The 57,671-nt window shown below is 42.3% G+C and carries 53 protein-coding genes (2 of these 53 cut by a window edge); 29 read left to right on the forward strand and 24 right to left on the reverse strand.

Annotation, left to right across the window (positions count from 1 at the left end; all coding sequences use genetic code 11):
• The 5 genes from ACTJKG_RS23095 to ACTJKG_RS23115 form a co-directional block, all read left to right on the forward strand.
• Positions 1 to 723: the 3' portion of a hypothetical protein gene (locus ACTJKG_RS23095; RefSeq protein ID WP_440740517.1), read on the forward strand. Its footprint begins 375 nt before the window's first position; the window shows 723 of its 1,098 coding nt (coding positions 376-1,098); its start codon lies off the left edge, out of view; its stop codon occupies positions 721 to 723.
• Positions 724 to 1,255: 532 nt separating this feature from the next.
• Entirely contained in the window at positions 1,256 to 2,866 is a 1,611-nt protein-coding gene (locus tag ACTJKG_RS23100) for a CTP synthase (protein WP_172336799.1), read from the forward strand.
• Positions 2,867 to 3,077: 211 nt separating this feature from the next.
• On the forward strand, positions 3,078 to 4,892 hold the full coding sequence (gene yidC / locus ACTJKG_RS23105) for a membrane protein insertase YidC (protein ID WP_440740518.1): 1,815 nt from the start codon (positions 3,078 to 3,080) through the stop codon (positions 4,890 to 4,892).
• A gap of 400 nt (positions 4,893 to 5,292) precedes the next feature.
• Positions 5,293 to 6,660 carry an exonuclease domain-containing protein gene (locus ACTJKG_RS23110; protein WP_172336797.1) on the forward strand — a complete coding sequence of 456 codons (1,368 nt, stop codon included), beginning with the start codon at positions 5,293 to 5,295 and terminating at the stop codon, positions 6,658 to 6,660.
• Positions 6,661 to 6,696: 36 nt separating this feature from the next.
• Complete coding sequence (locus ACTJKG_RS23115; RefSeq protein ID WP_440740519.1) at positions 6,697 to 7,122, forward strand: hypothetical protein; 426 nt, start codon at positions 6,697 to 6,699, stop codon at positions 7,120 to 7,122.
• 7 nt (positions 7,123 to 7,129) lie between these two features.
• Here the strand turns inward: ACTJKG_RS23115 and mutS are convergent, their stop codons facing one another.
• Both mutS and ACTJKG_RS23125 read right to left on the reverse strand, forming a co-directional pair.
• Positions 7,130 to 9,739, reverse strand: coding sequence for a DNA mismatch repair protein MutS (gene mutS, locus ACTJKG_RS23120; RefSeq protein WP_440740520.1), 2,610 nt, complete (start codon positions 9,737 to 9,739; stop codon positions 7,130 to 7,132).
• 173 nt (positions 9,740 to 9,912) lie between these two features.
• Positions 9,913 to 10,392 (reverse strand): hypothetical protein, encoded by a 480-nt coding sequence (locus ACTJKG_RS23125; protein WP_440740521.1) that lies wholly within the window; start codon positions 10,390 to 10,392, stop codon positions 9,913 to 9,915.
• Between the two features lie 226 nt (positions 10,393 to 10,618).
• Between ACTJKG_RS23125 and ACTJKG_RS23130 the strand changes: the two genes are divergently transcribed.
• The 4 genes from ACTJKG_RS23130 to ACTJKG_RS23145 all read left to right on the forward strand — a co-directional run bounded on the left by ACTJKG_RS23130 (position 10,619) and on the right by ACTJKG_RS23145 (position 13,452).
• Entirely contained in the window at positions 10,619 to 11,137 is a 519-nt protein-coding gene (locus ACTJKG_RS23130; protein WP_172336794.1) for a hypothetical protein, read from the forward strand.
• Between the two features lie 266 nt (positions 11,138 to 11,403).
• Complete coding sequence (locus ACTJKG_RS23135; protein WP_440740522.1) at positions 11,404 to 11,832, forward strand: DUF2809 domain-containing protein; 429 nt, start codon at positions 11,404 to 11,406, stop codon at positions 11,830 to 11,832.
• The gene (locus tag ACTJKG_RS23140) at positions 11,813 to 12,568 is read left to right on the forward strand and encodes an oxygenase MpaB family protein (protein ID WP_440740523.1); all 756 of its coding nucleotides are present in this window, start codon (positions 11,813 to 11,815) and stop codon (positions 12,566 to 12,568) included. Before ACTJKG_RS23135 ends, ACTJKG_RS23140 begins: the two co-directional genes overlap by 20 nt.
• Before the next feature lie 38 nt (positions 12,569 to 12,606).
• A complete protein-coding gene (locus ACTJKG_RS23145) occupies positions 12,607 to 13,452 on the forward strand; it encodes a DUF817 domain-containing protein (RefSeq protein ID WP_172336791.1) in 846 nt (281 codons plus the stop codon).
• A 209-nt stretch (positions 13,453 to 13,661) separates the two neighbouring features.
• On the opposite strand, the gene ACTJKG_RS23150 is transcribed toward ACTJKG_RS23145, so the two are convergent.
• The 3 genes from ACTJKG_RS23150 to ACTJKG_RS23160 all read right to left on the reverse strand — a co-directional run bounded on the left by ACTJKG_RS23150 (position 13,662) and on the right by ACTJKG_RS23160 (position 16,802).
• The gene (locus ACTJKG_RS23150) at positions 13,662 to 14,150 is read right to left on the reverse strand and encodes a hypothetical protein (RefSeq protein WP_172336790.1); all 489 of its coding nucleotides are present in this window, start codon (positions 14,148 to 14,150) and stop codon (positions 13,662 to 13,664) included.
• A gap of 103 nt (positions 14,151 to 14,253) precedes the next feature.
• Entirely contained in the window at positions 14,254 to 15,042 is a 789-nt protein-coding gene (locus tag ACTJKG_RS23155; RefSeq protein WP_172336789.1) for a hypothetical protein, read from the reverse strand.
• A 20-nt stretch (positions 15,043 to 15,062) separates the two neighbouring features.
• Positions 15,063 to 16,802, reverse strand: a complete 1,740-nt coding sequence (locus ACTJKG_RS23160; RefSeq protein ID WP_440740524.1) for a hypothetical protein — start codon at positions 16,800 to 16,802, stop codon at positions 15,063 to 15,065.
• A 532-nt stretch (positions 16,803 to 17,334) separates the two neighbouring features.
• Here ACTJKG_RS23160 and ACTJKG_RS23165 point away from each other — a divergent pair.
• Positions 17,335 to 17,580: a hypothetical protein gene (locus tag ACTJKG_RS23165; protein ID WP_172336787.1), complete on the forward strand. Its 246-nt coding sequence runs from the start codon at positions 17,335 to 17,337 to the stop codon at positions 17,578 to 17,580.
• Here ACTJKG_RS23165 and ACTJKG_RS23170 read toward each other — a convergent pair.
• The 3 genes from ACTJKG_RS23170 to ACTJKG_RS23180 form a co-directional block, all read right to left on the reverse strand.
• Positions 17,577 to 19,511, reverse strand: a complete 1,935-nt coding sequence (locus ACTJKG_RS23170; protein ID WP_172336786.1) for an LTA synthase family protein — start codon at positions 19,509 to 19,511, stop codon at positions 17,577 to 17,579. The two genes, ACTJKG_RS23165 and ACTJKG_RS23170, sit on opposite strands and share 4 nt — an antisense overlap.
• Positions 19,512 to 20,029: 518 nt before the next feature.
• Positions 20,030 to 21,826 carry an alpha-L-fucosidase gene (locus ACTJKG_RS23175; RefSeq protein WP_440740525.1) on the reverse strand — a complete coding sequence of 599 codons (1,797 nt, stop codon included), beginning with the start codon at positions 21,824 to 21,826 and terminating at the stop codon, positions 20,030 to 20,032.
• Between the two features lie 204 nt (positions 21,827 to 22,030).
• Positions 22,031 to 22,966: a cation diffusion facilitator family transporter gene (locus tag ACTJKG_RS23180; protein WP_172336785.1), complete on the reverse strand. Its 936-nt coding sequence runs from the start codon at positions 22,964 to 22,966 to the stop codon at positions 22,031 to 22,033.
• A 209-nt stretch (positions 22,967 to 23,175) separates the two neighbouring features.
• Between ACTJKG_RS23180 and ACTJKG_RS23185 the strand changes: the two genes are divergently transcribed.
• Entirely contained in the window at positions 23,176 to 23,574 is a 399-nt protein-coding gene (locus ACTJKG_RS23185) for a hypothetical protein (protein ID WP_440740526.1), read from the forward strand.
• Between the two features lie 142 nt (positions 23,575 to 23,716).
• Here ACTJKG_RS23185 and ACTJKG_RS23190 read toward each other — a convergent pair whose 3' ends face one another.
• Positions 23,717 to 24,277, reverse strand: coding sequence for a hypothetical protein (locus ACTJKG_RS23190; RefSeq protein ID WP_172336784.1), 561 nt, complete (start codon positions 24,275 to 24,277; stop codon positions 23,717 to 23,719).
• A 167-nt stretch (positions 24,278 to 24,444) separates the two neighbouring features.
• Between ACTJKG_RS23190 and ACTJKG_RS23195 the strand changes: the two genes are divergently transcribed.
• Positions 24,445 to 24,726, forward strand: coding sequence for a pyrimidine/purine nucleoside phosphorylase (locus ACTJKG_RS23195; protein ID WP_172336783.1), 282 nt, complete (start codon positions 24,445 to 24,447; stop codon positions 24,724 to 24,726).
• A gap of 143 nt (positions 24,727 to 24,869) precedes the next feature.
• On the forward strand, positions 24,870 to 25,199 hold the full coding sequence (locus tag ACTJKG_RS23200) for a YbjQ family protein (RefSeq protein ID WP_172336782.1): 330 nt from the start codon (positions 24,870 to 24,872) through the stop codon (positions 25,197 to 25,199).
• A gap of 136 nt (positions 25,200 to 25,335) precedes the next feature.
• On the opposite strand, the gene ACTJKG_RS23205 is transcribed toward ACTJKG_RS23200, so the two are convergent.
• Together ACTJKG_RS23205 and ACTJKG_RS23210 are read right to left on the reverse strand one after the other, a co-directional pair.
• Positions 25,336 to 25,533, reverse strand: a complete 198-nt coding sequence (locus tag ACTJKG_RS23205; RefSeq protein ID WP_172336781.1) for a hypothetical protein — start codon at positions 25,531 to 25,533, stop codon at positions 25,336 to 25,338.
• A gap of 31 nt (positions 25,534 to 25,564) precedes the next feature.
• Positions 25,565 to 26,059, reverse strand: a complete 495-nt coding sequence (locus ACTJKG_RS23210) for a hypothetical protein (protein ID WP_440740527.1) — start codon at positions 26,057 to 26,059, stop codon at positions 25,565 to 25,567.
• A 283-nt stretch (positions 26,060 to 26,342) separates the two neighbouring features.
• Here ACTJKG_RS23210 and ACTJKG_RS23215 point away from each other — a divergent pair, with 283 nt between their 5' ends.
• Positions 26,343 to 26,936, forward strand: a complete 594-nt coding sequence (locus ACTJKG_RS23215) for a helix-turn-helix domain-containing protein (protein ID WP_172336779.1) — start codon at positions 26,343 to 26,345, stop codon at positions 26,934 to 26,936.
• 104 nt (positions 26,937 to 27,040) lie between these two features.
• On the opposite strand, the gene ACTJKG_RS23220 is transcribed toward ACTJKG_RS23215, so the two are convergent.
• The gene (locus tag ACTJKG_RS23220) at positions 27,041 to 27,205 is read right to left on the reverse strand and encodes a hypothetical protein (RefSeq protein ID WP_440740528.1); all 165 of its coding nucleotides are present in this window, start codon (positions 27,203 to 27,205) and stop codon (positions 27,041 to 27,043) included.
• 421 nt (positions 27,206 to 27,626) lie between these two features.
• Between ACTJKG_RS23220 and ACTJKG_RS23225 the strand changes: the two genes are divergently transcribed.
• The 5 genes from ACTJKG_RS23225 (at position 27,627) to ACTJKG_RS23245 (ending at position 31,555) form a co-directional block, all read left to right on the forward strand.
• Positions 27,627 to 28,553 carry a hydroxypyruvate isomerase family protein gene (locus ACTJKG_RS23225; protein ID WP_440740529.1) on the forward strand — a complete coding sequence of 309 codons (927 nt, stop codon included), beginning with the start codon at positions 27,627 to 27,629 and terminating at the stop codon, positions 28,551 to 28,553.
• A 246-nt stretch (positions 28,554 to 28,799) separates the two neighbouring features.
• On the forward strand, positions 28,800 to 29,972 hold the full coding sequence (locus ACTJKG_RS23230) for a M28 family metallopeptidase (RefSeq protein WP_440740530.1): 1,173 nt from the start codon (positions 28,800 to 28,802) through the stop codon (positions 29,970 to 29,972).
• 105 nt (positions 29,973 to 30,077) lie between these two features.
• Complete coding sequence (locus ACTJKG_RS23235; protein ID WP_172336776.1) at positions 30,078 to 30,629, forward strand: GNAT family N-acetyltransferase; 552 nt, start codon at positions 30,078 to 30,080, stop codon at positions 30,627 to 30,629.
• Between the two features lie 143 nt (positions 30,630 to 30,772).
• On the forward strand, positions 30,773 to 30,988 hold the full coding sequence (locus tag ACTJKG_RS23240; protein ID WP_166088316.1) for a hypothetical protein: 216 nt from the start codon (positions 30,773 to 30,775) through the stop codon (positions 30,986 to 30,988).
• 273 nt (positions 30,989 to 31,261) lie between these two features.
• Complete coding sequence (locus tag ACTJKG_RS23245) at positions 31,262 to 31,555, forward strand: hypothetical protein (protein ID WP_172336775.1); 294 nt, start codon at positions 31,262 to 31,264, stop codon at positions 31,553 to 31,555.
• Positions 31,556 to 31,571: 16 nt separating this feature from the next.
• On the opposite strand, the gene ACTJKG_RS23250 is transcribed toward ACTJKG_RS23245, so the two are convergent.
• The 6 genes from ACTJKG_RS23250 to ACTJKG_RS23275 all read right to left on the reverse strand — a co-directional run bounded on the left by ACTJKG_RS23250 (position 31,572) and on the right by ACTJKG_RS23275 (position 36,659).
• Complete coding sequence (locus ACTJKG_RS23250; protein ID WP_440740531.1) at positions 31,572 to 32,045, reverse strand: CYTH domain-containing protein; 474 nt, start codon at positions 32,043 to 32,045, stop codon at positions 31,572 to 31,574.
• Between the two features lie 55 nt (positions 32,046 to 32,100).
• Complete coding sequence (locus tag ACTJKG_RS23255) at positions 32,101 to 32,685, reverse strand: O-methyltransferase (RefSeq protein ID WP_172336773.1); 585 nt, start codon at positions 32,683 to 32,685, stop codon at positions 32,101 to 32,103.
• 119 nt (positions 32,686 to 32,804) lie between these two features.
• Positions 32,805 to 33,212, reverse strand: a complete 408-nt coding sequence (locus ACTJKG_RS23260) for a hypothetical protein (RefSeq protein ID WP_172336772.1) — start codon at positions 33,210 to 33,212, stop codon at positions 32,805 to 32,807.
• A 115-nt stretch (positions 33,213 to 33,327) separates the two neighbouring features.
• Positions 33,328 to 34,743, reverse strand: coding sequence for a serine hydrolase domain-containing protein (locus tag ACTJKG_RS23265; RefSeq protein WP_440740532.1), 1,416 nt, complete (start codon positions 34,741 to 34,743; stop codon positions 33,328 to 33,330).
• A gap of 94 nt (positions 34,744 to 34,837) precedes the next feature.
• A complete protein-coding gene (locus ACTJKG_RS23270; protein WP_440740533.1) occupies positions 34,838 to 35,782 on the reverse strand; it encodes a nitrilase family protein in 945 nt (314 codons plus the stop codon).
• A gap of 79 nt (positions 35,783 to 35,861) precedes the next feature.
• Positions 35,862 to 36,659, reverse strand: coding sequence for an AraC family transcriptional regulator (locus ACTJKG_RS23275; protein WP_440740534.1), 798 nt, complete (start codon positions 36,657 to 36,659; stop codon positions 35,862 to 35,864).
• 209 nt (positions 36,660 to 36,868) lie between these two features.
• On the opposite strand from ACTJKG_RS23275, the gene ACTJKG_RS23280 reads away from it, so the two are divergent.
• From ACTJKG_RS23280 to ACTJKG_RS23295, 4 genes are all read left to right on the forward strand, one after another.
• Positions 36,869 to 37,453, forward strand: coding sequence for an outer membrane beta-barrel protein (locus ACTJKG_RS23280; RefSeq protein ID WP_172336768.1), 585 nt, complete (start codon positions 36,869 to 36,871; stop codon positions 37,451 to 37,453).
• 274 nt (positions 37,454 to 37,727) lie between these two features.
• Entirely contained in the window at positions 37,728 to 40,448 is a 2,721-nt protein-coding gene (locus tag ACTJKG_RS23285) for a carboxypeptidase regulatory-like domain-containing protein (RefSeq protein WP_172336767.1), read from the forward strand.
• A gap of 173 nt (positions 40,449 to 40,621) precedes the next feature.
• The gene (locus ACTJKG_RS23290) at positions 40,622 to 41,026 is read left to right on the forward strand and encodes a DUF1761 domain-containing protein (RefSeq protein WP_440740535.1); all 405 of its coding nucleotides are present in this window, start codon (positions 40,622 to 40,624) and stop codon (positions 41,024 to 41,026) included.
• Between the two features lie 67 nt (positions 41,027 to 41,093).
• Positions 41,094 to 41,480: a hypothetical protein gene (locus ACTJKG_RS23295; RefSeq protein WP_172336765.1), complete on the forward strand. Its 387-nt coding sequence runs from the start codon at positions 41,094 to 41,096 to the stop codon at positions 41,478 to 41,480.
• A gap of 14 nt (positions 41,481 to 41,494) precedes the next feature.
• Here ACTJKG_RS23295 and ACTJKG_RS23300 read toward each other — a convergent pair whose 3' ends face one another.
• Positions 41,495 to 41,926 carry a DUF6526 family protein gene (locus tag ACTJKG_RS23300; RefSeq protein WP_172336764.1) on the reverse strand — a complete coding sequence of 144 codons (432 nt, stop codon included), beginning with the start codon at positions 41,924 to 41,926 and terminating at the stop codon, positions 41,495 to 41,497.
• A gap of 152 nt (positions 41,927 to 42,078) precedes the next feature.
• Between ACTJKG_RS23300 and ACTJKG_RS23305 the strand changes: the two genes are divergently transcribed.
• Together ACTJKG_RS23305 and ACTJKG_RS23310 are read left to right on the forward strand one after the other, a co-directional pair.
• The gene (locus ACTJKG_RS23305; protein ID WP_440740536.1) at positions 42,079 to 42,936 is read left to right on the forward strand and encodes an aldo/keto reductase; all 858 of its coding nucleotides are present in this window, start codon (positions 42,079 to 42,081) and stop codon (positions 42,934 to 42,936) included.
• A gap of 78 nt (positions 42,937 to 43,014) precedes the next feature.
• Complete coding sequence (locus ACTJKG_RS23310; RefSeq protein ID WP_172336762.1) at positions 43,015 to 43,434, forward strand: hypothetical protein; 420 nt, start codon at positions 43,015 to 43,017, stop codon at positions 43,432 to 43,434.
• 415 nt (positions 43,435 to 43,849) lie between these two features.
• On the opposite strand, the gene ACTJKG_RS23315 is transcribed toward ACTJKG_RS23310, so the two are convergent.
• Complete coding sequence (locus ACTJKG_RS23315; protein WP_172336761.1) at positions 43,850 to 44,140, reverse strand: YciI family protein; 291 nt, start codon at positions 44,138 to 44,140, stop codon at positions 43,850 to 43,852.
• A gap of 248 nt (positions 44,141 to 44,388) precedes the next feature.
• Here ACTJKG_RS23315 and ACTJKG_RS23320 point away from each other — a divergent pair, with 248 nt between their 5' ends.
• Both ACTJKG_RS23320 and ACTJKG_RS23325 read left to right on the forward strand, forming a co-directional pair.
• A complete protein-coding gene (locus tag ACTJKG_RS23320; RefSeq protein ID WP_440740537.1) occupies positions 44,389 to 45,555 on the forward strand; it encodes a galactokinase in 1,167 nt (388 codons plus the stop codon).
• A 110-nt stretch (positions 45,556 to 45,665) separates the two neighbouring features.
• Positions 45,666 to 46,196, forward strand: coding sequence for an RNA methyltransferase (locus ACTJKG_RS23325; RefSeq protein ID WP_172336921.1), 531 nt, complete (start codon positions 45,666 to 45,668; stop codon positions 46,194 to 46,196).
• Positions 46,197 to 46,328: 132 nt separating this feature from the next.
• On the opposite strand, the gene ACTJKG_RS23330 is transcribed toward ACTJKG_RS23325, so the two are convergent.
• Positions 46,329 to 47,300 carry a quinone oxidoreductase family protein gene (locus ACTJKG_RS23330; protein WP_440740538.1) on the reverse strand — a complete coding sequence of 324 codons (972 nt, stop codon included), beginning with the start codon at positions 47,298 to 47,300 and terminating at the stop codon, positions 46,329 to 46,331.
• A gap of 275 nt (positions 47,301 to 47,575) precedes the next feature.
• Between ACTJKG_RS23330 and ACTJKG_RS23335 the strand changes: the two genes are divergently transcribed.
• A complete protein-coding gene (locus tag ACTJKG_RS23335; protein WP_440740539.1) occupies positions 47,576 to 48,235 on the forward strand; it encodes a YdeI/OmpD-associated family protein in 660 nt (219 codons plus the stop codon).
• 371 nt (positions 48,236 to 48,606) lie between these two features.
• Here the strand turns inward: ACTJKG_RS23335 and ACTJKG_RS23340 are convergent, their stop codons facing one another.
• Entirely contained in the window at positions 48,607 to 51,180 is a 2,574-nt protein-coding gene (locus ACTJKG_RS23340; RefSeq protein WP_440740540.1) for a phosphoenolpyruvate carboxylase, read from the reverse strand.
• Positions 51,181 to 51,474: 294 nt separating this feature from the next.
• On the opposite strand from ACTJKG_RS23340, the gene ACTJKG_RS23345 reads away from it, so the two are divergent.
• On the forward strand, positions 51,475 to 53,622 hold the full coding sequence (locus ACTJKG_RS23345; protein ID WP_440740541.1) for an FUSC family membrane protein: 2,148 nt from the start codon (positions 51,475 to 51,477) through the stop codon (positions 53,620 to 53,622).
• Between the two features lie 544 nt (positions 53,623 to 54,166).
• On the opposite strand, the gene ACTJKG_RS23350 is transcribed toward ACTJKG_RS23345, so the two are convergent.
• Positions 54,167 to 55,570, reverse strand: a complete 1,404-nt coding sequence (locus ACTJKG_RS23350) for a RagB/SusD family nutrient uptake outer membrane protein (RefSeq protein WP_440740542.1) — start codon at positions 55,568 to 55,570, stop codon at positions 54,167 to 54,169.
• A 25-nt stretch (positions 55,571 to 55,595) separates the two neighbouring features.
• Positions 55,596 to 57,671 carry the 3' portion of a SusC/RagA family TonB-linked outer membrane protein gene (locus ACTJKG_RS23355; protein WP_440740543.1) on the reverse strand. The gene runs 1,143 nt beyond the window's last position, so only the last 2,076 of its 3,219 coding nucleotides appear in the window; the start codon falls outside the window, past its right edge — the gene reads right to left on this strand; its stop codon occupies positions 55,596 to 55,598.

Below are 57,671 nucleotides of genomic sequence, written 5' to 3' on the forward strand. Positions count from 1 at the left end.
ACCGATGCGTGGAACGTAGATAAGTTTTCAGACATCATCGTTCCTTCTAAAAAAAATGCAGACGACGCGCTATCCAAAATAATCTCTTCGGCAAAAGGGCCCCGAAAACAAATTAACGGTCAGTCTTCAGGCAAAACGGAGTTTACCGATTATACTTTAACCGCAAAATACTTGCTGGGCATTGGGGATGGGTTTGGTTCATTATTAACACCCAAACTCCAGCCGGGAACAGCTGATATTCAAAAGAAAACAGGACTCATTCTGTATTATATTACTTCCTATTATTCATACCGGATTGATGGACCAAATGACCCTTTTTTCAATAAAAACCAATATCCGGATCTGGCCGCCAGATCGGCCGTGGTCGGCGGTATTAATTATGGAAGGATCGGTATGGTTTTCCTGGAGTCCGACTCTTCGTGGACAAGCCTCAGCAGGGCAGTTACAAGATTTACAGACGATAAGGGGCAACCGACCCAAAATGATATAAGCATTCTTAAATCTGCCGCAGCACATGTTTACTACAAGGATTTAAGCGGAGAAAAGCTCATTGATCAAAATAATTTAAACGGTTATGACAGGATCATGGAATTTAAAAAGATCAACGCCTTATATAACGATAAGGATAAAGGCGTTCCCATTTCATTTTACCTGCAGTCGGTAGCCAATTTTGGTATATATTATAATGTTTTTGTCAGGCCGCTGGTATATCGCGTCCATTAACATGGGTTGAAGAGATAGTCTGTCAAAAGGCGAGTTATACTCTCCGATATTTTGAATATATAAACAGCCCGGCTTTTCTGATCAAAAAGAAAAGCCGGGCTGTTTTGTCAAAGGAAAGCTAAATCCCCCAAACTTACCGTTTGGTATGTAGCTATTTAACCGTTAATTTTTAAAAACTTTTTAAAGTTTTTAAATCCATCAAAAATTTGTAAAAAAGTGTTAAAATGGGTGTTTTGAATAAAAAACGATCTGTTTTTGAGTTGCTTCCCCCCCGTTTTTGACTAAAAAAGTGTTAAAATTTAAGGTTTAAAAAGTTTTTTTAGGATAGTATCAAGTAGCGAGTATCAAGTATCAAGATTTTTAACTTCGGTAGTAAGAACACCAATAGTAGATCCAATGGTCTTGATACTTGATACTATCCTCCCCATTTTTCTGAAAAAACAAATCATGGAACCCAAAATTTTTCCTACTTTTGTATCCCGTACACAAACAATTGGTGCCGCGTAAAAAAGGTACCATTTTACACAAAATCATGACTAAATATATTTTTGTTACGGGCGGCGTTACCTCGTCGTTAGGAAAAGGTATTATCTCAGCCTCATTAGCCAAATTGCTTCAATCACGCGGTTATCGCGTCACTATCCAAAAGTTTGATCCCTATATCAATATCGATCCGGGAACATTAAACCCTTATGAACATGGAGAGTGCTATGTGACCGAAGATGGCGCCGAAACAGATCTGGACCTTGGCCATTATGAGCGTTTTTTGAATACCCCTACTTCACAAGCCAACAACATTACCACCGGCCGTATTTATCAAAATGTGATCAATAAAGAGCGTGAGGGCGCTTTTTTAGGTAAAACTGTACAAGTGGTACCACACATTACCGATGAGATCAAAAGAAACTTCCGCATACTGGGCGAAAACGGTGAATATGATATCGTGATCACCGAATTGGGTGGTACTGTGGGTGATATCGAATCGTTACCGTATATTGAGGCGGTAAGGCAGTTCCGTTGGGAGGTTGGTTCGGCCAATTCCCTGGTGATCCATCTTACCCTGATCCCTTTCCTGGCAGCAGCCGGCGAATTAAAGACCAAACCAACCCAGCACTCGGTAAAAATGCTGTTGGAGTATGGTATCCAGCCAGATATACTGGTTTGCCGCACCGAACATCACCTGAACAACGACCTGCGTAAAAAAATAGCCTTGTTCTGTAATGTGAATATTAACGCGGTTATCGAATCGATAGATGCTTCAACCATTTACGATGTACCATTGCTGATGCTGAAAGAGCAATTAGACAAAACCGTACTGACCAAACTTAAACTACCTCACAAAAACGAGCCCGACTTGGAAAGCTGGAAAGATTTCCTGGGCCGTTTAAAAAACCCTACTGCCGATGTACGTATTGCTTTGGTAGGTAAATACGTGGAATTACCTGATGCTTACAAGTCAATCACCGAAGCGTTTATACACGCCGGGGCCAAAATGGAGTGTAAAGTAAGGGTTGAATATATTCCGTCTGAACAATTAACTCCAGAAAATGCTGTCGAAAAACTAAAAGGCTTGCATGGTGTACTGGTTGCCCCTGGTTTTGGCGAGCGTGGTTTTGAGGGCAAAATACAAGCCATACGCCATGTACGCGAAAACAATATCCCTTTCTTTGGTATATGTTTAGGCATGCAATGCGCTGTGGTGGAGTTTGGCCGTAATGTTTTAGGACTGGAAAATGCCAATAGTACCGAAATGAACCCGGAAACACCATACCCGGTGATCGGTATGATGGAAGATCAGAAAAACATCACCAACAAAGGTGGTACCATGCGTTTAGGCGCCTATGCCTGCGATATTAAAAAAGGCACTAAAGCGGCTGCCATATACGGAAAAAACCGTATTTCAGAACGTCACAGGCATCGTTATGAGTTTAATAACGAGTATCTTAAGCAATATGAAGCTGCCGGTCTTACCCCTTCAGGTATCAATCCGGAAAACGACCTGGTAGAGATTGTGGAGCTAAAAAACCACCCGTTTTTTGTAGGCGCGCAATTTCATCCCGAATTAAAATCAACAGTTGCTAATCCGCACCCACTTTTTATTAACTTTGTCGCCGCTTCGCTGGCATATGCCCGCAAGAAGTAATAGAGCAGATAAGATACCATCAGACGGTATGGATAAAAGAGCGGGTGTACCATAATTACATCTGGCCTACAGTAACATACCTGCTGATGATAACTCTAAGCTATATATAGCGGCTGGGCGTGTATGAGGATAGCCCCGATCTGCTAAATAGAGATGGAAATTTAACAGTGATGATCAAGAATTGATAAGTGATCATTCGATACAATAGATAATGGACAAAAATACATTTACAGGATTATTCCTGATCATGGCAATTATTGCTGGCTCAATTTACTTTCTGAAGCCATCTGATGCCGAACTTAAAAAAGAACGACTGGTACAGCAGCAGGACTCTATAAGAAAGGGTTTAATTAAAGCGCAGACAGCCGCGGCAAAAGCAGCCAAAACAGATACCAGCAAAGCCCATGTAGTTGACTCGGCCTTGTTAAAAAGCCCTTTTGGAGCAGCTTCTGTCGGCAGCGAAAAAGTGGTAACCTTAGAGAATAAGGACTTATTGGTAAAACTGAGCACTAAAGGTGGCAAAGTTGCTTCTGTTGAATTAAAAAACTTTAAAACCTTTGATAAAAAGCCGCTTATACTTTTCAGTGGAGATCAAAATCATTTTGGGTTAAATTTTACCGCAGGTAATACACCAATCAATACCGACAACTATTACTTTACGCCAAGCGCACCGGAACTTAAAGTTGCCGAAAAAGATTCAGCTTCGGTAACCTTGCGCTTAAGCTACAGCCCTACCCAGTACATTGATTATGTGTACAGCTTAAAGGGTACCGGCTATAAACTGGGCCTAACCATTAAGCCAACCGGGCTTGATGGCGTTATCAACAATAGCGGTAACATCAACCTGAACTGGGCAGCCAGCCTGCACAAACAGGAAAAGGATATGAAGCAGGAGCGTCAGTATTCAACCGTTTACTATTTTAATACTGAAGGGCAAGTTGATTATCTGAGCGAAACCAAAGATGATCAGAAAGACATCAGCGATAAAAAAATGGCTTGGATAGCCTTTAAACAGCATTTTTTCTCGAACGCATTGCTGGTTAAAAACAGCATAAGTCGTTCAAATTTAGCTGTATCGACCGATGTTGCTGATACTTCGGATGTTAAACAAATGAAGGCCGACCTGACCATTGCGCGCAGTGCCGATGGCAGTGTGCCCATGGAGTTTTACTTTGGCCCTAACCGCTATTCTACCTTAAAAGCTCAGGGATCAGAGTTGCAAAAGCTGGTTAACCTGGGTTGGGGACCATTAAAATACATCAACCAGTTTGCCGTATTACCGGTGTTTAACTTTCTGAACCAGTTTAACTGGAGCTATGGCTTGATCATCCTGGCTTTAACCATCCTGCTTAAATTGGTATTATCACCACTTACTTATAAATCATATCTATCTATGGCTAAAATGCGTGTGCTGAAGCCGGAGATGGACGAAATTAAAGCTAAAGTTGGCGAGGATAACCCTACACTTTTACAACAGGAATATTTAAAACTGTACAAAAAGGCTGGTGTAAACCCACTGGGTGGTTGTTTACCACTGTTAATTCAAATGCCGATAGTGATCGCGTTCTTCCGCTTTTTCCCAAGCTTGTTTGAGCTGCGTGGTCAAAGCTTTTTGTGGATGCATGACCTTTCGACCTATGATTCGGTGATCACCTTCGCGCCAATAGCCGGAGTAAGCCATATCAGCTTAATGTGTTTGCTGATGACCATATCAACGTTGATCTATACTTACTTTAACAACCAGATATCGGGTGCTACAGGCCAGATGAAATACATCGGCTACATCACCCCTATCGTATTCCTGGTTACCCTGAACAGCTATCCTGCAGGTTTGAACTATTACTACTTCCTGGCCAACATGCTTACCTTTTTACAGCAATACCTGATCAAATTCATGGTGGATGATAAAAAGATCCATGCCCAGATCCAGGAGAACAAAAAGAAGCCGGAAGAAAAGAAAAAGAAATCAGGTTTCCAGGCCCGCATGGAAGAAATGATGCGCCAGCAACAACAAGCTAAAAAATAATTTTTTTGACTTTGAGACTCTGAGATTTTTGGACTTAGGACTGAAAGATAAAAGAGACAATAGAAAAGCCCTGAAAGATAAATCTTTCGGGGCTTTTTGTTACGCATCTTTCGCTGCTGACGGGCATCTGTGAGTTGACGTTAAGCGGGTGATTTTTATGCAAAAAGTGGGTTTACACTTTTTTGCATAAAAAATTCACAATAACTTTATTATCAGATACATAGCTAAATGTAAACCCTAAAAAGTGTAAACCATGTAAACCCACTTTTTACCAATTAAGTAAACTCGGGGCTATACATACATTCGTGATTGAATTATCCGCAGCTCCTTTAGCTTTATATCTTTCCTTCAAAAATAAAAAAACACTAAAATAATTAGCAAAATGTATTACATTTGAAATATGTATGCAATTGTCGATATTGAAACCACCGGGGGGCATGCCAGCGCAAATGGCATTACCGAAATTGCCATATGCATACATGATGGTAAAAAGGTGGTTAAGCGTTTCCAGTCGCTGGTAAACCCGCTGAGGGAGATACCGGTTTATATCAGCGCGTTAACCGGCATTACTAACGAAATGGTACAGCAGGCCCCTCCGTTTGAGGATGTAGCCGCCGATGTTTACCACCTTATCCATGGTAAAATATTTGTTGCCCATAACGTTAATTTCGATTATTCATTTGTTCGCTACCATTTAGCCGCGGCCGGATACGATCTGCAGTGCAATAAACTGTGTACTGTACGCCTGGGCCGTAAAATATTACCTGGATTACCTTCCTATAGTCTGGGTCGCCTATGCAAGCATCTGGGTATTGATAACGAAAGCCGTCACCGCGCTGGCGGCGATGCCGAGGCCACTGCCGAGCTGTTTACCCTGTTGTTGAACAGCGATACGGAAGGACATATTAAAGGAGCGCTGAAACAGGGCTCTAAAGAGCAGCTGCTCCCTCCTAACCTTCCTAAAAAAGATATCGACCAATTGCCGTACATGCCGGGTGTATATTATTTTCATGATCAAAAGGGGAAAGTAATCTATGTAGGTAAGGCTAAAAGCCTTAGGAAGCGGGTAAGCAGCCATTTTACCGGTAATAACCCGGGATTGCAGCGACAAGAGTTTTTACGGAACATACACCAGGTAACTTACCAGGTTTGCGGCACCGAACTGATTGCTTTTGTATTGGAGGCCATCGAGATCAAACGCCTGTGGCCTAAATATAACCGCTCCCTGAAACGATTTGAGAATGCTTACTGTCTGTATGCCTTCGAAGACCAGCGTGGCTACCTGCGCCTTGCAGTGGATAAATACCGCAAATACAGTAACCCGATATATACCTGTAACTCACTGCTTGATGGATACAACCTGCTTAATAAACTTATTGAGGGTTTTGAGCTATGCCCTAAGCTGTGTTTTATCCAGAAAAATAATGACCCTTGCGCCAGTGTAGCGGGCATATCCTGCGCCTGCGAAGGCATTGAAACTGTGGATGATTACAACCATAAAGTAAATACCGCTATTGACCAATTAAAGCAGGCCTTACCTACCTATGCCATCCGCGATGAGGGCCGCACAGGTGATGAACATAGCTGTATATTGGTTGAAAAAGGACAGTTTTATGGCATGGGTTATATCTCCCATTATTTTGATGCCGATAATATCCAACAGCTCAAAAACTACCTGACCCCATACCCGGGAAATGATTACATCAAGAATATCGTATCTAATTATGCCAGCCGCTATCCGGATAGGATGGTGGTGTTTGCTTCCTGAGTAGATTTAACTATTTTGCTGTATTATAATTAAAAAATGAAAAAGATACTTTTCCTGATACCCTGCTTTTTATTTTGCTTAAAATCCCACAGTCAAAGCATATCATTTAATAACCTCCTGCATCTTTTAGGTGAAAAAGATGTAGAAGCCTATATCACCTCAAAACCCTTTAGTTTTGTAAAAAACGACGGGCCCTTTCCTGAGGATCGATATTTCAAAAACGCGAATACACCTAATGTAGAAATGATCGGCTACGAGAAAGCTCATCATTCTGTAAGGTATACTACAGCAAATAAAGCTTTTATGATCGCCCTGATCAAACAAATTAAATACCCGCTTATTCTTAAATCCGACGATCCAAACTCTTCTTTATATTATCAATTCGGAGATACACAGATGATGATCATGATTGATATTTATAAAAAGAAATCTGAGGCCTCATTGACCATGTATCGAAAATAATCCGGCCTTAACTTTTGATTACACGCTGTATCTCATCCAGTTTCATCAGGGCCTCTACCGGTGTAAGGGTATTTACATCCAGGTTATTCAGGGTATCACGGATTTTTACCAGTACCGGATCATCTATGGAGAACATCTGCATCTGCACGGCTTGCTTTTGCACTTTTCGGATACTCTCCTTAATATGTTCGCCACCGGTACGCTCGTTTTCCAGTTTTTTTAATATCTCATTGGCACGGGTGAGCACTTTTGGCGGCATACCAGCCAGTTTGGCCACATGGATACCGAAACTGTGCTCACTGCCGCCAGGCACCAGCTTACGCAGGAAAATGATCTGGTGACCAACCTCTTTTACCGAAACATTAAAGTTTTTGATGCGGTTAAAGCTGTTGCTCAATTCGTTCAGCTCGTGATAGTGGGTAGCAAACAACGTTTTGGCTTTGGCCGAAGGGTGATTATGCAAATACTCGGCAATTGACCAGGCAATGGAAATACCATCATATGTTGATGTACCGCGACCGATCTCATCCAGCAGGATCAGGCTACGATCTGACAGGTTATTCAGAATGCTGGCTGTCTCGTTCATCTCTACCATAAAGGTTGATTCGCCGGATGAAAGGTTATCCGATGCACCTACACGGGTAAATATCTTATCCACCAAACCAATAGAAGCTGATTTAGCAGGCACAAAACAACCCATCTGGGCCATTAGTACAATCAAGCCGGTTTGCCGTAACAAGGCCGATTTACCCGCCATGTTGGGGCCGGTAATAATGATGATCTGTTGCGACTCCGAATCGAGGTACACATCATTGGTGATGTACGACTCGCCCAGTGGCAGGTTCTTTTCGATCACCGGGTGACGTCCACCCTTGATATCCAACTGTTTGCTATCGCTTATTTCGGGCTTTACATAATAGTTTTTGATCGATATGGTAGCAAAGTTAAGCAGCACATCCAAACGGGCTATCAGCTGTGCATTCAGCTGTATGGGTTTAATATATTCAGTAAGCGCATATAGCAGATCGTTATATAAACGTGTTTCCAGTGCCAGTATTTTTTCTTCGGCACCTAATATCTGCTCTTCGTATTCTTTTAGTTCGGGGGTAATATAGCGCTCGGCATTCACCAAAGTTTGCTTACGGATCCACTCCGATGGCACTTTATCACGGTGGCTGTGTGTAACCTCCAGGTAATAACCAAATACGTTATTGAACGATACTTTGAGCGATGGAATGCCTGTTGCTTCGGCCTCACGCTTTTGTATCTCCAGCAGGTATCCTTTACCCCCAAAGGCTATCTTACGCAGCCTGTCTAACTCTTCATCGATCCCCTCGTTCATTACTGATCCTTTTACTATCATAACCGGTGGCTCAGGATGCAGCTCTTTTTCTATCTTTTCGCATATCAGCACACAGGGGTTAAGCTGTTCGCCAATAGCCCGGAGTGGCTGACTCTCTGATGTTTCAGCTATTTTTTTGATAGAACCGATAGCCATCAACGCTTTTTTTAGCTGGCATACCTCACGCGGATTGGCTTTTTGCAAACCAATTTTAGAAATGAGCCTTTCCAGGTCGCCTATCTGGCGGATGTATTGCTGCAGCTCCTCACGCAGTTCCTCCTGCGCTATCAGGTATTCCACTACACCCAGGCGGTCGTTGATCGGTTTTATTTCTTTCAGCGGCATCACTATCCACCGACGCAGCAAACGTGCTCCCATGGGTGAACTGGTTTGATCAAGCACATCAACCAGGGTCTTAGCATTCTCATTAGCAGAACCAATTAACTCCAGGTTGCGGATACTAAACCTGTCGAGCCACAGATATCTATCTTCCTCAATACGGGATATAGATGATATATGCTGTAGATTACGATGTTCGGTCTCGTTGAGGTAGTGGATAGCCACACCTGCGGCGATAATACCCAGGTTAAGTTTATCAATACCAAAACCTTTGAGCGATTTTACACCGAAATGCTTTAACAGCGTTTCGTTGGCATAATCACCGCTGTAGGGCCATTCGTCAAGCGCATAGGTATAAAAACGATCGCCATAGGTATCCTTAAAATCCTTGGAGCGGCTTTTGGGGTAGATAACCTCACTTGGCGAAAAACTTTGCAACAGCTTATCAATATAATCGCTGTTACCCTGGGCAGTCATAAACTCCCCCGTCGAAATATCAATAAGGGCAATGCCTATGGTATTTTTTTCAAAATGAAGCGACGCCAGGTAATTATTGGTCTTTTGGTGCAGTATATTGTCATTGGTAGCCACACCAGGGGTAACCAGTTCCGTAACTCCCCGTTTTACAATGGTTTTGGTAGTCTTTGGATCTTCCAGCTGATCGCAGATGGCTACACGCTGACCTGCCCTAACCAGTTTTGGCAGATAAGTCTCTAATGAATGATGCGGAAAGCCAGCCAGTTCGATATGCGTGGCGGCCCCATTGGCCCGGCGTGTGAGCACAATGCCCAGGATACCCGATGCTTTAACGGCATCTTCGCCAAAGGTTTCGTAAAAATCGCCCACACGAAATAGCAGCAGAGCTCCGGGATACTTAGCCTTTATGGCGTTGTATTGCTGCATTAAGGGGGTTTCTTTGGTAGTGTCTTTAGCCAAGCGGTTACTCCTTTTATTAATCGGGTAAAGTTAATGCATTGGCTGCGCATTTACGGGATTGTGGAAAAGTTACAACGTTGTGGATATTATCAAAACAGAGGTCAATGAGCATCAGATCACCCCTCATAAACAGCACTCAAACACATTAATAATATCTGCCCGGAATTATACGCTCAACCCACCAGGGTTTTCTGATCAGTAAAAGGAGGCATAGTTTTGATTTTAACCGCTATGTAGCGTTCTATAATATCATTATAAATTTCCTTATCACTGCCCGCTATCAGATCAGTAGTTACACAAATACAACTGTTCCGGATACCCTCGCCCTTTACAGTAAAAAAGATCGACATACCCTGCCCACGCATTTTCCCACAGCTGATGTCTGTAACATCTTCCCAATAAATAACTTTGTTTTCAATATGATAAATCAACTTTTCATGGTCGATCTGCAAAGCGGCTTTATCTTTCAGATCGTAAGTAAAGCATTGCCTGCAATAATATACAGCTATAGCACTAAGAACAGCTATCACCGGCAAAACACCAGGCCAATTATAAGCGTTAATATCAACAACACATATAAACGCAATAGCAAAGGGTATAATGATACCAACAAGCCATAAGGCTTTACTACATTTATAAATAATGACGTTCATTTCAGGTTTTACGGTAATACTAAAATAAAAAAATTATTGAAAATAAAAAAATATTAATGTCAATAATACAGTTTTAAATATTAGCTTCTATCAATTGGTTTACAAGTACATATACGATAGGCATTGTACATCGGTTTGCTCGTACAAAACTTTTTTTTCAACTTAATTTATACCCTTAATCACAAACAACTTTTGCCAGATACTGTTAAAGCTAAAAATTTACCTTATGAGCAATTTAAGACTACTAAGCGAGGAACAAAGTAACCGGATCAGGCTTTTTTATAAAACCGGTTTCCCTATCGGGATTATATTTATACTCGCGTTCGGTATCCCGATAAGTATTGTTGCAGCTGCTTTTGCGGGTATTATAGCGGCCATGGCTGTACTGCTTTTAATTGCCGTGGGTATTTATCTTATTGTCAAAAAACGAAATCAAAAAATAGCTCATGCCCTGGAGGTATATCAATACGGAACCGAAGAAGATATATATTTCGATTCCATAGAACTAAACTATAGCTACGAAGTAAATGGCCGGCCGCAACAGATCATTAACATACGACGCCGTGACGAGCTAATACAGGTTAAAACCTTCAGCAACAGAGTTTGTGATGCTTTCAGATTACCATCGCAAAAGGCCTACTTTTATGACCGGTACCCTGAGATTGTTTTGCCCTCTTCTATATTTTATACCGCTTTTGATAACAAACAAGATCCTCCTCAAAAAACCAGGAGCGTAAGCATTTAACCTCTTCTTACATCGCTCCAAAACTTTTTAAACCTTAAATTTTAACACTTTTTTAGTCAAAAACAGGGTAAAAACATTTCACTTTTGGGCATTTTAACTAAATTTTAACGCCATTTTAACACTTTTTAACAAATTTTTGATGGGTTTTAAAAGCTTTAAAAAGTATTAAAATCCAATTCCTGATTTCCTGATACGGAGCCTTATTTCCAATTTCATTTGGAATTCCAATTCTTTATTAATTACTTTGAATTACAAAGTACTTTTTAATGACAAAATCATATCGATATTTTTCACCCGCACTATTGCTTTTATTATTGGAGGCTATAATTGCCAGGTACGTGCATGACAACATCATCAGGCCGTATGGCGGAGATTTCCTGGCCGTACTATTTCTTTATTGCCTCATCAAAAGTTTTTTTAATATGCTGGTGCTTAAAGCCGCGATATACGCTCTGCTGGTAGCTTACACTATAGAAGTTTCGCAATATTTTCATCTAACCCACTTGTTGGGATTGCAAAATTCAAAAATCATCAGGCTGCTTTTAGGCAGTTCCTTTTCATGGATGGATATCCTATGCTATACCTGCGCCTTTGTACTTATCATCATCATTGAACAATGCCGAACCCAGCCAGTTGCAGGCGGGCAAAAAATCAGAAACCCTAAAAAATTAAATCATGGAATATTTTGTAGATGAGCGTTCTATAGTACGTAAGATCTGGGGTAAAGCCGATACCATCCTGTTTATTTTCGCGGGAGCTGCGGCTGAGTTTTCCCTGAACAAGGCAGTCGACTGGCTATATTTTACCGGTAAACTCCCGGCCGATCCGCTGGCCAGGCTGTTCTCTACTGTAGCCTATTCACGCCAGATCATTTTTTCGGAACGCGACGCGGCTCTGCGGGCTATTGACCAAATTACGGCCATTCATCGGGGTGTTGAAGCCGGCCGGGGAACACAGATACCCGACTGGGCCTATCGGGATGTGTTATTCCTCCTGATCGACCTTTCTATCAGTTCCTACGAACTGCTGGAACGCCCCCTTACCTTGCTGGAGAAAGCCCAGACTTTTGCCGTATTTAAACGCGTGGGCACCCGGATGCAGCTTACCGGCTTGCCTGCCACCTATTCGGAATTTCTGGATATGCGCCGCGAGCACCTGCGGCAAAACCTGGTTCGCAGTGAGTTTACTGCCGACCTGTACCGGCAATACCGCCGTCATTTGGGTGGCGTACGTTACCAGGTACTCAAACAGGCGCAATTACTGGTGACACCACAAGAGGTTCGTACGCATTTACGGTTAAATACCGTGGCCTGGTTACGACTTGTACTATGGGGATACAAATTTTTAAAACTAATAAGGCTGACCTCTTTTTTACGCGATGCGCTGCTGCCCGCGACCTATAAATCACAAATTTTAAGTATGGAGTCTTGAGTCTGATTTTTAATACCTCGCAAAAAACAATCTTCATTATGGACTTTCAACCTAAACCTAACCGAAGACTTCGGGCTCAAGGCTCCAGACTTAAAATTGATCATTTTCTCACATTTGTTAAGCAGGAAGCCTTATCCTGTCTGTTCCCGGTATTGGTTTTTGCGATGCTGGCAGTTTCGCATTTATTTAAGCCGGTTATCCCCCGGTATGATTTTATGCTGATAGCCTGCGTATCGATACAAATCATCATGTACTACACCAAAATCGAAACCAAAGACGAGGTATTGGTGATCTGTGTGTTCCATCTCCTGGGCCTGGGGATGGAACTGTTTAAAGTACATTATGGCTCCTGGGCCTATCCGGAGTTTGCCTATACCAAAGTTTTTGGCGTGCCTTTGTACAGCGGTTTTATGTACGCCAGCGTAGCCAGTTACCTATGCCAGGCCTGGCGAAGGCTTAAACTCAACATCATTTACTGGCCACATCACCCTACAGCCCGCATTATAGGGGCGCTTATCTATCTTAATTTTTTCACCAATAAATTCATCTATGATGTGCGTTACCTCATCGGCTTACTCATCCTTTACTTTTTCTGGCGATCGGTAGTAATATTTGAGCTGAAAGGCAAGCTTTACCGCATGCCTACCATCCTTTCATTCCTGCTCATCGGCTTTTTTATATGGCTGGCCGAAAACATAGCCACCCTGCTCGGCGCCTGGAAATATGCATACCAGCATCATGGCTGGGCCATGGTGAACTATCAAAAAATAAGCTCCTGGGGCTTCCTGGTGATCGTGAGCTTTATTATTGTAGCCGAATTAAAGATGTTGAAAAGCGGAGCTAAAAAGCCGGTTCCGCTCCTTGCAGATGCAGTGCCCCTTTAGCGTAACACTTGCGTTAATGGAGAATATTCTATTAAAAAGTGGGTTTACATGGTTTACACATTTAATGGTCAAAACCTATTTAATGTATTCATAATCAAATATTTATAAAAATTTAGCCATTAAAAAGTGGGTTTACATGTAAACCCACTTTTTATACTTAGGGGCTACAAATGCCGTCTCCTGCTGCCGCAAGCATTCGGATCTCCTTTTTATTTTATTACGGGTTTAAAAACGATTGGATTAACTTCATACACGGCGCCACAATGAATAGTGTGGAACATTTCTGTATATTCTTCAACGCCTTCTTCTAAAATCCTATCCCTATTGTTACAAATTTCATCAGCCATTCCACTATGCGAACGCTTGGGATTATTTTTATTGATAGTTAAATACCCATAAAATTTGCCATTCCTATCCAATACCTGCGGCGGATATTTCGCATTGATATTAAACGACGAGTAATCACTCGTTTTACTGCCATAAATACCGTTTTCATTCCATATAGATTTGGCGCTATGCGTAGCGCCATAATCACTGAATTGACTCCATATCGAGTTTAATTCATCATTCTCGATATAGCTAAGGTAACCTAAAAACTGATCGTGATTTTTACCACCGTACAATTTTAGCTTGGGTTGCGCATTGATGTTAAATGCTATAACAAGCTGTAATAAGATGATAACGGCCAGTGATTTCATGAATTGATTCCAATGTAATTCTACAATATTTATTTATCCATTGCTCCTGCTGCTACCACAAGTGTCTCGCGTGTGGTCATATGCATGGAATTAAACCTGTCTTTTATTTCCTCCGGACTTGCTGAATTTGATTTTCGTTACTTATCTCTATAGTTGGTTTTCCCTTATACTCAAATACTTTCCCGGTCACTTTTACTAATCTGTTTTTGCCTTTAAGCAAAAAGTCCGGTTCGAATTTATTGATATTGTTTTCTCCTCTGATCATGATCGTAAAATCCTGATTAGGATAATCGGCTCCCATAATTAACAAAACCATATTATTGTCAACAATTCTATTTACAATACTCCCCATGGTGATTACCGATTTGTTGTAATATTTTGCGAGGTCTTTGGAGTTTGCCTGTATTAATCCTTTTATCTCGAAGGCACTGTTATCAGGCTTTGCAATTATCACGTCGGGGAGCGATGTGATATGTGTTGTTGGATTAATAAAGTCAACCTCATGCATCATATATCCTCCCCTATTGGGTTCAATCAGAAAAATGGCATAATCGCGTCTATCAGTAGTATCAATCCGTTTTGATGTAACTATTAAAGTACGAATGCTGGTTAGCTTTATGGTGTTTAGCTTTTTCTTATCAAGAAAGATCCCATTATCTTTTCCCTCAATATTATAAAAAAAGGTTGGTTTCCCGCCATACCTAAGACAGGAGCATTCTATAGTGTAATTTTTATATATTGAGTTTTTTTCACTATTGATACTCCACATCCGATTGGCAGCAGATGTTTTAGCGGTATCGAGTAAATAGAATAAGGAATCTATTTTTTTATTTTCTTGTGCGAACGCATTAACTGAAACAAAGAATAAGATAATAAAAAGTAACTTCTGCATGTTAAAATGATTTATTGTGACTAATTACAACCGCTCGTTGGTAATTTATCTATAGTAGCATTCAAATTTGTTATATTAAAAGTATTAAGATCTGCCGCTGTGATGCTATACTTTGTTAACAATGAGTTGAATTCCGTTTGTAGTTGTGCTTGTTGAGCCGAAGTCCCGTCCCTTCCATTATCTAATCCAAATAGTGTGGCCATTTGATATTCCTTATCTGTATGTGCTCCATTATCCCATGTTTTTAATGCAGTTACAGCTTTATCAAAATAATCAGCTATCATATCAAGATGGTTTGAGTAATTAGGAGGAAGACCATTTAAAGCTATCCATGTATCGATTCCATAAAACCAAGAATCACCCGTAGGATACCCATGTGTTATCCCATCTACCCCAGTATTAACGCTATAATTAATATAAGCATGTAAAGTTTCGTGTATAGCTGCAGCTGCTATTAATAATCGGGAGCTATTTTTTAGCATACTGCTATTAAGTGTAATAATAGAGGATTGACCTATACCAGAAGTTGGGTCGAGGCTAGTGTGACCTAATTCAAAAGTTCCACTTGATGAAGTTGACCAAGACAAAGCCCCATCCTGCCAAGTTAGATCCGGTTTACTTGTTTTTGTAAATGCCGCCACTAAATTTGTATAAACCCCACATTCTCCTAAGTTATTTATAATCAATTTTACCGCACAAGGAAAATGTTTAGCTAAACTATCAGTTTTAATAGTAAAAGGCGTATTTGAATTCACTGTACACGGATTACTTGATGGAGGCTCAGGTGGGGGGAAGCCCGGGTCCGGTGATCCCCATGGCGGGTTCGGATCAACAATATTTACCTGTTTGGTACTATTAACCGCTGTTTTGCCCGGTGAAACAGCATGTACGCCGGCACAAGGGTCAAATGGGCTGCCGGTAACGGTTCCGGAACCGTCTCCACTATTGCCACCGCCGCCGCCGCCCCCACCTGTAGGTATATAAACTTGTTTACAATCCACACCGGTATAAGTTGTTATAATGTAGGTACCCGTTTGGTCCCATAAAGAAATGGACCATGCATCGCACTGCTCTACAAACATATTGGTTTTTATGGCCTGTACCTGTTTTGATCCATCAGTATTACCAGAAGACGATGCCTGGGTTAACAGGCGACCGGCGAGCGCCCCATTTTTATAAAACCATCCGCTTACTATTTTACCGCCCGGGGTAAAATACAATACTGTTCCGCCAAAGTCATCATCCTTTTTGTTGTATTTATTATTGCTGAGTTTTGCCGGGTTATTTTTGATGTAGGCAGAGTCGGCTATTACCAGCATGATAAATGCGCGGTAGTTTTCGCCCTGTTTTAAAATGAGGTAGGACAGTTTACTGTACTCTTTTTTAAAGTATTCATTGGTTTGCAGGTTTTTCAAATCGGCCTGTACAGGGGCAGCCGGGTCAATCGGTATCTCTAAAACGTCGTCGCTAAACCGGTGATAGCCTACAGCACTACCCCAATCAGCTTTTGTATTTTTTGCAAAATTTAAGGGTGTGTAATCATCCGCATTTACGGCGCTATTGACCGATTTATTGACGGTAGCAGTCATATAGGTATTGTTATACCAATTTTTGGCCTGTAAAACAGCCGGATCGGTAATGGCGGACTGCTGTTGTTGGGTGCGCGCATCTTTTTTACAACTGTTAATGGTAGCGGCTATTAATACCGTAAAGGCAAATAATACCAGGTAGATTTTTTTGAGCACGGGTTTAGGTTTCATCGCTTCAGCACAAATTTAATTCATGCCAAACTATATATTATTTATATATACAACATTTCGTTTTACCAAATATTCGACCAATTATATCTTTTTGCCGTTAAATACCCTATTATACAGGGCAAATACCCTATAACTGGCGCATGCCTGGCTCGTATGTTCGATTGGTATATAAATCAGATGCACACGCGACATGCTTGTGATAGCAGGGCTAACGCTTGTCCTATTCCTTAAACCCCTTCCTCCTCTTCCTGAGGGAAGAAATCGCACAGGGCTTTGGCTTTTGACCGGCATATTGAGCCGCGTTGAAGCATGGCAGGCAGCGCCTCTGCGAACGAGTCTTCGACAAGCTCAGACTGACAGGCCTACTTTATTTGTGATTTCCGCAATAACCCTTCCATGGACTATCGACTATGGACCATGGTCTATAGACTATCAACCCCAAACCTATCTGTAACATTTTTGATGCCCGGCCAACTGCCATAATAAGCCCGGATACCTTGCCGTTCCTGTTTAAACCAATTCGCTATACAACATGAATAAACCATACAGCCAGGTTAAAATACGATACAATACCGATAGCAATGGCCAGGATCAGTGCTGGCGCCTTATTCTTGATGGCGACGAAATACTGGTAGAATCGGTACAGATCAACGCGCCGGTTTGTACTTCCCGGGACTGGATCGAATCGGTTGGCAAATTTAAGCACCACATATCCGTAAGCAATTGCCACGTGCAGATCGATACGGAAGGAGCCGCGCTGATCACCGCTAAGCTTTAATTCGCCGCCAGTCTGCGGTTTACTATCCTGTCGGCATAATCCTGGATGAGGGCTTTGCAGTCCATCACGCCCTTTTGCATTTCGGGATTAAGCTGTCCACCAGCCAGGTTTTTCTCTAAACCTTTATCGGTAACTGCGAATATGCCGGTGATATTTTTTCCATCAAACAGGTAGGTATAATTACCCTCCATCAACTGGTAGATATTGCCCAGGGAATTGATGATCCTCGGTGTTTCGGTTGGCAGGTTGCTTACCAGGCTGCGCCCCCATGACCTGAATGGCTTGTTATAGCCTATCAGATCAACTACTGTTGGATAGATATCCATTTGCGAAGCCAGGTCTGTACGCACGCCCAGGAGCTTATAAGCGCTATTGGCGCTGTAAAACAGAATGGGCACTGCAAAGCGGTTTACCTGTTTGCTGTATTCTGGATAGTAGGTTTGGCTGGTATGGTCGGCAGTGATCACAAATATGGTATTCTGGAACCAGGGCTGCGTTTTGGCATAATTGAAAAAGATGCGCAGGGAATTGTCGGTATACTGAACGCATTTGTCAATAGCCAGCGGGCCGCCTTTAAACCTTGTCTTATATTTTTCGGGCAGTTGGTAAGGATCATGTGACGACAGGGTGAACAGCGTAGCCATAAAGGGCTGTTTTTGCTGTGTAAGCGTGCGCCCCATAAACTGGAAAAAATGCTCGTCCCAGATACCCCAGATGCCGTCAAAATCTTTATCATTATTGTATTCTGTACGACCGTAATAGTGTTGATATCCCAGGATACTGCCAAAACCCTGGAAACCCATTGAACCGTTTGCCGCACCGTGAAAGAACGAAGTCTGATACCCCATGCTATCACAAATGGATACTACCGACTGGATCTTTTGCTTGGCATAAGGCGATGAGGTAAAAGCATTCTGAAACGATGGGATGCCCGCCAATACCGACGACATGGCGTGGATGGACTGCCTGCCCGTAGCATAGGCATTGGTAAATATAAGGCTGCTGTTGGATAGTGAATCTAAAAACGGGGTGTATGATTTAAAGCCTGGGATGTTTACATCGCGGTTCATGCTGCCCCAATATTCGCGGGCCATACTCTCCAGTATAATGATCACCACATTGGGTTTACTGGCCGGATGCGAATTGTATTGTTTTAACGGCTTAAGATTGGTGGTTATATACGCTTCGTCTGTCCAGTGCTGGAGCTTGTAGTTGTTGCTGTGTAAGGTCCTGAAAACAGAAAAAGGGGTATTGAGCACAATATCGCCCTGGTTGGGTATGGTAACGTGTTTATAGGCATCCACCATGTTGATAGGCCGTGTACTATGCGCGAAATCGCCCCGGATACCGCCAATAACAAGTGTGAGAAAAATAAGGAATGAGGCTACAGATGACAGGAAATATACTTTCCTATCGGTTACCCCGGCTGGTTTTACCTTTACCTGCTTGTACAACCCAATCCAGCAAAATGAGCACAGTATAAACAGGAGGATCACATACCAGTATGCTTCGGAAAAATGAGTAAACAGCAATTTCTTGTTATTCTCATCGGCCAATACATCCAGCGTTGCTTTGGTTGAGCGTACCTGGCTAAAGCGATAGTAAATAATATCAACAAAGTTGGTGGCATAGGCCAGCAAATTGGTAACAAAATACAGGATAGCCATGCCCTTTTGAAACCCGGGCCGCGTGTTTACAGTTAATGGCAAAACACTAAGCACAATAAATAGGCTATTGATATACAACAAGGCCGTAGTATCAAAGGCTATACCGTAGTAGCATAACTTAAGCAGCGCCCAAAGGGTATCAACCGCAAACAGGTGCGTATTAAAAGCAAAAAACAACACCCTTGCTATAAAATAAAACAAATACCCCAAAAACAGCCTGTATAAAAGCACCTTATATTCGGCTAACCTTAATTTATTTTCCATGAAAACACATTGCTTTTAGTTTCTCCGGCATCAGGTCGACGGGGTATTATGATCGATCTGTATATATACCGGGAACTTTTAAAAAGCGGAAAATAAAAAAAATCAGACTAACAATTGCTTAATATTAAAATAACATTCATTTAATGACATTAGATTAGCAATAACATAGCCGAAAAGACTGTTATGCTGAGCTCTATGATAAAAGCAAAAAGCTTCTGATTAAGCATTCATCTTTAATTCCCTCCCCACGGGAGGGGGGTGTAAGGATTGTGTAGTAACAGGGAGGGGTTTATGCCGCATACAAGGCGAACAAACCCCTTCCTCCCCTTCCCGAGGGAAGGAATCGCACAAGGCCCTGGCTCTTTTGATGGCTGTGATGCTCAGCTCCGTCGAAGCATGGAAGATTGGGCCGCTGCGCGTGCCCCTTCGACAAGCTCAGGGTGACAGGCCATTTAGAGAGACGCATGTGATACGTCTCTACGTTTATTTTTTATAGAGACACATCACATGTGTCTATTTTATTTTTTATTTATCCAGATCCTGTTCAGCCATAATTCATCCTGTTCTTTTGAATCGGCTTTTAAAGTGATCTTGTAAAAACCTTCTTTGGGGAAATTGAACGTGCCTACCCTATCGTTCACAAACTCATCGGTATAACTGTCATGCGGTTCTACCACCACTTTTCCTGTTGGTTTTAATGATGCCGACAGGTTTTGATCACCGGCGGTAATTTTTACCGGCGTGGCTGTTTTTGAATTGTTATGGTAGGATATATCGGCGTTATAAGCTCCGGCAGCGGGTACATAAACCTGCCAGGTCAGCAAGCCATCATTGTTAATGATCAGGTGCGAGGGGCGTACGCCATCAAACGCTTTTTTTTTGTAGGCTGATGTTTTTTCTGATAGATTATCACCGGTCAGCGCTAATCCTCCGAATGTTGATTCGGCTACCGTCTTTTCATCCAACGCAAGTGGTTGCGCATATTGCAGCGCGATCACCGATACAAAATGATCCCCGGCAGCATCCGGCAATTGGATATGGGTATACGGGCCCGATTGCGTAAAGTTTAGGGCAACCTTACCGGCATCGGTTATCAGCTCGGCTTTTTCGGGTTTCGACAGGATGCCGGTTAATCGTAATACTTTGTCCAGCGGCCAGTTGTACACCTGCAGGTAAACCATCTGTTTGCCATCCAGTTTCTTTGTGGTTATCCGTCCCCAGTCGTGCTGATCTGGTCGCAACTGAAGCCCGGTGCAGCCATAAATCGATTCACCGTTTTTGGATAGCCAGGCGCCCATATCATCCAGCCGGGTTTTGTCTTCGTAAGGCACATCGCCATTTGCCCGCGGACCGATGTTCAGGGTAAATCCTCCGTTAAGGCTTACGTTACCTATTAACGATTGCAATAACTGACTGGTAGATTTATATTCATTCTCCAGCGCATTGTATCCCCATGAGTTGGCAATGGTGCCCGATGTTTCCCACGGATGATCGGTGTAAGCGGCGCCCAGCTGGTTATCGCCCATGGTTTCGAAACTAATACCCGGGTAACTTGCCGGAAAACCCAACCTTGAATTGATGAGACAGGCCGGTTGCAGCTCGTGTATCAGTTTAATAACCTGGTCAAGCTGTTCTTTTTTTACAATGGTGGTTTTATAATCAACCCACATATCAAACCAGATCATGGCAATGTCGCCATAGTTGGTAAGCAGTTCGCGCAGTTGAGGCAAAACCTTGCCCTGCCAGTATTTATTGTATTGTTCGTCGGTAACGCGGCCGGTTATTTCCTGGTTATGATCCCAGCCGTCAGGGTGTTCCCAATCCAACCAGTGCGAATAATAAAAGCCCAGCTTCATGCCGTGTTTTTTGCAGGCGGCGGCCAGTTCTTTCAATACGTCGCGGTTGGTACCACTCAATTTACTTAAATTGTTGTCGCTTACTTTGGAGTTCCATATCGCTATACCATCATGGTGTTTGGCGGTGATGAGGATATATTTCATTCCTGCTTTTTTGGCCTGTAATACCCACTGTTCGGGGTTTATCTTATCCCAATCAAAGCGTTTGGCCAGTTGCACATATTCCTCTTCGGATATGCGGTTACGGTAGCGGATCCACTCTGCATAGTTATTTCCGTTTCTGAGGCGCTCGCCTTTCCATATCCCTTCGGCCGCGCTGTACAATCCCCAGTGAATAAACATCCCGAAACGGGCATCGGTAAACCATTTAACTTTTTCGCTATCATTTGATACTTGTTGAGCGTTAACAGTACAAATGGAAAAGAATAATAATAAAGAAAGTAAAGTACGTTTCATCATTTTACTGAGGGGATATTTTGTTTAACAATCAGGCACGTTTATAATGGTTTATAAAAGTACAGATCGTTCACACCTTAAAATTTCAGGTATTTATCATTTGATTGAGCGAAATTGGCACAATTCAATTATTCAGGACACCTTATCTGAACTTTCCCGGTTTCCGGAATGCGGAATTATGCTTTGTATGTGGTTTGTTTACAAACCTTAAATATACGTTTGCACATCCGGGCTTATTTTATCCAGGTAAATATCCGGCTGGATGATCACAAAATGGATCAAACCGTACTCATCCTTTACCCGGTTGCGGATTCGTGAAATGGCTTCATTGATCTGTGCGGTATCCAGATCGGGTTTAAAAGCGATGATGAGCATCAGCAATATTTCGCTTGGCGACTGATAAGTTGACAGGATATGCATCAACTTTAATACATCGTCATCATGCTCCACAATTTCGGTGATGCGGGCCTTGGTTTGTTGGCTTATCCCCTCGCCCATCAGCAAACTGCGGCTTTCCCGTGCCAGTATAACAGATACGCCAACCAATAACAAACCCACCAGTAAGGAGGCTACACCATCCAAATAATCGAGGTGATAGCGGTGCCCGATGAATAAACAGATCATCACGATAAACAAGCCGATAACCGCGGCCCCATCTTCAAAAAGCACCAGGAAAGTTGATGGATCCTTACTATTGGTGATAGCCTGCCACCAGGTTTGATCGCCCCGCAATTTATTAAACTCCTTTGCCGATATCACAAACGATGTACCCTCAAACAAAACCGATGAGCAAAGTACAATATAACTCCACATAGGGTTACCCGGCACATCGGGAGTGATGATGTGGTTGATACCCTGGTAAATGGAAACACCGCCACCCAGGCCAAAAATGAGTATAGATACGATGAACGAATAAAAATACAATTCCTTGCCATAACCAAAGGGATGCCTAGTATCGGGTTTCTTTTTGCTCCGGTACAAACCCAGTAAAAGCAGCAGTTGGTTTGCTGTATCAACAAGCGAGTGTACGCCTTCAGAAAGCATGGCGGCGCTGTTACTTATGGCACCCGCCGCAAATTTGGTAACCGCAATAAGCAAATTGGCCGCAAGCGCACTGTAAATTGATTTTTTTGATGATGCCATACCCTAGCTAAATACTCATACAAGGGTATTTGTTTGGATTTATAAAAAGCGAGGATTCGTTTTTGAAAAGCAATCTTACATCATATTTATTTGGTGATAAAAATCTAATTATCAATACAATGCATAAATAATTTTCAATTAATTAAAACCATTCCCGGTTGCGCATGTTATCATATTAGTTAATTTTTAAATCATTTAAAGAAAAAACTATGAAAAATTCAAGGATAACAGCAGCAGCCGTAGCGCTTACCTTCGCGGCTTCTGTGGTGTTTGCCGGTAATCACAAGGTTGATAACCTGCAAAAAGTTAAGGGATCAAATATAAAGGCAATCACGATGGTTACAGATACCATTCCGGATAAAAAGAAGAAGAAAAAAGAACCGAAAACGCCAACTCCGGCGCCTACACCTGCACCAACCCCTACGCCTACTCCAACGGATCCAACCAATCCGAGTCCTACACCTATGCCAACACCAAGCCCGTCAACACCAAGTCCAACACCAACACCCAATCCTAATCCAACGCCTTCGCCTACGCCAAGTCCGTCAACACCAAGTCCAACGCCAAATAACCCAAGCCCATCAACGCCAACGCGTCCGGGTCAGTAATTTGGTTTTGATCGTTATAAAACAAAAAGCCCGCTGTGAAAAATTCACAGCGGGCTTTTTAAATATGTAAGGCGCCTATCGACTAATTGACACCCCCGGATATATTTTCTGATTTAACTTAAATATGAGATGAAAAACCACCTTAGTTGGTTACAAAAGTATAAGGCAAGTTGGTAAATGATCCTGATAGTATTTGTTGAATATTGATTGATATAATATTACCACTACCATCATAATTAACCTGTTTAGATGTAAATGAATAAGTACCTGTTATCACTTTTTTAACCGAATCAATGGCGGTTGTAGTAACAGATCCCGATCCCGGCTCCACGGTACCTATCTGGGTAAAAGGGCCATTAACTACAGTCTGAGTATAATAAGCAAGTTGAACTTTGTTGTTAACAGAATCAACTTTAAAGGTCGCGAATGGAAAACCAGCGGTATTTGTGCTGTTGGGTACAGCTACGCTGATGCTTACTTTTTTCTGTAAAGCAATACCAACAACAGAAAAAGTCTTGGTTTTAGTGGCAGCATTATAAGTTATAGCAGCGCTTACCGTATCCGGATTCCACGCAACACTGTTAATACTAGCAGACAGTATTTTATCGGAAGTTGTAGAAGCAGAAGTAGTTACGTCCTTTTTACAGCTTTGAATACATATAGCTGATAAAAGTAACAGCATTATAAGTTGAGTTTTCTTCATATATAAATTTTATGCAAATAACGCTTTTTAAGAAGTAATAATTACAACCGAAGTTGCTTTTTTCACATATTTTAACATTCGGCGCCGGGTGGGCAATATAATTGAAGTTTGTAAATCATCAAACAATTGATTTTAATTAAGCATATTGGGACCTAAATTTTTTAAGTATGATCAACGTTAATGAATATTTTGAAGGCGCGGTTAAATCACTGGCTTATACAACCGAACATGGCAGGAGTACTATTGGTGTTATTGAAAAAGGCGAATACGAGTTTGGCACATCAAGCCATGAAACCATGACCGTTATAGAAGGCCAGTTAGAAGCTTTATTACCCGGTGAAACTGCCTGGCAAACCTTTACCGCCGGACAAAAGTTTGAGGTAAACGCAAATACCGTATTCAAGGTTAAAACTGAAGTACAAAGTTCATACCTGTGCACCTACCGGTAAACATATAATGTTTTAGCCCTGGGCGCCTGGTAAAATAAAAAGAGGATTATTTGTAATTATGCAGGTTGTGTTTTATCTAATCGTAAAACATAGCAACCTATTAAATGGTTCACCTAAACATCATTACCAAAAATTAAAAAACAATGGATACTTCACTTATTACTACCAGTACCTCTTTAGAGGGTTATCGCGTCACCAAACATTTAGGTGTTGTTCGTGGCATTACCGTACGCAGCCGTAGCGCTTTAGGCAATATTGCAGGTGGCTTTCAATCGCTTTTTGGCGGCAGGCTTTCCATTTATGTAGAGCTTTGCGAAAATGCCCGCGAAGAAGCTTTCCAGCTTCTGGTACAACACGCACAAGCCTTAGGCGCCAACGGCATTATCAATATGCGTTATGATGCCAATGAGGTAATGCAGGGCATTACCGAAGTACTGGCCTACGGCACTGCCGTTGTGGTTGAAAAAGTGTAAAACTATGATATGTTTTGTTCAGAAAAGGGGCGGCAATTAATGCCGCTCTTTTTTTATATCCCACAATGAAGCCCTGAGATACGAAAAAACCGGCTATAGGCCGGTTTACATAAACAATATCAAAAAATACCCGTTTTTAATTAAAATACGAAAGCGGGATGGTTTTCCACATACCATTGGCCAGGTGGCCAATTAGTAATTCATAAATCAGGTAAACCGGCCAAAACAAATAGTGTATCAACAGCAATATCAGCGAATGATTATAATACCAGCTGATCATCAGCGTGTACAAGCCTAATACAAGGTATAGTATACTGGTTTCTCTTTTCTTCATTATTATTTTTAAGCTAATGTAATTATTCGGCTTAATTAGTACAATTTTTCATGTTGTAAATTATGCTGTAATCGGCTTTTGTATTGGTTTGCTGTCTGCCGGTTTTGGCATCATAACTATAGGGCTTCTGGGCAAGGGCATTGCCTCTTAACTGAAATTCAACACTCATGGTATCTTTTGAACCCTCCTGGCTAAATGTCCATAGCGCTTTAATAGCGTTGCCGTTAAGCTTACCGCTGATAGTTCCCTTACGCGCGTCTTTTTCCTTCGGGACCCAGTTCATTTTCCCGGTTACCTGGTCACCATTGATCAGTATATTAACTGTGGTGGTATCCTGGGCGGCGGTACCATCGGTATGATAAAAGCAATACTGCATATTTACAACCGGCGCGTCGGCCGCGTTGGCTAATGCCGTATCTTTTTTACCAGCGGTACCAAGGGTATCTGTGTTATTACTGTGGTTGCCTGAACATGAGGCAGCCATCATACCTGCCACAAGCAGGCAAAGTTTTATTTTTATGGCCATTTATAAATATCGATATAAGTTATGACAAATTAATTATCAAAAGGTTCAAGAAAGTGTCATGATATTTACAAACTGATTTATAGGCGGTTAGCAAAACCAGGCAATAAATGGGGCCGGTATGTATTCAACAAATATGCGTGCAGACATAATTGCCGTACAATTGCCGTAAGAAAATGAAGATACCGGAGCAGTTTTGGCGCAAATGCCGTATAAATGCCGTAAGCATGTCGCAAGGAAATTTAAACCGGTAAAATACCTTTGCTCCATATCAAACAATTAAAAAATGAAAGAAACCGACCTATCCAAAAAGATTAAAGAATTACGTATCCGTTTGGGCTTAAGCCAGGACCAGTTAGCTACCGCATCACAACTCAATTTAAGAACAGTACAAAGGGTTGAAAACGGCGAGACCGAACCAAGGGGCGATACGCTGAAACGCTTGGCCAATGCTTTAAATGTTACCCCGAATGACCTTATAGAATGGACCGAAAAGGAAGACCGGGGCTTTTTAACTTTTTTAAATTTATCTGCATTAGCTTTTTTCGCGTTCCCTTTGTTGGGTGTTATTGTACCGCTTGCCTTGTATATGCTCAAGAAAGATAAAATAAAGCATATTGATTATACAGGCAAAAAAATACTCAACTTTCAAATATCCTGGTGCTTACTGATATTTGCGGGTTATATCCTGTTCATAGTTATGTTTGTGTTTCACATTACACCTATCCACATGACTTTGGGTATCGGATCATTAGAATCGGCAATGATCGTCCCCTCCATTTTTTATTTATCAAATGCTTGTTTTGTGGTGGTTAACGCTTTCAGGAGTTATCAGGGTAAGCCAGTAGTTTACAAACCGGCTATTCCATTTTTAAGGTAATGCGCTTGCTGCGAAGGCTATAAAATGTGCGGGAAACAGGTACTTTACAATGCTTATGCAGTGTAAACTATAAGTGTTACACTACATACATTGTAAGTTGAAATTTATACTTTCTTTTCGGGCGGGGTCGATACGATCTCGCCAAATTCATTAACGTAAGCCATCATGCTTTCCAGGTCGCTACCGCCGCTATTTTGCTGGCGCTCTTGTTTACGCAGTTCTTTTTCTTCTTTCTTTTTTTGCCTGTTTTTTTCGAGCTGTTTTTTCATGAAGGTTGCTTGCGATTTAGCCATATTGATTAAAAAATTTAGTTAAACAATGCGCTACTCCCGGTTAAAACCTGTAAAACCCTATCAATTAAACAAAAGTTCTGTACCGAACTGAATATGCATGAAGAGGAGGATCATCAATTTAATTTCCGGGCAGCAACGGTATCAGCGGGGATAAAAATGAACCCTGGTCAACAAGGATTGATTAGCGGGTGGCTATATGGGAAATAGCAATAAATTTTCCGTTTGTGATACAAATGTACGATTTTTTGGGGAAAATCACGAATGTGTTCATCCTGAAAGTTTGAAGGCGCCCCTATCTGCTATTTGAGTTAAAAGCAACTCGCTGCGGACAACAGTACTCCAAACCCAAAATCACATCTTTTTTTTATATTGCTGCCTCAAATCCCAATTACCTATTATGAAACGCAGAAACTTTGTGCAAAACTCTGTACTGGCAGGTGCATCACTATTAACAACCGGGCTTTTAAAAACAGATCCCGCGGCAGCGGCAACCTCCGCCCCCGATAACGGTAAACCTTTTCATTTAAACTATGGCATTCATGATGGTATGTTTAAAAACCATGCCGGCGACGATTTTATTGATCAGATCAAATTTGCATATGACCAGGGCTTTCGTAGTATTGAAGATAACGGGATGGCCCGCCGGCCGGTTGATCAGCAGAAAAAAATTGGCGATACGCTGGCCAAACTGGGCATGGCCATGGGTGTTTTTGTACAACCCGGTTTAGGTAACGATACCAACCTGCTGGCATCGGGCAAAGCCGAATACCTGGATAAGTTTATTGCCAGCTGTAAAGAAGCCGTTGAGGTGGCCAAACGCATCAATGGTAAGCTGGTTACCGTTGTTCCGGGCGATTTTGTGCGTAACCTGCCCATCGGTATACAAACGGGCAATGTAATTGAAGCACTAAAAAAAGGCACCGCCATTATTGAACCTCATGGCCTGGTAATGGTACTGGAACCCCTGAGTGATAATCCCGACTTGTTTTTACGTACGCCCGATCAGGCTTATGCCATCTGTAAGGCGATAGGCAGCCCCTCTTGTAAAATTCTGTATGATATGTATCACGTACAGCGCAACCAGGGTAATATCATCCCCACCCTTGATTGGGTTTATGACGAAATTGGTTATTACCAGATTGGCGATAATCCCGGTCGTAAAGAACCCGGCACGGGCGAGGTTAATTACAAAAACATATTCAAACATATTTATGATAAAGGCTATAAGGGCGTGCTGGGTATGGAACATGGCACGGCAGGTGCCGGTAAAGAAGGCGAGCTAGCCCTGATCAAAGCCTACCGCGAAGTCGATAGTTTTATATAACCGGGCTAACTATAAAAGATGAAAGTAACTATTCCGGTGAATAGTTATGATTTGTTTAAATGGAATTTTCAAGAAAGGGCGTGTGCGATTCCCCTCTTGAGAGGGGTGGAGGGGTGTGTTTTACTGAGCTGATGAATAAACACACCCCTGCCACCGCGCAAATCCAGCACACCCCCTCTCAAGAGGGGAGCCAACACACTTAAAACAGCATTCAATGAATAACAATGTATATATGAATAGTTACAGATGAAATATAAACTTACATTTCTGTTATTGCTAACTGTCAACTGCCTGCTCGCCCAGGACACCGTATTCGCCCGTAAAATGGTGGATACTTTAACTTCGCCCTGCTTTTGGGGCCGCGGTTATACCAAAGATGGGGTACACAAGGCAGCCGCTTTTTTAGCAGGCCAGTTTAAAACTTATGGTTTAAAACCTATGGACGACAAAAACTACCTGCAGGAGTTTAGCTACCCGGTGAATACATTTCCGGGAAAAATGAAGGTGGCGATCAATAATGTAGAGCTCAGGCCAGGTGTAGATTATATTGTAAGTCCGGATAGTAAAGGGGTAACCGGCGCGGGTAAGCTGGAGCAGGTTGATAGTACACACTTTGTTGATAAGGAAAATCGTGTGGTGCTGTCGCTCCAAGATAAACTCACCTGGTCTGTTGAAGGCAAGGTACTTGATTATACACTGATACAGATGGATAAAAAGTCGGTGAAACAAACACCGGCTTCTATTCAGATCGATATCGAGAACCAATTAATCCCCGATTATAAAACGGCAAACATCTGCGGCATTGTCAAAGGCACCTCCAAACCCGACTCGGTATTGGTTATCACCGCGCATTATGATCATTTAGGGGGCATGGGTGGTAATACTTACTTTCCGGGGGCTAATGATAATGCCAGCGGGGTTACACAATTGTTAAGCCTGGCCAAATACTATGGCGCCCATCCGCAGTGCTATAGCATGGCTTTTATCTGCTTTTCGGGCGAAGAGGCCGGGCTGATGGGCTCTAAATATTTTACCGATAATCCTTTAATTCCATTGAAAAATATCCGCTTCCTGATCAATTTGGATCTTGACGGCACCGGTATTGAAGGCATAACTGTAGTAAACGCTACCGTTTACCCCAAAGAGTTTGCTGCTTTGAAACAAATTAACAGCCAGGGTAATTACCTGGTAAAAGTAAACCCGCGCGGAAAAGCCGCCAACAGCGATCATTATTATTTTACAGAGAAAGGAGTCCCCGCTTTTTTCATATATACCCTGGGTGGCATCAAGGCTTATCATGATGTTTTTGACATCAGCAAAACTTTACCGCTTACCGAATATGCCGATCTGTTTAAGCTCATCCTGAAGTTTAACAGCAGCCTGATGCCTAAACAACGTTCTGCACTATCAGCTAATTAACATGTTCGTGATTCCAGGCGCCCGGTGTCTCCCCCCCCTTTATCATGCAAAATTTCGGCTTTTGTGTTATCTTGAGTCTTGATTCTTAACTCCTTCTTCTCTATTATGCTCGAACTTAACTTCACCCCGTTTCCTGTTCTCAGTACCGAACGTTTGATACTGCGCCGGTTTACTTTTGACGACGCGCCCAGGCTTTTTGAGCTGCGAAAAGATCCGGTTATTATGCAATATATATCCCGCCCGCTCACAAAAACCATTGATGATGCCATTAACCTGATAAAAGTTATTAACGAATTACTAAGCGGCAATAATGGTATTACCTGGTGCATTACACTTAAAGGTGATCATGAGTGCATCGGCAGCATAGGTTTTTGGCGTATTGAGAAAGAGAATTACCGGGCCGAGATAGGATATCTCCTAAATCCGGCCTACCAGGGTATGGGTATCATGCAGGAAGCCATAGAAACCATTATTAATTACGGTTTTGGGCCCATGAGGCTGCACTCCATACAAGCTAATGTAAGTCCGGGCAACCTTGCTTCGATAAAATTGCTTCAAAAAAACAGCTTTGTAAAGGAAGGACACTTCAAAGAAAACCACTTTTTTAACGGTGTATTTGAAGACACTATAGTTTACACGTTATTAACAAAAAATTAAATATGTTAACAAAATATTTACTTCAGGTATTTTGATTTAAAAATTTTTAATGCATGTTTACAGCACAATTACCAATTATAACTAAAGCCGAAACAATTCGGTTTAAATGGGGTTAACAATTATTAAAAACAAAAGAACTTATCATGGCAACAGAAAAAGGAAGCGGCATTACCGCGTATTCAGTAAAAACCAAAACTAAAAATGTACCAATGATCGATCCTGTTATCGACGTAAAATCAGGAAGGTACATAGCCACTGGAAAAGATAGCGCTGGTAATAAAATGGCAGCTATCATGGGCAAAGCAACTGCCGAAGAGCATATCAAAAACGGTAACGCCAAAAAAGGCACTGGCTGGTAAATAGCACAATAAAAGCCCTGGTATCAATAATATCAGGGCTTTTATTATAAATCTATCTCTCCCCTCCTGTTTTCTTCAATTTCGCCCGGCTTCAAAGGGCATTATCTAATAAACTTTAAGCTAAAATTTTACTTACTAAACGATAGTCAATTATTTGACTTTTAGCCTACTTCGGGGGGTTTTACGCAAAAAAAATGGGTGAAAACACCTATTTCCCTTCATTCTCATTTGTTTTAATTTTGTAGAACCTGTTAATTAAAAACGAATGAGCCGATGTCTGTACGTATTCTTTGTATAAAAACCGATGCTAAACTGCACAAAAACCCTTATGTAGCTATTGATTCATTAGAATGGGTAAATGAACGTATTAATGTAAAGGGAGTTACCGAAAGGGCAAAACTTTATGATTGGATAAAGGATGCCGATGGGGATGCCTATATTATTGATGAATATGGCAATAAAACTTCGCTGATCCCTGCTCTTTGTCCGGATGGTAATAAATACGTTAAAACTGTATCTGACGAGTCAATGCCGGATTATTTATTAGCCTTGCCTCAAAGCGCATAAGTTCTGTTTTAAATAATTACCCGTTCCACCTTTTAAACGGATTTACCGATAAAGCCGAATTGTAATATTTTTTGTCGCCGGTAACTTCAACAGTGACCCATGGTGGCAACTTAAACGTTTCCGTTTCATCTTCCAGTTCAATTTCCGCCACCAGCAAACCCTGATTTTCACCCAAAAACTCATCAACTTCCCAAACTTTACCTTCATAAGTAATGCAATAACGGGTCTTTTCCAGCTCTGACGATGCAAAGTTATTCAGCAATTCTCCCCCCTCATTCACGGGGATGGTATATTCATATTCCAACCGGCTGAAACCTTTTGTTTTGCCTTTAATGGTTATATACCCCAATTCGTCGGTAACACGCACCCGGATGGTTTTGATATCGTCACTTAAAATATATCCCTGGCGAAAATGTTTACCCACGGGTTTATGAAGAAGCTGCCACTGTTCGTGATCAACCAGGAACTTGCGTTCAATTTCAATAGCCATAATTTTTATACCTGAGCGGTAAAGATAGAATGAAACAACATTTATTTTAAAGTTATCATACTGCTTTTTTAACCGCTATCACAATGCCGGTGGCCCAGCATTGTTTGGTAAGTACCAGGTCAGTCCGTTGTTCCAGATCTTCAACTAATTTTATAGCTTTTTCGTGATGGCCATCGGGCCAGTTGGGCTGGGGCAGCATATCATCAATAATATATAGCCCACCCGGGTTAAGCATGGCTATGGCCTCATCAAGCAGCAAATATTTACCGTGCCAGGTATCAGCAAAAATATAATCAAATTTTTGATGCTTGTTTTGTTCAAACCAGTCGGCGCCATCAATGCAAACCAGTTCTAATCGCTTATCATCACCCAAAAACTGATTGGCAATGGCTAAAAAAGGGGCATCGTTATCAATGGAAATAAGTGAGGACGCATTATCCATCCCATCCAATATCCATGAAGTGGATAAACCTGTACCCGTACCCAGCTCCAGGAATTTACCGCCAGGCTTTGCAGCAGCCAGCGTTTTTAGTAAAGAGCAGGTTAAAGGATCAGATGCCATGGTAAAACCCGATTCGATAGTGGCTTTATCAATATCGGTATACGATTGGGGATAAGGTTGTTTGATGTCCTGGTTCATGGGATAGCAGTTTAGATTATGCTTGTTTACTTTTACAAGTATAACCAACAAAATCATAACTTAAAACAAATTAAGATATATTTTATACCAAAAACCACTTTAGTATTTTGAATTTAAAATCAAAATATCAATTTCAGTAATAACGGGATCACAATAATGCCTATGGTTATCAAAAAATACTTGCGGTACAACTCCCCCCTGCTATCGCGATATATTCTTAAAAGGTTGTTATAGCGTTGATTATAAAAAATCAGTAAATAATTAAGTATTACAAAAGGTACAAAAAAAGTAAACGCTCCTGCAAAAAAGGTATTCAGTGCCCGCTCCCGGAAAATATTCAGGCTCAAAACTACCGGCACGGCGCGGTGTGTAATTATCCGGATCAGAAAAATAAAGGTTAATAAATTGATACCCTGCAAAATAGACATTGGAATTATGGTAAATGCTTTCCAACTGCCCTGCTCTCCTTTTTTGGATCTTTCTACCGTAATAGCGTCAACCCATATCCTGTAATATGTATCCAACATGGTCAATAATTTTTGATTCCTTTATTATTAACCTAAACACCAGGCATAGGTTTTAATAAATGTTGGCGACTAAAATCTAAGGCCGTACAAGCCCGTTAATTTTACAACGCTGCATTTATTTTTTATTAAATGAAGGCAGGATGTATTTACTGATCAGCTCATCTGATGGAGATTTGGAGTTATAATTACCGCCGGTTATGGCAACAACCAAGTCCTGATCTGGGAAAATGTATATTTTTTGACCACCGTTACCCTGTGCCGCCTTGCCATAATAACGTACACCGCCATCGGCGTCGAGGTATTTTAGCCACCAGAGATATCCATAATCAACACCCTGTACTACGGAATGTTTCCGGAACGATTCTGTTACCCATTCGGCAGGAATAACCTGTTTCTTATTCCAGACTCCTTTATTAAGATATAACAGGCCAAATTTGGCCATATCGCGCGGGTGCAGGTAAATTTGGCAATATTCATTAATATTTGACCGGTCGGGTTTAAAATTCCATTTGTAACCGGTAATGCCCAGCGGACCAAAAAGATTCTTTTGGCCATATACGGGCAGATCCATATGCGTAGTTTTCTCTACTATCCGGCCTAAGGTGATGGGATTACCAGAGCAGTACCGGCCATCGTTACCCGGCTTATCGATCATCGGCAGATCGAGCGTAAACTTCACCCAATCGTCAGATGCGTCCATGGCTTCCTCAGCACCTGCCGATTTGGGGTTACTTACATCACAATCCAAACCGCTTTGATTGGCCAGCATATTTTCAACAGTAATTGTTTTCTTGATATCGGTATTATTGGCCAGGTTGTATTCCGGAAAATAAGAAACCACCCGCTCGTTTTTACTCTTGATAAATCCCTGGTGAATAGCAATGCCGGTAAGTGCCGATACGATACTTTTAGTTGCCGAGCGCATTTCCTGCAGGCTATCTTTGGTATACTCGTAAAAATACTCTTCAAATACCAGTTTGCCGCCTTTTATAATTAGAACGCTGTGCACATTAGGGTATTGGCCGCGCACAATTTTGTTCATCATTTTATCAAGCAAAGCGGTGTCCAAACCAACTGCGGTGGCATCTCCAGGTTGCAAACCATCCTTAAATTTACCTGGAGTAGTATATTTATACTGATAGGTTTTAACGTCGGCACCCATTTTAGGATACCACATTTTTGGCGAAAATTTAACACTGCGGGCAATGAGCCTATTAGTATCGTTACCTTTGGCGTATCCTATGATCTGGCTGGATGAATTCCTTAAAAAAGTGATCTTATTTTTGCCAACGTCTGTAAAAACATCTTTATCCGCGCTTTTTAATGGATAAACGCTTAATTTAATAATAGCAACCAAACAAGTATCAACCGGCGAGGCAGCGATTGTTAACTTATCCTCCTTACCATATTGGTAAACACCTTCATACTCTTTTAATTGCTGATAGCTTATTTTATAGGATCGTTGTGCAAATGCGAATCCTGTTGTTAACAAAAAAAAAAATGCGAATAAGGAGGTTTTTAGGTTTCTCATGTTTCAGGGTTGGTTGGGGTTTGGTTTAGTATGGCTATCGTAAATAAGGGCGTTATATGTCCCTCATTTACGTTGCTAATATTAGCCATATTTATTATTTATACCAAACCACCTTTTGTTGGCTCTGATGTTCCTTTCCAATAATATCCCGATACAGTTCGGGTCTCCGGGCCTTAATATACCGGTAACCACCAGCCATTGTTAATTGATCAGCACTTATATCGGCTATAACAAATTCATTATCCAGCGACCGGCACTCAGCTATAATATCGCCATAAGGATCAATAATCATAGAGCAGCCATTTTTAAGCTGATCATCGTCCATACCTATAGGGTTGGAGAAAACTGCATAAACCGCGTTATCATAGGCCCGGGCGGGCAGCCATTTCATGAGCCAGGCGCGGCCTTTAAGGCTATCAAACTCCCCGCGTAATTGTTTGGCGTTGGCAGTTTTATCCTTCCAGAGTGTGGCATCAACAAAACCGGCACCGGGACGGGTAGATGGCGTGCACATGGTTACATGCGGCATAAAAATAATATCGGCGCCCAGCAACTTGGTAGCCCTCACATTTTCAATAATGTTATTGTCATAACAGATTAAGATGCCGCATTTCCATCCCAAAATTTCAAAAACGGTATAGCTATCTCCCGGTTGTAAATGCGGGTTGATGAATGGATGCAGCTTGCGATGTTTGGCAACCAGGCCATTTTTATCAACGCACACATAAGGTTTAAACAGGTTATCATTCTCGTCTTTTTCAAACAGACCGGCCAGTATAATGATGTTAAATTCCCGGGCATAAGCAGTAAGTTCGGCTATACTTTCTCCTCCGGGTACCACTTCGGCCAGGTCAAGCATCTGCTGTTTATCCAGGTGCCGGGCAAAAGTATAACCGGTAATGGAGCATTCATGAAAGGCGATCACATCAGCACCCTGCTCCGCCGCTTTTTGCGACATTTGTTTGATAACAGATAGATTATAAGCCTTGTCGCCACTTTTGTTTTCGAATTGCGCGGTAGCTATTTTCAGATTTTTCATAAGCCTTGTGTTTATATACAGCAAAGCTATGCCTGCTTTTAAAGACCACCTTGTAAAAAACCGACAATCATGAAAGCTGCTATACCTGCATGAAATTAATAGCCAGCAGCTTATTGGCTTTGTAAGCCGATGGGGTTATCCCGATATTCTTTTTAAAATGGTTATTCAGATGTGCCTGGTCATAATAACCACTCTCATAAGCCGCATCGGCAATTCTTGTACCTGGCGAACTATTTTGGAGGCTCTTTAAAAAATACTGCAGCTTTACAGTGGCCGAGAAGCGCTTAGGACTTATTCCAATATACTGGTTAAACCTACGTTCAAGCTGTTTTTCGGTTATGGGTAGTACCTCCAACAAATTGGAGATAATTATATTGCCCCTATGGCTATCGATCAGCTTTAAAGCGGCTGTAAGGATTTTATCGGGGTATTGCACATTGGCCAGCTTTGCGGATATAAAGGCTTCAATATGGCCAACTTTACTTTTGATATCAACAGCGTTCAAAACCCTATCCTCCAGATCCGCTCCATCAGTTTTAAAAAGCTCGTTTAATTTGATGCGGCAGTCATTCAATTCAAACGAGGCCATACCCAGCAAAGCATTAATACCATAAGGCTGTAATACAACTACCAGTATACCTAATTTACCTGTTGATATGAGGTTTTTGTATTGCGTTATCTGCCCGTAAACAAAACTACGCGAGTGGGCATATACCTGCCCTTCGGTCTGTTCAACCATCGGCGATTTGAAATAAAAAACCATACCGGGGTTGCCATCTGAGAACAAACGATAATTCAATTGCCCACCGAAATCGTTTTCCAACAACAAATAATGTTTAACAATATGGGAAAGATGTGGCGATGGGGGTATTTGCATAACAAACCTGGCAAGAAAGTAAAATTACATTTTTTAATTGCTAAAACTCCAATCAGCCTTATGATGTTGTACACATTAACAATGTTTACACGCACATGATTTTTAACCCGCTGCTCAAAATCATCTTGAATTGAATACCTTAGCCCTATCTTATTATAAACATCCTATGAAACCATCGTGAGCCCCAGCTCCGCAAACAAATTACGCTAATGAAAATCAAACTCATCCTTGCCTTACTTATTTTATCAAGCACACAGGTCTGGTCTCAGTCAAAAAATAATATATCCTTGTACTTTGGAGCAGCTGTTAATGATGTAAACATTCACAGCGGCGGTGGCGATTACGATTACAAATCAAAAAGCGGAAGCATTGTGGGCTTTGGGTATACCTATAATTTAACCAACTCCTTTGCCCTGGAAACAGGCTTGCAATACTCCAGCAATAAACTTTTGTTAAGCAATAATGTTCCGGCCAAAGGATATGTCATTAGCACGGGCAGGGCTAAACTGATCACTATACCTGTTTATGGAAAATATACTTTTTTAAAATACCTGTATGTGAATGCCGGGGTCCTGGTCGACTTTGATTTTGGTCACGATAATGATACCGGGATAAATGAGCAAAAAGGCATAGGCGCAGAGATAGGCATTGGGGGTAAATATAGTTTTGACCAGATAACTGTTTTTATAAACCCGTTTTTTGTGGAGCACCGGCTGATAGGGTTTAATCGTAACGGCCAGATTAACAGCCTGGAAAACGCCGGTGTAAAATTTGGTGTGGGGTACAGTTTTTAAGGATTTCCCTTAACAAAAAATCAAGCCGCATAATCGACTCCCCCAACAAGTAACAATGATGTTATGATGCTCCCCTGTGCAACATATTGGTTATAACTTTTCGTTGATACATAAAAACCCATAGTTTTGCATGTTGCCTGTGCCGCAAACGGATAAATTGAACAGCATTCAAATTTACCCCGATTGTAAAAAAATGTTAAATGGCAAGCCCGTTCGGCACGCTGCAACCCTAAATGTTTATATTAGCCCCAGTTAGCCGCTTTATATTATATTAATGATATCAAGAAAATTTTTACTCATCGTTTCCCTGTTATTCTCAATTAGTTTTGCTGCTTCGGCACAACAGGATAGCATCCCTTTAAATACGCTTATTCAAAAAACTGCGAAATTTCAAAGCAGTTACCCTATCGAAAAAGTTTATCTGCATTTGGATAAGCCCTATTATGCCGTAGGCGATACCATTTGGTTTAAGGCCTATGTAACGGTCGAAAAACATCAGCCATCAGGTTTAAGCGGTATTGTTTACGTAGATATCATCAACAGCCAGGACTCCATCATGGATAACCTGCGTTTGCCGGTTAAAAACGGCTTTGCCAACGGAAGTATTACCCTCACCGGCGATACCTATAAACAGGGGCCCTACCGTATCAGGGCGTATACCAACTGGATGCGCAATTTTGATCCGGATTACTTTTATGATCATACCATTAATGTAGGTAACGCCATCGACAACCAGGTGAATACTTTTATCAGCTATAAAAGTTCGGCCAAAAAAGGAACGGTAAAAGTTGATGCGGATATCCTTTATAAAGATCCTACAAACACGCCTTATGCCAATAAAAAAGTAAGCTGGCAATTGGTACGCAACGGCGATGCTATAACCAAGGGCAGCGGTCGTACCGATGATAAGGGCCACTTACAGGTTGATATACCCGAAAATGAGGCTGCTACCATTACATCCAGTTCGTTGGTAACTGCCATTGATATGGGCGAACGTAAATCGGTTACCAATTCATTTTCTTTAAAAGGAGCGGTAACCGCTTATGATGTACAGTTTTTCCCCGAGAGCGGACAGCTTACTAATGGCATACGTTCCAAAATAGCCTTTAAAGCTATCAACTCTAAAGGATTAGGCGTTGATGTAAAAGGCACTATAAATGACGATCAGGGTACGGTTATGGCCAGTTTTACCTCCGCGCATTTGGGTATGGGCGTATGTGCCTTCACGCCCGAAAGTGGCAAAACCTACACCGCAAATGTTACTTTCCCCAATGGTTCTACGGGTACTTATAAGCTTCCGAGGGTACAGGCTATGGGTATAAATCTATCAGTATCCAGTCCCGATGCCGATAACCTGAACGTTAAAATATCGGCCAACGAATTATTTTTACAACGCAAACAAAATAAGAGCTTTTACCTGGTGGCACAAAGCGGCGGTGTTATTTACTATGCCGCCCAAACCGTATTGCAAAATGCCACTTATACCGCCAATGTACCCAAAAACAAGTTCCCTACAGGTATTGTACAGTTCACCCTGTTCTCATCAGGAGGTTACGCCTTGTGCGAACGCGTTGCTTTTGTACAGCATAACGACCTGCTGAACCTGGCTTTAAAACCCGATAAACCATCGTATACCACCCGGCAAAATGTGCGGATAGCAGTATCGGCAAAAAACAGCGCCGCCCCTGTTGAAGGCAGCTTTTCTGTAGCGGTGCTTGATGATACCAGCGTGCCTACCAGCGAAGACGCGGAGTCGACCATATTAAGCAACCTGCTGCTTACATCCGATCTGAAAGGATATATCGAAAAACCGAATTATTATTTCAATAAACCCGACCAGGAAAAACTGGATAACCTGGATATATTGATGCTTACCCAGGGCTACCGCCGGTTCTCATACGAGGATATACTTGCCGATAAAAACCCGCCTATCTTCATCGCACCAGAGCAGGGCATCGAGGTATCGGGTATATTAAGAACCAATACAGGCTTACCGGTAGGCAAAGGCAGTATACGTCTGCTGATACCAGATCGTAATTTTTCGGCAGAAACCATAACAGACCTCTCGGGTAATTTTAAGTTCAGCAATGTGGTGGTGATGGATACTTCTAAAATAACCCTGAGCGCCCGTAATAATCCGAATGGCAAAAATATGGTAATCAGCGTGAACGGCGAATTGTATCAGAAATTAACCAAGAACCCCAACCAGCCCGACGAAATTGTAAATATCGACAGCGCGATGCGCCCATACCTGGATAACAGCCGCAGGCAGTATCAAAACTCCCGCGTGTTGAAAGAGGTAGTAGTTAAATCAACCAAGTTCGAGAAAAAACCAAGCCATAACGACTATGGTACATTTGCGGGTTTGCCCGGCCAGGCCGATCATGAAATATCTGGCGACCAGTTAAAGGATTGCCCCCTGCTGATTAACTGTTTAAGCACTATGGCTTTTGGTTTAACTTATGTAGACAATAACTTTTATATCACCCGTGATTATAATGCAGGTAAAAAAATACCTGTGCAGATATATGTGGGCAGTATGCCGGTTGATGTGAACTTTTTAGCAACCATTACCGGTGCCGAAGTAGCATCTGTAGAAATATTTCTGACCGACGGCGTGAGCGGCATTAACCGCATGAATCAAACCAATGGTATTCTGTTGATCAATAAAAAAGTGATCAAAAAGCAAAAAATAACAATGGCCCAACTGCAGGCGCTTATTCCTAAGCAAAACGTGGTGACTTTTGCCGTACAGGGTTATAGCAAATCCAAAGAGTTTTACATGCCAAAATATGATGTAACCAAACAAAGCTCGCTTGGTGCCGATCTGCGTAACACCATTTACTGGAACCCTAAAGTGATAACCGATAAAAACGGTGTAGCCTCATTCAACTTTTTCAACAGTGATGCCCGTGGCTCATACCGCATAGTTATTGAAGGTCTGGATGCCGAAGGCGATCTTGGCCGGCAGGTAATGCACATCCAGGTGAAATAAACCTCACCCCAACCCTCTCCAAAGTAGAGGGAGTTAAAATAAAAAATTTATCAAAAGCCCTTTCCCTTGGAATGGGCTTTTTTGCATCTGGCGCGATAAGTATTCATCCGCAAATGTGTATATATCAATAAGAATTAATTTCCTTATATTAGAATACACATAAACTTATCATTATGGACATTTCTCACATTAACTTGCTGGCTGTAGTTGTGGCCGGTATATCAGCATTTTTAGTTGGCGGCATTTGGTACTCTCCCTTGCTGTTTGCCAATCCCTGGATGGCCGATAACAAATTCACCACCGATGAAGTAAAAGCCTCCAACAAGGCCCGCATCTTTGGGTTTTCGGCTATATTTTCCATCATCATGGCAGTTAACCTGGGCATGTTTCTGGCTGATGCCAAAACCGATGTATCCTGGGGTGCTACAGCTGGTTCACTGGCCGGGGTCTGGACCTTCTGCGCCATTGCCATACAAGGCCTTTTTGAACTAAAAAGCTGGCGACTGATTTTTATTAATGGCGGCTACAGCCTGGTATCGCTAACCCTCATGGGCACCATTATAGGTTGGTGGAGATAGACGATGAGAAATCCCAAATCTAAACCCGAAATCCTAACTTTTAGGAGCCAATATCTAAATTTACAATATGGATGCAAGGACGCAGACTATACTGAATTTGTTTCATGAGTCGTGGACAGAAACATTATTGCGATATGATGATCTCATCACCAATTACTCCGGTTTTGAACGGTTTAAACCTTTAAGAGAATTTATTTTAAAACTGCAGGTACAGGGCGAGGATAAATATTTTCGCATTGGTACATCAGTGCATTATCTTATTATCTCCAGATCAGTAAACCATGGGCTACGAACGGATCAAAAGTCCATCAAAATAGATGTAATAAATGAAAATGATTATTACGTAACATTTCGGGATGATACAGTAACCTATCGGGAATACCGGCTCCAAACTCTTGATGATCCCCGAATGTACAAATTACTCAAAACGCTAAAAGATACGCTTGTAGATTAATTCTATAATGCCGTCTACACGCGATGATGGTCTGCCCTCCAGTTTCTGATAGCTCTTTTAATTTCGGCAGGTGAAAGATTTTCTTTTATCACCTTTTCTGTTAGCGGGATCAGCTCATCATCTGGTGCGAAACGCAGGGCAGCTATTTGGGCTATGGTAAGCCGGCTATCCAGCGGCTGGCGTGTGAGTATAAAATAACGCAACCCTTCTTCGGCACGTATGGCCCTGTCCTGCGCTTTTAGCGGGAACATACGCACAAACAAGCTCATCAACAAACAGCAACCAAAAAGCAGCAGGATAAGCAATGCACTCAATAAATTGGCCGAATGCCATTGCAATACTACATTAACGGCCGAAACGATCAATCCAAAAATGAGCATGGCGCTCAGCAAATAATGAAATCCTATAACGGTGCGTTTGTGATTGGCCAGGTTTTGTGATGTCATGGTTTATTTTTGAGCGAAAGATACCACTAAATTAATATCCTTGCTCTTTGCTCCAAAAATCCTTATTCCTAACTCATTATTACAATGGTGTTATAATATTTTTAAACAATGCAGCCATATTTGAGTTGATTTTAATAACAACAACTTACACTATGGCAAACACATTTGAAAAAACGTTCACATTAGGTGGCGATTTCACCATAAACCGCCTGGGCTATGGCGCCATGCGCATCACAGGTCAGGGTGTTTGGGGGCCGCCTAAAGATAAGGATGAATGCATCCGTGTACTCAAACGCGCTGTAGAACTCGGGGTAAATTTTATTGATACCGCCGACAGCTATGGCCCCAATGTATCAGAAGAACTGATAGCCGAAGCGCTTGCACCATACCCTGCCGGATTACTTATCGGCACCAAAGGTGGTTTCCTGCGCACAGGCCCTAACCAGTGGAATATCGATTCATCCCCTGCTCACCTGCAGGAAGCCCTCGAGGGTAGCTTAAAACGCCTGAAACAGGACCGTATCGACCTATATCAACTCCACAGGATAGATCCTAAAGTACCCGCCGAAAAAACCTTCGAGTTTTTACAAAAAGCGCAGCAACAAGGCAAGATCAAACATATCGGCTTGTCAGAAGTAAGCGTAGCCGAGATTAAACATGCGCAACAATTTTTCGAGGTGGTATCGGTACAAAACATGTACAGTGTTGATAACCGCAAATGGGAAGCCGAACTGCAATACACCCGCGAACAAAATATCGCCTTTATACCCTGGTACCCACTGGGCGGCGGTAATGTAAAAGGCGAGCAGGTTTTACAGGGCGTGGCCGATAAACACAACGCCACCATTCACCGGGTAGCTTTGAGCTGGCTGTTGCACTATGCACCCAATATCCTGCTTATTCCGGGCACATCAAGCGTGGAGCACCTGGAAGATAACATGCAAGCAGCCGATATCAAGCTTGACGAGGCAGATATGCTTATACTCGAAAGCTTGAATGACATCAAATAAATCACCCTATAAACCGGGTAAATAAAGGGATGCCATAAAATACGGGCATCCTTTTATTTTTGTATTATAATCAAGTACATGAAGAGTAAAGAAGAGATCCTGAACAGCTATAACACCACCGGCAACGATGGCCTCCCTGAGATATCAGCGCCCGACCTGTTGAAAGCCATGGAAGCCTACAAAGACCAATGGGCCGAAGCAGCTTTTATCGCGGCCCGCCAGCTAAAGGATAGCGACTCCGGATACGCGTTTGTCACCTACGCAGATTATGCCAGCCATGCCCTGCAGCAGATTCGCCAGCAAGAGCAAAACCACGACGAATTTGCCGAAGCCATCACCCTGGCCGCCAACAGTGTATTACCACATTTTATACCACACGACCGCTCGGCACAGGAATTCTCGTTCAATTTTGCCATGCAGGGTAAAACCTATACCGCCCTTTATAAAAAAGATGCCGAAGGTTACTGGCAGCTCAACAGTTGGACCGCCGCTATCTGATATTCCAACGATATCGTAGATAACTCAGCCCGTCTATCTTCCGTTTTGCACCTTAAAGTTATTTCTCTCCCGTCAGCAGAACAGCTTCGGGCGAAAGTGGGCAGAACAATGGTGGCCTTGTGCCGCTGTATGGGCATAGCGAACCTTACCTGAAGCGGGGATAATGAGCGAACGAAGTGGAGGTAAGGTTTAGTCCCGATAGCTATCGGGATGGTTCTGCCCGCTTTGCAGGGCTAAGGCCTTGTGCGGCAAAGAAGCATTTCTGCTGACAGCTTTTTTAGTTACTTTTGTGGCGACAAAAGTAAAGGCCCTACCGCGGCCAAGAGCGAGTATACGACATACATTTACGCTCTGTATAGTATGCGATTGCCACGCTTCGCTCGCAATGACATGATTTTGATTATCCTCTCCCTCCCTACAACACCGCTACTTTAAACGGCTTCACATCAACAGATTCCCATACTTTTTGGGTAATGTAGGGTTCGTTCTGTTTCCAGGCTTCCAGGGCTTCGTCGGTTTCAAACTGCATGATCATTACCGAGCCTATCATATTGCCTTCGTCATTCAGTAAGGCTCCTCCCTCTATGTAGTTGCCATTTGCTTTCAGCACTCTCACGCCATCTAAATGATGGGGACGCACATCCATACGACGCTGCAATGCGCCTTCGTCTGTATAATCATATCCCGTAACCAGGTACTGTTTCATGTTTTAATTATTGAATTATTGATTTAGTGAATTAGTGATTTGCAGACATTGCCTGCTACTGTAACTTAGCCAACAGGCGGCAAGCGGTTCTGTTTGCCTGTATTGCTATAAAACTATACATTTAAACCTCCTGCCCGGTTAGATTTCTACCCTAAAAAATTAAAAATTTCTATTTTAAATTTATTTTATAAATGTATATTTGACAATTTTTACAATATTTGTTATTCCAAAATAACTAACCTGAAATAATGAAGAATACTTTGCAGCAGGAATTTGCTAAAATTTATAATAAAGAGGCCGACGCCACCTATTTTTCTCCTGGTCGCGTAAATCTTATCGGCGAGCATATCGACTATAACGGGGGCCTGGTAATGCCATGCGCAATAACCTTTGGCACTTACCTGTTAATATCGCCTAATGAAGACGGCGTTTTTCGGTTCAGGAGCTTAAATTTTGATGATAAGGGAGATATTCCTGTGCAGCAGCAATATGAAAAAAGTGGTGATGAATGGTTTAACTTTCCTATAGGCGTAATTCATCATTTTGGTAAAGACGGTCATCAGCTAAAAGGCCTGGATATGCTTTTTTATGGCGATATCCCAATCGGCTCGGGCTTGTCGTCATCAGCCTCTATAGAAGTAGTTACGGCTTATGCCCTCAATGATATTTTTAACTGCGGTTACTCCAAGCTCGACCTGGTAAAATTGTCAAAATCTGTCGAGAATAACTTTATCGGTGTAAACAGCGGTATCATGGACCAGTTTGCCGTTGCCTTTGGCGAAAAGAATAAGGCTCTTATGCTGAACTGCGATACACTGGATTACCAGGCTGTCGACAGTAACCTGGGCGATCATGTGCTGGCCATCATCAACACCAACAAACCCCGTAAACTGGCCGAATCAAAATATAACGAACGCGTAGCAGAATGCCAGGAAGGCTTGAAAGCCCTGCAACAAGAGCTGGATATCAATTACCTGTGCGATATCGACGCCGAAACTTTCGCCAAATATCAGCATCTTATTAGCGACCCGGTTGTACTAAAAAGAGTTAAACACGTTATTGAAGAAAATGACCGTGTAAAATTGGCTGCCGTTGCATTGGCTGCTAATAATTTACCCGAATTTGGCCGGTTGATGTATGCCTCGCATGATTCGCTGCGCGATCTGTATGAAGTAAGCGGCGCCGAACTGGATGCCGTGGCCGAATACAGCAAAACCAACCCTAATGTAGCAGGTGCCCGTATGACCGGTGCTGGTTTTGGCGGCTGTGCTATAGCGCTGGTTAAAGCTGATGCATTTGATGATTACAGTGCCGGAATAACCGAATACTACACCAAAAAGATCGGCTATGCTCCATCCGTTTACAGCTCGCTGATCGGTAATGGCGTAGGTTTGCTGAATTTGCTGGTTAATTAATACTTTTGCGCTTATTGATTGGTTCATAGTTGATGGTTCATAGATCATAGTAAGTAAGTGGTGAAGCCATTAACTATGAACCATCAACTATGAAGCATGAACTACCAACTATGCGCAAATTAAAGTTAGATGAGCTGAACCGGGCTTCGGTTGATGAATTTAAGGCACAGGATAAACTGCCTGTAGCTGTAGTGTTGGATAATGTGCGCAGCATGCACAACATTGGTTCTATTTTCCGCACTTCGGATGGCTTTGCGGTAGAGCAGATCTGTCTTTGTGGAATTACGGCCCAACCTCCGCATCGTGAAATTGAAAAGACCGCACTCGGTGCAACACAATCCGTAAACTGGACTTATTTCGCAACCCCTTTACAAGCAGTAGAACAACTGCGTAAAGATGGTTACCGCATTATAGCCGTTGAGCAGGCCGAAAACAGCACCATGCTCAACGAGTTTACTCCGCTCGATAACGAAAAATACGCCCTCATCTTCGGCAACGAGGTAAATGGCGTAAGCGACGATGTGATGCAAAACATCGACGCCTGCATCGAAATACCTCAATTTGGCACTAAGCATTCTTTCAACATTGTAGTATCGGCAGGGATAGTTCTTTGGGATTTCTTTGCCAAGATGGCAATGTAATTATAAAACAAACCTCATTGCTGCGAGGAGGAACTACGTGGCAATCCCCTACTTACAAAGCGGCTTTGCTAATTGGGGATTGCCACGCTACGCTCGCAATGACATAGTTTGAAATAACCAGGATGTGACAACTCAAATAACCACCACCAAACGCTTACCCCCATCAACCTCCAGACCCCAAAGCTCGGCGATGTTTTCCAGTTTTACGGTGATGGTGTCTACCTTGAGCTTTCCTGCTGCTGCCAACGCAAACATTTCGGGTAAAATCAAGCTAAATAGCTGGCCAACCTGCGGCTTTGACCAGGCGCCAAGTCCCGAACCCGTCAACTGTAAGTTGACACTGCGGAGATTGGCTGCCGATAGCTGGATCAGATCACCCGTCATAGCACCGATGGACACATATCTTACCCTGTTGGTAAACGAGCCATTACCTTTTACACAGGCCAGTATCATTTCGGCCGTATGTCCCCACAGGTAATCAATGATTACATCAATAGGTGTGGTGGAGTGAATCGCTGCTAATCGCGCTTTAAAATTTTCGTCACCCTGTAGCACCGAAATCGTTTCGTCGGCACCAAGCGATAACAGATCGTTCAGCGAGGCCTGGTTTCTGCCTGTCACGATCACTTTTTTAGCACCATAGTGTTTGGCTATCTGCACGGCCACACGTCCGGTAAACCCGGTTGCCCCGTTGATCAACACCACATCGCCCGGCTGAATATCTGCCTTAAATTTCAATCCCATGGCTGCACCAATTACAGCATTGGGCAGTGCGGCAGCTGTGGCATCATCTACCCCATCCGGAATTTTTACGATACGGTCTTTATCAATTAAGGCTTTTTCGGCCAGCATACCACTTATGCCCATGCCATATACCCGCGTTCCGTCTGCCAGTAAACAAACACCATCGCCACCTATTACTCTTCCGCTTGCTTTTGGGGCATCACTCGAATAATGGTTGCCACTGGCCCTGCCTTTATCCAGGTGCTTTATAGCCACCGCTTTTACCGTTACCAGTGCTTCATCATCGTTTTGAGCTATCGGCTCCGGGAAATCTATGTATTGGGGTAATTCCCCTTTTTGATACATTACTGCTGCTTTCATTTTTATTTATTTGTTTACACAAAAGTAGAGCGGCTGTTGGCAGCGGACGATAACATTTGTTATCAAATGCAGGAAATAAAATTGGCCAAACGCGTCATTGCGAGGAGGAACGACGTGGCAATCCCCTACTTACAAAGCAGCCCTACTTATCGGGGATTGCTATGCTGCGCTCGCAATAACGCTCTGGGACAACGTCGTTTATGCGTTATGTATTTTAGCATAAATTGTTATTAAATTAGCGGACCCATGATCTACGAACTATCAACCAATAAAAAATGAACGCCCTTGCCAAAAAGCTGCAGATGAAACCTAATACCCGTTGGTTATTACATAACGCACCGGCCAACTACCTGGAAAGCCTGGAGCCTCTGCCCGATGATGTGGATATTGTACACCACACCACGGGAAGCTTTAATGGCATACAGTTGTTTGTTACCAACAGTGTGGAATTGGCGGATGAATTGAAAGTGATCGTTCCTTTACTGAAAGGTGATACCTTATTCTGGATCATCTATCCCAAGAAAAATTCGGGTATTACCAGTGACCTGGAGATGATGAGCAGTTGGGATGCTCCGGCGCAATATGGTATCCGCCCCGTAGCTTCTGCCGCAGTTAATGAGGTATGGACGGCCCTCCGTTTTCGGCCGGTTGATCAGGTAAAAGTTTCTGCAGGCCGTAATGACGCGGTACGGAATAACGAATACAGCGCCTATATTGATGTAGATAAAAAAACGGTAACCCTGCCCGATTATATCAGGGAAACGCTTGAACAACACCCGGGCGTACTGAGCTGGTTTCAGCAACTGGCTTATAGTCATAAAAAGGAATACGTACTATGGATACTCAGCGCCAAACAAGAAAAAACCCGGCAGGACCGTTTGGCTAAAATGGTAGAGATGCTGTTGGCTAAAAAGAAGAACCCCTCGGATAAGTAAATGATTTCTCTAATCATGTTCTCGGCTGGAGGCCGGGTAATGGTGGTCACTCGGCTGGAGCCGAGCGACGACAGTGGAGTTATTTTTCAGTTCCCTCCCCACGAGAGCGGTGCGATGGATGGCGCGAAGGCAGGGAGGGGTTTAGCCAGCATTGAAACCCCTTCCTCCCCTTCCCGAGGGAAGGAATCGCACGAGGCCCTGGCCTTTGACGGCCTGTCATCCTGAGCGCCGTCGAAGGATCGCGCGTAGAGGCCCCGCCCACCATACGTCGACGAGCTCAGCATGACACCCGTAAATAAAAAAAGTCATTGCGAAAACCACAATGACTTTTTTTAAAGTCCCCCCTTCAGGGGAGATTTAGAGGAGCTTCCTTACGCCAGGTTCCTACCCGCGTTCACGATGCCATACACGGTACGGATCACGAGCTTATCATATATCTCAATGAGTTCACTGTCCTCGCTGCTATTCAGCTTCTGCAAGGCATAATGTTGGATGATCACGAGAGGTAACACAATCTTCTCGCGGATGGCGATAGAACGGCGCTCAACCGGGTATTCCTCCATCAATACGGTGCTACCGGTAAGGTCGAGCAGCATTTCGCGGGTCAGTTCAAACTCGTTCTTCAGCATTTTCCAGAAAGCGCCGAATTTTTTATCTTTCTCCAGGTATGCCGTTACCCTGAAATCAGATTTCGACATGGACATGGCACAATTATCCAGCATGGTTTTAAAGAAACCTGAGGTTCTGTACAATTCTTTTATTTCGAGCCAGTTACCGTTGTCTTTCATCTTTTTCAAAGCGGTACCAACACCGTAAAAACCGGGGATGCTCTGTTTCAATTGGCTCCAGGAAGTTACAAAGCTGATGGCGCGCAGGTCTTCCAGTTTCAATGGTGCACCGGCGTTACGTTTGGTTGGACGGCTACTGATATTGATACGCGACAACAATTTAAGCGGACTGAATTTTTCCAGGTACTCTACAAATAATGGATGCGCACGCAACGCCATAAACAGCTCATAGCTTTCGTTGGCCATATCTGATATCAGGGCTTTATGCCTATTATCCAACAGATCGTTATGATTAGGGTGCAGGGCTGATATGATACCCGCGTTGATCAACTGCTCCATGTTGAAACGGGCGGTTTCTACCGAGCCATATTGCGAGCTTACAGTTTGTCCCTGTATGGTCAATTGGATATGATCGTTAGCTATCTCGTTACCCATCGAAGCATAAAAACGGTGCGTTTTGCCACCACCACGAGCCGGTGGGCCTCCCCTGCCATCAAAAAACGCCAGGCTGATATCATATTTACGAGCCATAGCGGTCAGTTCAACTTTGGCTTTATATATCGACCAGTTGGCCATCAGGTAGCCACCATCCTTGGTACTGTCAGAAAAACCAAGCATAATGGTTTGCCTGTTACCGCGCTTTTTCAGATGTTCGGCGTAATATGGATGTGTATATAGCTGCTCCATGATCTCGGCCGCGCGCGACAGGTCGTTCACGGTTTCGAACAATGGCATAAAGTCGACACTCAGGCTGTCTTTTTCCCATCCGCTCCATAAAAACAGGTCGATGAGCTGTAAAATATCAGATGCCTGCTGGCAGTTGCTGATGATAAAACGCTGACAGGCCTTTTCGCCATTAGTCTGCTGGATCTCCTGCATCAGGCGAATGGTGTTCAGCGTATCCTGCGTCATGGCATCCGCATCAGAAGGGCAGTGAAAATCGGCTTCGTTAAAGCTAATCTGTTTTAATTTCTCCTCTTCGCCCAGGTCGGCGTAACCTTTAACAATGCCTGTTTTGATGTTTTTTAAACTATAATCAAATACGCTACGCAAAACGCGGCTGTCCTGACGGATATCCAGCGTGGCAAAATAACAGCCAAACAGGCGTACCTTCTGGATCAGGTTTTCTACAATATCCACAAACAAGCTGTCGTGATCGGTAATGATGGTTTGCTTGATAGATTGCAGCAGGCTCAACAATTCGCCTTGCAGATTTTTAGAATCGGGATGTTCGTTGGCATTTTTGTACAGGATCTTTTCCAGTTTAGCCATGGCCTTTTCAACCCCGCGGAAGGTGATGCGGCGTTTAAGTACCCTGAAATCACGATAGTAACAACGGAACAGGCGCTGACGTAAAAAGCTGGCCACCTCTTTGGTGGTTTGCGTATTTACATTAGGGTTACCGTCTCTATCGCCGCCCGGCCAAAAGCCAAGCTCCAACACACGACTGCTGGCGGCATCAATATCAAACTCCTCTTCGAGCTTGGATTGTATGCCCGATACCGCATGATAAAATATATTTTCCAAAAACCACGACAGGCTGATGGCCTCGTCAACCGGTGTTGGTGATGTTTTATTAAAGAAAGGCGTTTTGCCCAACTGCTGCAGCAACACATCGATATTGTTGATATCGTTGTTTTTTACGGCTTCAATCAGGTCGGTCATAATGCCCAGTACCGTGCCAGGGTAAAATTGGGTAGGATGAGCGGTGAGTACCAATCGTAACGAAAAATCTTTGAGTTTTTTGCTGATCTGCGCACGGGTTTCTTCGCTGTTGGTGGCTTGAGCCAACAAACTTTGCAGGTTGCCCGAATCATCAAACTTACCCAATTTATTAAAGGATGAATCTTCAATAGCATCAAACAAAACCACCTGGCGCTCGATATACTGGATAAAGCGGAACATGCGGTTGATCTGCTCGCGGTGGTCGATATCGGGTACATACTTTTTAAAGAACGACTCAATGATATCTGTTGGTGATGCCTGCTTACCGGCGCCCTTTTCGCAATGTGAACTAAAAAATGGCAGCAAAATACCAGTATCCTTTACCTGGTAAAACGGTAATGTTTGAAATAAACTGTTATACAACTCAAACCTGGTAACAACCTCGTTGTTAAAAGCTGTTTCCCGCTGACTGAGTTTTAAAGTTAATGACATAGCTCAAAATATAATTGGGTAAAAATTGATTGGTACAGGCTATTGCGCAAAACCGGGGGTGAATTTAATTATCTAAAATTAAATTTCAGCTAAAAGTAGCGAAATTAATAACAGTATTATGAAATTGATATCAAATTTACTAAAACAAGTCAAAAAAATTAAATTATTGTAAATTTGTAGCCTGATTTAAAATCAAAATGCCATTAAAGGATTTATGCCGTTTAACCATAAGCAAAGATTTTTATAACTTGCTGCTATATTGCCCGGCCGCTGCCAAAAACAAACATTACTTTGATGAATATTAATACCAGGGAAATAAAAAGCTTTTTTTACAGCCAGTATTTTTCTGACGGTTTACGGATCACAGCAGGTATATTACTACCCTCGCTGATATTGCTGGAGTTTAACCTATTTGATTTGGGGCTGACATTTAGCCTGGGAGCACTTTGTATCTGTGTAATTGATAATCCCGGCCCGGTAACACACAAGCGCAACTCCATGGCTATTGGTAATTTATGTCTTTTTCTGGTAGCAGCCATTACGGGTTTTGCCCGGCTTAACTTATATACTCTTGGGCTCGAGATCACTCTTTTCTCGTTTCTGTTTTCGATGTTTACGGTTTATGGTAACCGGGCCGCATCTGTAGGTACATGTTCGCTGCTCATCATGATATTTATGATGGATAAGGCTCAACCACCGGGCAATGTATTGTGGTACAGCGCCACTATCCTGGTGGGCGGTTTATGGTACATGGCTTTCAGTTTGATATTTTTTGGAATCAGGCCCTATCGCGCGGCACAGCAGGCATTGGGTGAGAATGTGGCCGATATCGCCAAATTTTTAAGGATCAAAGCCGATTTCTATCTACCTGAGAAAGATATCGACGATAATTACCGGAAACTGGTGTCGCAACAAATACAGGTAAGTCAGCACCAGGATGCCGTACGCGAACTGCTGTTTAAAAGCAGGGTATTGGTTAAGGAATCAACCGGAGCCAGCCGGATACTGGTACTTACCTTCGTCGACCTGGTGGATATGTTTGAACAGATCATGGCGACTCACTATGATTACAGCGAGATCCGCGAGCGCTTCAAAGACACCGGCATCCTGAATGAGATTGCCCGCATACTGCAACACATGGCCGATGAAGTTGACGAGATAGCCTATATGGTACTATCAAATGCCCGGAACCGCCATGTTACCGATTTCAATCTGGAGTTGGAAAAGTTAAAACTTAAGATAGATGATATTGGTAAAAGCAACCAGGAAACCAGTAACCTGGTACTCAAAAAGATCCTGATCAACCTGCGCGATCTGGGCGACAGCATTAATAATATATATAACTATTACCATTCCAAAACCGCCCCCAAATCAACCGAGTTACGTGGTGATGTAGAATACTCCCAATTTGTTACTCACCAGGATTATGCGCCGCATATCTTCTTTGATAACTTCACGTTAGATTCGGGCGCGTTTAAACATGCCCTGAGGGTATCATTGGTTTGTTTGGCAGGTTTTATTACGGCCAAAACAGTAGCCCAGGGGCATCATAGCTACTGGGTGCTGCTTACCATCATCGTGATCCTGAAACCCGGTTTTAGCCTATCTAAACAACGTAATTACCAGCGGCTTATAGGTACTATCTGCGGTGGGATTATTGGTATACTCATTTTAACTTTTATACCCGATAACACCGCGCAATTTATCTTTCTTATTGTGTTTATGATAGGCACCTATAGCTTTTCGAGATTGAATTATGTGGTATCGGTAATTTTCATGACCCCATTTGTGCTTATCCTGTTTAAGTTTTTAGGCGTAGGTTTATTGAACGTAGCACAGGAACGTATTCTGGATACCTTTATCGGCTCGTCTATAGCCTTTATAGCCAGTTACCTGATATTCCCTACCTGGGAGTTTGACCAAATACAGGAAACCCTGCGCGATGTAGTAGTAGCCAATATCAATTACCTGATCACCATTGCCGAAAGCTTATCAGGCAAAATAACCGGGACCACCATATATAAACTGGCGCGCAAAGATGTATATGTAAAATCGGCCAACTTATCGGCGGCTTTTGAACGGATGACCTCCGAACCTAAAAGCAAGCAACGTAAAGTAAAGGAGGTACATAAATTTGTGGTATTGAACCATATTTTATCATCGTACATAGCCAATATAGCTTCAGGATTGGTTAAAAAGGAGTCGCAGTTGCCGCACACCGAAGCACTTAAACTGGTTAAAAAAAGTATATCGGTATTAAATGAGAGCAACAAAAAACTTCAGGGGCAAGCTATTGAATTTAATATAGGAAAAACAGCCACCGCAAGTGATACAGAAAAAGTTGAATTATCAGCAGAAGACACTTTATTGAGAGAACAATTAGGATTTATTAATAAGATCAGTTACGATATAGCTAAAATAACTGATAACATCCTCCAATAAAAATGAAGCTAATTATCGGCTGTGGGGACTTACCCGTCTTAAACTAACCATTAGCTTTCTTTGCAGAATTATTACATTTTTTAACGCAGTGTTTAACATATTTCTTTGTATACACTTTGTTATTTTTAGCATGCTTAGTACTCAAACCGGGTTCACTAAAAAACAGCCCACCGGTGATCGCCAATAAGATTAAAGTTTTCATGTTTATCACTTTGGTTATCTATATGACGGTTGAAAACACCAAAACGTTACAACTTCACTTAAAAAAAGTGATTTTAGCGCATCCATAGCCATGTAATATACTATAACGCATCGCATAGCCACATATAAAAAAAAGTCAGTGACCTCGCGTTACTGACTTTTTTAATTAACTATTAACTGACCAAATATCTTAACGAAAACTACTTGGCTTCTACAAACATAATGTGTAAATCAAAATAAGAATATGTGAAAATCACCGATAAGTGGTTATGTTATTAAAAACAACAAAAGTGATTTGAAATGAATCACTTTTGTTGTTTAATTTCAAATAAATACCTCAGAGTTAATAGCCTGGATTCTGAACTAAATTAGGGTTTTTATCTGTATCGTATTTTGGAATAGGAAGGATTACGTAATCAGACCCATACGCCTGAGCAGCAATTACGCTGTGGGCTGGTATTCCTCTACCTGTACGCAGATAATCAAATTCGCCCTGTCCTTCAAAAGCCAATTCGATACGTCTTTCTGTTAAGATAGCATTAATCAAATCAGTTTTGGTTGCTGGCGCTATAGCTGCCGCGTGTGAACGCGATCTAACCTGATTGACCAAAGTCACGGCGTTAACATCTACTCCTCCAGCTAAATTAGCTAGTGCTTCTGCTTTTATCAAAAGGATCTCAGAGTACCTCAATACTGGTACCCAATCAGCAACACCAACATACTTAGCAGTCCAAAATGCACCTCCTTGTTGAAGGATCATGTTTTTATAACGCAGGTCAGTCGTAGTATCCATTAAAGAAACATATCCTGTACTTACCTGAATGTCGCCTCTTTGATCAGGATTGTAGTGCTGACCAAGAGCATTGTTAGTATTCGGATTGTCAGCACCATTCATAGCCACGGAGAAAATGCTCTCTTTGGTAGTATAAGTACGGAAAGGAGTAAGCGGGTCAGGATTTAAAATATAGCCGCCAGCTATAACCTTATCTGCATAAGTGCTTGCCTCGGCATATTTTTGTTCATACAAATATACACGGGCTAATAAAGCTTGTGCTGCGCCTTTTGTAGCTCGGGCAACGTTTGAAAATCCTGGATCACCATAATTAGCCGGAAGCTTAGCCTCTGCATCCAACAAATCTTTCTCAATTTGAGCATATACGGCCGCTACGGTTGAACGAGGTAGTTGATTCGATGAATCAAATGGAGCATCTGAGCTGGTTAACACCAATGGAACACCCGGATGAGTTGCCCCGGAAGTAAATTTATAAGGCTGTGCCCACATATTTACCAGGTAAAAATAGTTCAGAGCCCTGATAAACTCGGCTTCTCCATTGTATTGACCAATTTTCGCCGCGCTAACACCACTAGCGCTAGTCAGATTTTTCAGGAACAAATTCACCTCCCCTATTGATCTGTACGCTCCTTGCCACGCGCCAGCAGTATATCCTTCACTTGAAGTTACTGTTACAAACTGGGGTAGCGGGTTAAAATAAGCTGGGGGATTTACATCAGTGCCTCTTACGTCAACGTATATCAATACACGGCCACCAAAAAAGTTAATATTCTGCAATTGGTCATACATACCAATAGCGGCTTTTTCAATTCTATCCGGACTTGAAAAAACAGCATCAGGGGATAAACTGGTTTTAGGGTCCTGAAATAATTGTTTGCGGCATGAGCTTGCAGTAACTGTAATTACAGCACCTAATGCAATAATACCTATTTTATATTTATTGAAATTTTTCATCGTTTTCTCTATTACTGTTTCAAACTTAGAATGAAGCATTTAAACCTAGTGTATACGTTCTTGGATTTGGAATTGCACGATTGTCATAACCTGTAGCAATATTCGTATTGACCCTATTGCTGTTAACTTCTGGATCAACGCCGCTATAGCCGGTTATAACAAAGGCATTATACACCGAAGCAGAAATACGCAGACTTTGTAAACCTATGGCTGATAACGCACGCCCTTTTAAACTATAGCCAATTGAAGCTAATCTTAAACGAAGATAATCGCCTTTTTCAAGGAACCTAGTTGAAGCTTGATTAGCAGTATTATCCAAGCTTGATAAACGTGGGATATCCGTTTTCTGACCTGGGGTAGTCCAACGTCCCAGTATTCTCGCATCATTATTCTGGAAGTAGTTAGTTAATAAACCTGAATAAGTTGAATTATATAAATAGTTACCGCCTGAATATACCGCAGAAACGGTTAAATCAAAATTCTTATAAGTTAATGTGTTATCAAAACCACCAAACCATGTTGGGTTACCGGTTTTTCCATTCAGATATTGAGCATCGGCAGAAGTTATTGCGGTAGTAGCAGTGCCGTCTTGCCTGGTGTATTTTTGAGTTAACTCGTTGTACATTTTTATGCTACCATCGGCGGCATACCACATTGGAAAACCGGTTGCCGGATCCACACCGGCCCATTTGATCAGCTTATAAGTTCCTAACGAACGGCCTACGCTGGCAACTGTACCTGCAGAAGTGATATCTGCATTATTGTTGGATTGTACCAGACTTAAAACTTTATTAGAAACATGGGTATAATTAAGCGATGATGTCCAGCTAAAATCTTTTGATTTAATATTTACTGTATTAACAGTGACCTCAATACCACGGTTGCGCATATTACCAATATTGGTAGCAATAGTTGAATTTGGTACACCTACGGTATATAATACAGGTGCGTTTAAGATTAAACCATTAGTAGAATTGTTGAAATAATCGGCATCTAAAGTAATGCGATTGTTCAATGCTGCTAAACTAAAGCCAACATCTGTTTTTAATGAGGTTTCCCAGTGTAAATTAGCGTTACCTAATTGACTGCTTGAAAAACCACTTAATGCTGCATATAAACCACCGCCATACAAGGTTCTGGAAGCATAAGGATCAAGGCCACGTGAGTTACCTACTTTACCATAACTACCTTTAATTTTCAGGAAATTTATATACTTATTATCTTTAAAGAAATCTTCTTTTGACACGATCCAACCAGCCGAAACACTTGGAAATTTACCCCAACGATAATTGGAACCAAAGCCAGAGAAGGCATCCTGACGATAAGAACCTTCAACAAAGTATTTATCATCAAAAGTATAACCTAAACGCCCAAAGTACGATTCTAATCCTGTTGTGTTGATCGTCCCGCCAGAAGCTAACAAAATGTCGCTTGTAGTAGATGGATCAATACCGCTATACGTATTATCAATAATGTCCTGAAAGAATGGATCAACAAAGTTGTTTGCTGATGCAAACGTTTGTTGCTCTTTGGTAAACTGATACTCCATACCTGCTGTCGCAGTAATACGATGCTTCTCTGCGAAAGTATGATCATATGAAGCATAATTTTGCCAAACCCAGCTATTACGGGTTAAGTAGTTATCCTGAACTAAACCAGCGTAGGATGATCCAAGACCAGAAAGAACCGGGTTACTATATTGATCCTCGAAAGATTTCTGAAGATCGACACCATATTTGGAGGTGATTGATAATCCTGTTATTGGCTTTATTTCAACAAATGCATTAGCCAATACTTGCTCAGGGGTAAGATTATTCCTTTGTAAAGCAACCACCGCTAAAGGATTACTGATACGGTTTTGAATAAGGCTGGTACCTTTAAGGGAGATAATATTGTTACCTAAACCAAGGTAACCAAATCCTTCTTTTGCGCCGCTACCAGTTATATTATATCCGGCTTGTTGTACCGAGCCAGCAGGATTATAAGGAGAAACTGTTGGAAATGCATTATAACCAGAAACGCTGGCACCTGCCAGGTAGGCATCTGTCAACACACCATTGTTCATTGATCTGGTATACTCCAATTGCACACCAGCATGAAC

Source organism: Mucilaginibacter sp. 22184, from assembly GCF_052045695.1.
Classification (GTDB): Bacteria; Bacteroidota; Bacteroidia; order Sphingobacteriales; family Sphingobacteriaceae; genus Mucilaginibacter.

What these genes read in the sequence shown, in the direction of transcription:
- ACTJKG_RS23100 (WP_172336799.1), top strand. Translation starts at nt 1,256, where the DNA reads ATGACTAAATATATTTTTGTTACGGGCGGCGTTACCTCGTCGTTAGGA.
- yidC (WP_440740518.1), top strand. Translation starts at nt 3,078, where the DNA reads ATGGACAAAAATACATTTACAGGATTATTCCTGATCATGGCAATTATT.
- ACTJKG_RS23110 (WP_172336797.1), top strand. Translation starts at nt 5,293, where the DNA reads ATGTATGCAATTGTCGATATTGAAACCACCGGGGGGCATGCCAGCGCA.
- ACTJKG_RS23115 (WP_440740519.1), top strand. Translation starts at nt 6,697, where the DNA reads ATGAAAAAGATACTTTTCCTGATACCCTGCTTTTTATTTTGCTTAAAA.
- ACTJKG_RS23125 (WP_440740521.1), bottom strand. Translation starts at nt 10,392, where the DNA reads ATGAACGTCATTATTTATAAATGTAGTAAAGCCTTATGGCTTGTTGGT.
- ACTJKG_RS23130 (WP_172336794.1), top strand. Translation starts at nt 10,619, where the DNA reads ATGAGCAATTTAAGACTACTAAGCGAGGAACAAAGTAACCGGATCAGG.
- ACTJKG_RS23135 (WP_440740522.1), top strand. Translation starts at nt 11,404, where the DNA reads ATGACAAAATCATATCGATATTTTTCACCCGCACTATTGCTTTTATTA.
- ACTJKG_RS23140 (WP_440740523.1), top strand. Translation starts at nt 11,813, where the DNA reads ATGGAATATTTTGTAGATGAGCGTTCTATAGTACGTAAGATCTGGGGT.
- ACTJKG_RS23145 (WP_172336791.1), top strand. Translation starts at nt 12,607, where the DNA reads ATGGACTTTCAACCTAAACCTAACCGAAGACTTCGGGCTCAAGGCTCC.
- ACTJKG_RS23150 (WP_172336790.1), bottom strand. Translation starts at nt 14,150, where the DNA reads ATGAAATCACTGGCCGTTATCATCTTATTACAGCTTGTTATAGCATTT.
- ACTJKG_RS23155 (WP_172336789.1), bottom strand. Translation starts at nt 15,042, where the DNA reads ATGCAGAAGTTACTTTTTATTATCTTATTCTTTGTTTCAGTTAATGCG.
- ACTJKG_RS23160 (WP_440740524.1), bottom strand. Translation starts at nt 16,802, where the DNA reads ATGAAACCTAAACCCGTGCTCAAAAAAATCTACCTGGTATTATTTGCC.
- ACTJKG_RS23165 (WP_172336787.1), top strand. Translation starts at nt 17,335, where the DNA reads ATGAATAAACCATACAGCCAGGTTAAAATACGATACAATACCGATAGC.
- ACTJKG_RS23170 (WP_172336786.1), bottom strand. Translation starts at nt 19,511, where the DNA reads ATGGAAAATAAATTAAGGTTAGCCGAATATAAGGTGCTTTTATACAGG.
- ACTJKG_RS23175 (WP_440740525.1), bottom strand. Translation starts at nt 21,826, where the DNA reads ATGATGAAACGTACTTTACTTTCTTTATTATTATTCTTTTCCATTTGT.
- ACTJKG_RS23180 (WP_172336785.1), bottom strand. Translation starts at nt 22,966, where the DNA reads ATGGCATCATCAAAAAAATCAATTTACAGTGCGCTTGCGGCCAATTTG.
- ACTJKG_RS23185 (WP_440740526.1), top strand. Translation starts at nt 23,176, where the DNA reads ATGAAAAATTCAAGGATAACAGCAGCAGCCGTAGCGCTTACCTTCGCG.
- ACTJKG_RS23190 (WP_172336784.1), bottom strand. Translation starts at nt 24,277, where the DNA reads ATGAAGAAAACTCAACTTATAATGCTGTTACTTTTATCAGCTATATGT.
- ACTJKG_RS23195 (WP_172336783.1), top strand. Translation starts at nt 24,445, where the DNA reads ATGATCAACGTTAATGAATATTTTGAAGGCGCGGTTAAATCACTGGCT.
- ACTJKG_RS23200 (WP_172336782.1), top strand. Translation starts at nt 24,870, where the DNA reads ATGGATACTTCACTTATTACTACCAGTACCTCTTTAGAGGGTTATCGC.
- ACTJKG_RS23205 (WP_172336781.1), bottom strand. Translation starts at nt 25,533, where the DNA reads ATGAAGAAAAGAGAAACCAGTATACTATACCTTGTATTAGGCTTGTAC.
- ACTJKG_RS23210 (WP_440740527.1), bottom strand. Translation starts at nt 26,059, where the DNA reads ATGGCCATAAAAATAAAACTTTGCCTGCTTGTGGCAGGTATGATGGCT.
- ACTJKG_RS23215 (WP_172336779.1), top strand. Translation starts at nt 26,343, where the DNA reads ATGAAAGAAACCGACCTATCCAAAAAGATTAAAGAATTACGTATCCGT.
- ACTJKG_RS23220 (WP_440740528.1), bottom strand. Translation starts at nt 27,205, where the DNA reads ATGAAAAAACAGCTCGAAAAAAACAGGCAAAAAAAGAAAGAAGAAAAA.
- ACTJKG_RS23225 (WP_440740529.1), top strand. Translation starts at nt 27,627, where the DNA reads ATGAAACGCAGAAACTTTGTGCAAAACTCTGTACTGGCAGGTGCATCA.
- ACTJKG_RS23230 (WP_440740530.1), top strand. Translation starts at nt 28,800, where the DNA reads ATGAAATATAAACTTACATTTCTGTTATTGCTAACTGTCAACTGCCTG.
- ACTJKG_RS23235 (WP_172336776.1), top strand. Translation starts at nt 30,078, where the DNA reads ATGCTCGAACTTAACTTCACCCCGTTTCCTGTTCTCAGTACCGAACGT.
- ACTJKG_RS23240 (WP_166088316.1), top strand. Translation starts at nt 30,773, where the DNA reads ATGGCAACAGAAAAAGGAAGCGGCATTACCGCGTATTCAGTAAAAACC.
- ACTJKG_RS23245 (WP_172336775.1), top strand. Translation starts at nt 31,262, where the DNA reads ATGTCTGTACGTATTCTTTGTATAAAAACCGATGCTAAACTGCACAAA.
- ACTJKG_RS23250 (WP_440740531.1), bottom strand. Translation starts at nt 32,045, where the DNA reads ATGGCTATTGAAATTGAACGCAAGTTCCTGGTTGATCACGAACAGTGG.
- ACTJKG_RS23255 (WP_172336773.1), bottom strand. Translation starts at nt 32,685, where the DNA reads ATGAACCAGGACATCAAACAACCTTATCCCCAATCGTATACCGATATT.
- ACTJKG_RS23260 (WP_172336772.1), bottom strand. Translation starts at nt 33,212, where the DNA reads ATGTTGGATACATATTACAGGATATGGGTTGACGCTATTACGGTAGAA.
- ACTJKG_RS23265 (WP_440740532.1), bottom strand. Translation starts at nt 34,743, where the DNA reads ATGAGAAACCTAAAAACCTCCTTATTCGCATTTTTTTTTTTGTTAACA.
- ACTJKG_RS23270 (WP_440740533.1), bottom strand. Translation starts at nt 35,782, where the DNA reads ATGAAAAATCTGAAAATAGCTACCGCGCAATTCGAAAACAAAAGTGGC.
- ACTJKG_RS23275 (WP_440740534.1), bottom strand. Translation starts at nt 36,659, where the DNA reads ATGCAAATACCCCCATCGCCACATCTTTCCCATATTGTTAAACATTAT.
- ACTJKG_RS23280 (WP_172336768.1), top strand. Translation starts at nt 36,869, where the DNA reads ATGAAAATCAAACTCATCCTTGCCTTACTTATTTTATCAAGCACACAG.
- ACTJKG_RS23285 (WP_172336767.1), top strand. Translation starts at nt 37,728, where the DNA reads ATGATATCAAGAAAATTTTTACTCATCGTTTCCCTGTTATTCTCAATT.
- ACTJKG_RS23290 (WP_440740535.1), top strand. Translation starts at nt 40,622, where the DNA reads ATGGACATTTCTCACATTAACTTGCTGGCTGTAGTTGTGGCCGGTATA.
- ACTJKG_RS23295 (WP_172336765.1), top strand. Translation starts at nt 41,094, where the DNA reads ATGGATGCAAGGACGCAGACTATACTGAATTTGTTTCATGAGTCGTGG.
- ACTJKG_RS23300 (WP_172336764.1), bottom strand. Translation starts at nt 41,926, where the DNA reads ATGACATCACAAAACCTGGCCAATCACAAACGCACCGTTATAGGATTT.
- ACTJKG_RS23305 (WP_440740536.1), top strand. Translation starts at nt 42,079, where the DNA reads ATGGCAAACACATTTGAAAAAACGTTCACATTAGGTGGCGATTTCACC.
- ACTJKG_RS23310 (WP_172336762.1), top strand. Translation starts at nt 43,015, where the DNA reads ATGAAGAGTAAAGAAGAGATCCTGAACAGCTATAACACCACCGGCAAC.
- ACTJKG_RS23315 (WP_172336761.1), bottom strand. Translation starts at nt 44,140, where the DNA reads ATGAAACAGTACCTGGTTACGGGATATGATTATACAGACGAAGGCGCA.
- ACTJKG_RS23320 (WP_440740537.1), top strand. Translation starts at nt 44,389, where the DNA reads ATGAAGAATACTTTGCAGCAGGAATTTGCTAAAATTTATAATAAAGAG.
- ACTJKG_RS23325 (WP_172336921.1), top strand. Translation starts at nt 45,666, where the DNA reads ATGCGCAAATTAAAGTTAGATGAGCTGAACCGGGCTTCGGTTGATGAA.
- ACTJKG_RS23330 (WP_440740538.1), bottom strand. Translation starts at nt 47,300, where the DNA reads ATGAAAGCAGCAGTAATGTATCAAAAAGGGGAATTACCCCAATACATA.
- ACTJKG_RS23335 (WP_440740539.1), top strand. Translation starts at nt 47,576, where the DNA reads ATGAACGCCCTTGCCAAAAAGCTGCAGATGAAACCTAATACCCGTTGG.
- ACTJKG_RS23340 (WP_440740540.1), bottom strand. Translation starts at nt 51,180, where the DNA reads ATGTCATTAACTTTAAAACTCAGTCAGCGGGAAACAGCTTTTAACAAC.
- ACTJKG_RS23345 (WP_440740541.1), top strand. Translation starts at nt 51,475, where the DNA reads ATGAATATTAATACCAGGGAAATAAAAAGCTTTTTTTACAGCCAGTAT.
- ACTJKG_RS23350 (WP_440740542.1), bottom strand. Translation starts at nt 55,570, where the DNA reads ATGAAAAATTTCAATAAATATAAAATAGGTATTATTGCATTAGGTGCT.